We start from the raw sequence: 55,396 nt of genomic DNA, 5'->3' as shown, positions 1-55,396 counted from the left end.
CGCGCGCGGCCGCCACACCGCGCGATGGGTCCGGCGACCAGTCGCGCTCCAGTGCAGCGACGAAGCTCGCGAGATGTTCGGCGGCAGGGCGAACGAGGCGCATCGCCGGGGGCTCGGCACCGCGAAATCGGTTGTGCATGACGCAGTCTACCGGCAGCCTGCGCCCACACTCACCCGTGGGCGACAAGGGCCGAAAGCGCGCAGAATGAGTCCCATGGCCATCCACATCGTGCGGCTCGGCACGCCTCGCGGCCAGGGCGAGGGCCCGCGCCTGGGCACCGTTCGCAGGCCGCCTCGCGGCGTGCCGAAAAGCGAGTTCGCGAGGCGCGACTTCTACGACGTCTGGCTGCCCGCTCTCTCGCCGAGCGCGGAGCTGGTCGCGCAGGCGCTGGCCGCCGAGGACGAGCGGCAGTGGAAGCAGTTTCGCCGCAAGTTCGAGGCGCAGATGAAGGCGCCCGATGCGAGCCATCTGCTCGATGCGCTGGCCGCGCTCTCGCACCATGCCTCGTTCGCGATCGGGTGCTACTGCGAGGACGAGACGCGCTGCCACCGGTCCATTCTGCGGGAGCTGCTTTCGCGGCGCGGCGCGCAGATCGCGTGAGCGCCATCGCTGTCGAAAGCCGCCGCGGGCCTCAGCCGCGACGCGCGCCGACGAGATGATCCACGAGCCTCGCCACCGACACGTTGCCCGCGCGCTCCTTTTTCACGCACACGAGCATGCTGCGCACGGCCCACGGCTCGACGAGCGGCCGCACCGCGAGTCCGAGCGCCTCGGCCATCATGCTCGCGCCCTCGAAGGGCAGCACGCCGATGCCGAGCCCGGCCTGCACCATCCGGCACACGGCTTCGAAGCTGCGGACCTGCACGCGCAGCTGCAGCGTGCGCTCCTCGATCACCGCCTGCTGCGTGAGAAGCCGCATCATCGACGCATCCGACTCCAGCGCGATCAGGTCGTCGTCGAGCACGTCGGTGAACCGCATTTCCGGCGCGCTCGCGAGCGGATGGGTGGAGTGCATCACCACCGCGATGCGGTCGGTGCGGTAGCCGCGCGTCTCGAGGCCCTCGGTGTCGACGCCCTCGACGACGATGCCGACGTCGGCCTCGCCCGCCTGCAGCGAACGCACGATCTCCCCGCTCCAGCGTTCCTGCACCGCAAGGCGCACGTCCGGATTCATGCGCGAGAACGCGGCCAGGTCCGCCGGCAGCGATTCGGTCATCGCCGAGGTATTGGCGAGCACGCGCAGGGCACCCTTGCGGCCGCCGGCGTGGTCGCGCATCTCGGCCTGCATGTCGTTGACCTCGTGCAGGAGCGCCTTCGCATGCGGCAGGAGCGCCGCGCCCGCGGCGGTGAGCTCCACGCCGCGCGGCGAGCGCTCGAAGAGCGTCGTCTTGAAGCGGTGCTCCAAAAGCTGCATGCGGCGGCTCGCGGCGGCCAGGCCGATATGCGACGCCTCCGCGGCCTTGGTGAGGCTGCGCAGCTCGGCCGCGCGCACGAAAAGCGCAAGAGAATCGATGTCGGGCAGCAAGAGTGAAGGCCCCGCTTCGTTGGCCGCCCATTATGTCCAGCCGCACCGGCAGCGCGCCGGCATGGGTCAAAATCGAGGCGGCGCGGCGAAGTCCGCCGCACCGGCAACGGGCCGCGGCCCCGAGAAGGAGAAACGTTTGCCCGATCGAACAACGCCTGGCACGAGCCGCCCTCCGGACATGAAACGCATCGGCATGGTGGGCCTTGGCATGATGGGCCACGGCATCGCGAGCAACGTCTTGAAGCGCGGGTACACGCTCGGCGTGTTCGAACACCCGGGCAATCAGCCGCTGGACGACCTGAAGGCGGCAGGCGCGACGGGGTTCGACAGCCTGCCGCAGCTCGGCGCCTGGGCCGACGTCCTGATCCTTGTCCTCACCGGCTCGCCGCAGGTCGAGGCGGTGCTCGCCGGGCCCGGCGGCATCCTGGAGGGCCTGCGGCCCGGCTCGGTGGTGATCGACTGCTCCACCGCGATTCCATCGTCGAGCGTGCGCATGGCGCAAGCCGTGTCGGATGCCGGTGGCCGCTTCCTCGACAGTCCCATGACGCGCACGCCGAAGGAAGCCGCCGAAGGCCGCCTGAACCTGCTCGTGGGCGGCGATGCGGCGCTCGTCGAAGCATGCCGGCCGCTCTTGCAATCCTTTGCCGAAAACATCGCGCACGTGGGCCCGGTGGGCTCGGGGCACAGCATGAAGCTGCTGCACAACTACGTATCGCTCGGCATGGTGACGCTGCTTGCGGAAGCCGCCGCCTGCGCGCGGCGCAGCGGCGTCGCGAACGAGGCGTTCGTCGAAGTGCTCGCCAAGGGCGGCGGCGGCGGCATCGCGCTGGAACGCCTGAAGCCGTTCTTGCTCACGGGCGATCCTTCGGGGCTTCGGTTCAGCCTTGCGAACGCACGCAAGGACCTCGACTACTACAACGCCATGGCGAGGGACGCGGGCGTGTCGAAGCAGGTGGCCGCGGCGGTGCTCGCGACACTGGAGGACGCGCTCGCGCGCTCGCCCGACGCGCTCGTGTCGCAGCTGCCCGCGATTCTCGCCCCGTGACCGGCGGGAGTCCTCGCTCCGGGGCTTCCGGCGCTTCCGGCGCTATAGGCGGTTGTGAATTGCCGTCGCGGCAATCGCCGCATGTCCGAACGCGACGCTGATCTGGTTCAGATCGACCGCGACGTCGCCGGCCGCATACAGGCCCGGCACCGTCGTCTGCATGTGGTCGTCGACCACGAGCTGCCCGTCCGCCCGTGCCGCCGCGCCCAGCCGCGTCGCGAGTTCGCAGGCATGCACCAACCCGAGCGCGGGATAGATCACATCGAATGCGAGGACCTCGCCGCCTTCCATTTCCACTTCGATGAACGTTCCATCGCGGCAGCGCACCTGCCGCGGCACACGGTCGGCGATGCGCACCCCACGCTCGCGCAGCCGCGCGAGCGCTTCCGGCGGCGCTGCCTGCTGCGACTGCAGCGACAGCCACGTCACCTGGTTGCCGAAGTGCGCGACGAAAAGCGCCTCGGCAAGGCCGTGCTCGCCCCGGCCGAGCACCGCCACGCGCTGGCCGGCCGTTTCGTACGCGTCGCAGATCGGACAGCAGCGAACGTGGCCGCGTTCGAGCCCCGCCTCCAGGCCCGCGAGCTCGGGCAGCACGTCACTCGCACCCGTGGCGAGGATCACGAAGCGCGCGCGCCACGCACGATCGCCGGCCCGCGCCTCGAAGCCGCCCTCGAGCGGCGCCAGCGAGTCGACGCAGCCTTCTTCGATCCGCGCGCCGAACGCCAGCGCCTGTTCGCGCAGGCGCTGCCACAATTCGCCGCCGGCGATTCCTTGCGGAAAACCGGGCACGTTGCGCGAGCGCGGAATGCGCTGGAGCCGGCTCGCGCCCGCATCGACCACGATCGCGCGGCGGCGGTAGCGCCCGAGGTAGGTGGCCGCGACCAGCCCCGCCGCGCCGCCGCCGATCACGAGGCAATCGATCTCCGGCGAAGGGGACATGCCCCGCATCAAGCCGCGCCGGCCTTTTCGCGCGCGCCTTCCAGCGCTTCGCTCACCGCATCGCCCAGCGCCGCGATATCGAACGGCTTGCGCAGGATGCTCGGCTTGCCCGCGAGGCGCTCCACCGCGGCCATGTCCGCATAGCCGGTCGCGAGGATGACGGGCAGGTCGCCCACCAGCTCGCGCGCGCGCGCAATCACCTCGGCGCCCGTCATGTCCGGCATCGCGTAGTCCACCACCAGCAAGTCCGGCTTGCGGCTCGCGATCATCTCCAGGCCTTCGCCGCCGTTGGCGGCTTCGGTCACCTGGTAGCCGATGAGGCTCAGGCACTCCACGATCACGCGCCGCACGTCCGCATCGTCTTCCACCACCAGGATGTGAAAGCCCTTCGACACTTTCGGCATCGCGCTTGCCGCGGGAACGACGGGCAGTTCGGCCGCATCGGCAGCCGCGGCGGGAAAGAGCATCTCCACCGTCGTGCCTTCGCCCATGCGGCTGCGAATGTGCGCGACACCGCCGGATTGCCGCGTGAAGCCGTACACCTGGCTCAGGCCGAGGCCGGTGCCCTGGCCCACCGGCTTGGTCGTGAAGAACGGATCGAACACCTTCGGCAGCACCTGCGGCGCGATGCCGCCGCCCGTGTCGCTCACCGTGATCACGACGTAGTCGCCCGCGCGCAATTCCCCCTCGGAGGACTGCCGCATCGTGCGCGTGCAGATCCTGAGCTTGCCGCCCTCGGGCATCGCATCGCGCGAATTCACGGCGAGATTCAGGACCGCCATCTCGAGCTGGCTCGGGTCGAGCACCACCGCCGCGGGACTCTCGCAGAGGTCGTATTCCACCTCGACGGAGGAGCCCACCGATATCTCCAGCAGATCCTTCATGCCCAGCAGCAGCGCGTTCACGTGCGTGAGCTTGGGCAGCAGCGACTGGCTGCGCGCGAACGACAGCAGCTGCCCCGTGAGCCGCGAGCCCCGGCGCGCGGCGCTCTTCGCGCGCTCCACCACCGGCCTCACCTTCTCGTCCTTCGCGTAGAGCGTGACGAGTTCCAGGTTCATGTTGATCACGTGCAGGAGGTTGTTGAAGTCGTGCGCGATGCCGCCCGTGAGCCGCCCGATCGCCTCCATCTTCTGTACCTGCGTGAGCGCGGCCTGCGCGCGTTCGCGCTCCGCGATCTCCTTCATGAGCCGGTCGTTGGCGCTCGCCAGTTCCTTCGTGCGCGTGGTGATGCGCACCTCGAGCTCGGCATTGAGCAGTTCCAGCTCGCCGCGCGTGCGCCCGAGCTCCTCCAGGTGCTGGCGCGCCGCGTACTGGCGCTTGCGCGCGCGCAGCGCCGATTCGGCGGCGCTCGCGAGCGTTTCCGCGTTGAGGGGCCGCTCGAGCAGGATCAGGTTGCCCAGGCTGTGCAGCGATTCGAAATCCTTCGTCGCGCGCCGACCCTCGCGGCGGGTGGCCAGCACCACGAACGGAAAATCCGACCAGGGCGGCTGCAGCCGCAGCCAGCTCACGAGCCGGTCGCCGGCAAGCAGTTCGGGCAGCGCCTCCTCGGTGACGATGGCGCCTCCCGCGCCCTCTTCCATCCGGGTGACGAGCGCCTCGGGCGTTTCGCACGCGAGGCTCTTCAGGCCCTGGCCATCGAGGACCGTCTGCACGACGGCCGCGTCGCGGCCGCGGGGAGCGTGGACGAGCAGTCGCAGTTCCACCCTCAACCTGCGCTTTCCGCGGCGTCGTCGGCAAGCAGCGGGAGCTTGCCGCGATAAGCCGCGATGCCGGCCAGCACGCCCTCGAAGTCCTTCAGCGCCTCGCCGATCGCGAGCCCGGACGAGCCGAGGCGGAATTCGCGGATGGTGTCCTCGTGATGGTTCGTTCGGCTCTTCACCATGGAAACTGCTTTCAGCAGACTGCCGTGCGCCTCGAAATAGCGAAACAGCAGGATCGCGTCGGAGAGATAGCTCATGTCGACCTCGGCGCGCATGTCGCCGAGCAACCCGTGCTGCCCGAGGATGAGGATCGTCACCACGTTCCTGTGGTTCAGGTAGGTGAGCAGCTCGTGCATCTGCAAGATGAGGTGCTTGCTCCCGGGCATCGCCTGCAGGTAGGCGTTCAGGCTGTCGATCACCACCATCTGCGCGCCGTCGTCTTCCACGGCGCGGCGCACGCTGTGGGCGAACTCGCCGGGCGAGACTTCCGCCGGGTCGAGCGGGACGACGCGCATCTGGCCGTCGCGGATGAACGGCTCGACGTCCATGCCGAGCGCGCGAGAGCGCGGCAGCAGCGTGCCGAGCCCTTCGTCGAAGAGGTAGTAGGCCGCCTTCTCGCCGCGCAGCATCGCCGCGCGCGCGCAAGTGATCGCCGTCGTCGTCTTCCCCGCCCCCGAGGGGCCCACGAAGAGCGTGTTGCTGCCGCGAACGAGCCCGCCGCCCATCACCTTGTCGAGCATCGCCACGCCGGTGCTCACGATCGCGGCCTCCGACTTCATGCGGTGTTCGGCCGCCACCAGGCGCGGGTAGACGTGGATGCCGCCGGTCTCGAGCGAGAAGTCGTGATCGCCGCCCCGGAACTTGATGCCGCGCATCTTGAGCACGCGCACGCGGCGGCGCTCGGGCCCGTACTGGTCCACCGACTGCTCGAGGTTCACCACGCCGTGCGCGATCGAATGCAGCTGCAAGTCGGAGTCGCGTGCGGTGCGGTCGTCCAGCAGCAGCACGGTGCAACGGCGCTCGGCGAAGAATTTCTTGAGCGCGAGCACCTGCCGCCGGTAGCGCAGCGGGTTCTGCGCGAGCAGGCGCATCTCCGAGAGGCTGTCGAACACCACGCGCGCGGGCTTCAGGGTATCGACGGCCGCCATGACGCCGCGCACCGTCTCGCCCAGCTCGATTTCCGAGGGATGCAGGATCGACTGCTCGGCATCCGGGCCGAGCCCGTCGCTGCTCAGAAGCTCGAAGATTTCGATGCCTTCGAGCGACCAGCCATGCGAAGCCGCGACCGTGCGCAGTTCGGTCGCCGTTTCCGACAGGGTGACGTAAAGCCCCCTCTCGTCCTGGTCGGCGCCGCGCCTGAGGAACTGCAGGCCGAGCGTCGTCTTGCCCGCGCCGGGATTGCCTTCGATGAGGTACAGGTGTTGGGCGGGCAGGCCGCCGCCCAGCACGTCGTCCAGGCCGGCGATGCCGGTCGATGCGCGCACTTCGCTGCGAACGATCTGCGTAGGGGACTGAGTTGTCATTGCATTCGCATGGCGCCCGCGAAGCCTTGCGCGCACCCAGCGCGTGCATCCTAGCCCGGGGTCCGCGCGCCGGGTGTAGGCCGAAGCCGACACAACCGTTCGGACGCGAGCGCACAGGGGGGACGCGAGCGCACAGGGGGACGATCGCACAGGGGCTGTGGCTACACCGCGCCGCGTCCTTGCTGGCTCGCGAAGTACACCACCTTGCGCGCGCGCTGCACGTCGCCGAGCGGCCGATGCTGCGCGAGCGCCTGCCACGGATCGAAGACGCCCGCTTCGACCCGCTGCGCGAGCCGCACGGCTTCATCGGACGCGAGGTCCTGCGGGGGAAGCATGAGACGCGCCACGGTGGCGTAGGGAGTCGGCCAGTTCACCGAGGCATCCTCGATCGGGGTGAGACGCTCGTCGACGAAGTACTGCAGCTGCATGTCCCAGTGCAGTGGCGCGCGCCGCAGACGCGCGGTGAAGTCCGCGGCCCAGTCGTCGCGCGCCTTCGGATCGGGCTTGCCGTTGGACATGCCGGGGACGAGCCGGACGCGCACCGCGTACGGCCCGCAGGCGATCGGCACCGCGCTGAACAGCGCTTCGGTGGCGAAGCCGCTGAAGGGCCTGGCCATCGTGCGCAGCAGCTTGCCGAGGACTTTGGCGCCTCCGAGCGCGCCGTAGCGGCGAAAGACGTGCTTCACCATCTCGCCGCGGCCGCGCGAGCCGGCGACGGCGAAGTCGACGAACTCCGCGCTCGTGGGAAACGAGAAGGTTTCGAGGTTGATGAAGGTGAAATCCTGCGACGTCGCGGGGCCGGCTCCCAGGGCCGACGGACCGCGCACGCCGAAGACGCGCATCGAGAAGCCCCGCACGTCGGGCACCTTGTCCGGCGCGCGGTCGAGCCCGCCGTTGGAAAGGCGCACCCACACTTCATAGTCGCGCGCCTGCTCGAACAGGCCGTGGCGCGCGAAGCCGGGGAGGCTGTCGAGGACTTCGAGCGTGCCGTGCGCGGCGGCGAGCTGCTTGCGGTGCAGCGCGCGGCCGGTGCCGTGCCGCTCGGAGCGGCGCCGCTGGATCTCCGCGAACGTGCGCGCATACCGGGCGAACCGTTCCTCCTCGTCGGGGCGGACGTGTTCCTTCCATTCCGTGCTGGGTGGCGGATGCGTGGGCATCGGCTCTTCCTTTGTTATTTTTCGAAAGCCAGTCTCATGCCGCGCCGCTCTATTCGATCGGCCCGAACGGCTCGCCGCCGGAGAGCCGGTAGATGGTCACCTTGCCCTCGAGCTTCACCATGCGGCGGTCGAGCGCCGGAAAATCCGCGACCTCGTTCGCGTGGCTTTCACCGCCCATCAGGTACACGAGCTCACGCTGCGACCGGTTGGCGAGGTTGTGAGCGACCGAGGGCGCCGGAAAGGCGACGAAGTCGCCCGCCTGCAAGTCGTAGTCGTCGCCGTCGATCGTGGCGACGGCCGTGCCCGAGAGGATGTAGATCCACTCCTCCTCGGTGTGATGCAGGTGATACGCGAACGACTCCTTGCCGGGCGCGAGCCGCGCGAGGCTCACGCCCGTGCGCTTCAGCCCGCCCAGCTGGCTCATGCGCGTTCCGGTGATCTCCGAAGCCGGGTTCCAGGGGTGGGAAAAGGTGGCCTGCGCCTGCTGCACATCGGCCTTGCGGACGATGTGCGGATAGGGCTTGCGCGGCTCCATGCCGCTAGCTCCTGCGCCGCCTGGGCGTGTTGTCGCGATTGAACGCGACGGCCTCGCGGATCAACCTGCGAAAGGCTGCCGCGTCCAGCTTGTCACCGGCGCGGATGTCGATGGCGCGGCGGACGTTGCCCGTGAGGCTGGCATTGAACAGGTGGTCCGGGTCGGAGAGCAACGCTCCTTTGGCGAACGTGAGCTTCACGACCTCGCGGTAGGTCTCCCCGGTGCAGACGATCCCGTCGTGCGACCACACGGGGATTTGCCACTTCCATTCCTCGACGATGCCGGGGTCGGCTTCGTGAACGAGCTTGCGCGCGAGCGCGAGCGTTTCGCCGCGCCAGTCGGCGAGTTCGCGGATGCGCGCGTCGATCAGCGCCGAAGCGTTCGCGGCGTCTCCCGCGGGATCGCGAGCCTTGGGGGTCATCGGGACTCCTTCCGGTTGAGTCGGCATCGCAGCCCGATCGTACGCCGGCGTCATCCCTTGAAGAAGAACCGCCAGGCGAGCGCCGCGAGCGCCGCGACCACGACGATCCAGAACACCGAGGGCAGGCCCGGGCGCGCTTCGGCCATCGCGGCTTGCAGCGCCGGCTGGCTGCGGACGTAGTCGTCCACGGCGTCCTTGGCTTCCTTCAGCCCGATGTTGCGCTCCTCGCGCAGAATCTTGATCGCCTCGATCTTGTTGCCCTGCTGGAGAGCCGCGACGGCCGCGGGGGACAGCGTCGGTTTAACAGTGCTGTCGCTCATGGCCACCATGATACCGACCCCTTTCGCGAACGCTATCTTTTTTCAGCTTCCTGCAGCGCCCGCCACATCACCTTGCCGCTGCCGCTCTTCGGAAGCGCATCGACGAACTGCACGATCCTGGGTGCCTTGTAGACGGCCATGTGCTCGCGGCACCAGTCGAGGATGTGCTGCTCGCTCACCTGCCCCTTGTGCGAAGGACGCAGCACCACCACGGCCTTCACCGTCTCGCCGCGGTAGGCGTCTTTCGCGCCGATCACGCAGGCCTCCTGGATCGCGGGGTGGCGGAACATGAGCGCCTCCACCTCGGCCGGCCACACCTTGAAGCCCGAGGCGTTGATCATGCGCTTCAGGCGGTCAGTGAGGAAGAAGTAGCCGTCCTCGTCGACGTGGCCGAGGTCGCCCGAGCGGAAGAAGCGCTTGCCCTCGATCTCGATGAACGCCGCCGCGGTGGCCTCGGGCCGCTTCCAGTAGCCGTCGAAAATCATCGGGCCGTTCATCACGATCTCGCCTTGCTCGCCCGGCGGCAGCTCCCGCAAGGTGTCGGGATCGATCACCCGCGAGTCGCAGCTCATGAAGGGGATGCCCAGGCACTGCTGCTTGGGCGCATCGGGCGGGTTGCTGTGCGAGGGCGCGGCCGTCTCGGTGAGGCCGTAGCCCTCCACGTAGCGCAGGCCGAACTGCTCGAGCAGGCGCTGCGCCACCGCCTGCGGCATCGCCGCGCCGCCGCCGCCGATGTGGACGAGACTCGTGAGGTCGTAGCGATCGAAATTCGGGCTCGCGAGCAGGTCGATCACCATCGTGGGGATGTTGGTCCACGTCGTCACCTGCCAGCGCGAGATGAGCCAGCCGGCCATCTCGCGATCCCAGCGCGGCATGAGCACCATCGTCGCACCCGCGTACACGGCCGCATGCATCACGCTCACCATGCCCGTGATGTGGAACATCGGCACGGCCAGCAGCGACACGACCTCGCACGTCACGTTGCCCCACGCGACACTGGCGGCCGCGTTGTGCAGGAGGCTCCTGTGCGGATGCATGCAACCCTTCGGGGTGCCGGTGGTGCCGCTCGTGTACGGCAGCACCGCGAGGTCCGCCGGACCCGCGACGAGCTCGGGCAGCGGCAGGCCGTCGTCCGGCGCGGCGCTCCATGCGAGGACGCTGCCGCCTTCGAGCACGGGAGGCTCGTGGCGCGCGAGCAGCCAGTCGCGCCATGAGGCGGGCAGCGGCCCGGCATCCGGCGAATCGGGATCGAACGCGTCGGTGAACTGCGCGACGATGAGCTGCTTCAGCCGCGACTCCGGTGCGAGTTCGTTGCTGGCCTTCGCGATTTCCGGCGCCAGATCGGCCGTCGTGAGCGCGACCTTCGCATCGGGATCGACGATGTAGTGCTTGAGCTCCTCGGCCCGGTTCATCGGGTTCACGGGCACGACCACCGCATTGGCCCGCAGGATCGCGAAATGCGCGATCACGAGCTGCGGGCAGTTCTGCATGCAAAGCATCACGCGGTCGCCGCGGGCCACGCCCAGCGCGGCCAGGCGCGCCGCGAGCCGCTCGGCGAGGCGCTGCACTTCGCGGTAGGAGAACACGCGTCCGAGAAAGACGAGCGCGGCCTTGTCCGGGTAGCGGCGGGCGCTGATGGCGAGGTTGTCCCAGAGCGACGTGGCAGGCACGGTGAGCGAATGCGGCAGGCGTGCGGGCCAGAAGCGATGGTGCGCTCGGGTGAGTGAGGTCATGGCACGCCAGCGTAGTGAAGCGGGTGGCCCTGCCGCATAGTGAAAGCCCCCAGCATGCGTCGCGAAGGTGACGCCCCACCGAACCCGGGCGCTCGGAGAAGGGCTCCGGAAAGCATCGACACATCCGTATAGTTCAAGCGGGTCGAGCTCGCGTCCACACTCTCTTTCCGAGAACACACCCTCGGAGTTGCCATGATCCCGGACGCCGCATCGTCTCGCGACACGCCATCCTTCGCGCCGCCGGCCAGCGCTCCGCCCGCCGCGCGACCTCGCTCCGCATCGAGCGCGGCTTCGGGCGCCGCCGCCGCCGACACTGTCGACCTCGACATTCGCGGGTCGGCCGGCCGGCCGCCCGTGCCGCGCGTCAACACGCAGCGCGACCCGCAAGAAGCGCTGGCGATGTCGGAAGACGCGTTTGCCTCGGCCTATCGGGACGTGCTCACGGCGCGTTCCGACGAACATTGCACGGGCGAGGTCTTCGTGAAGGCGATCGAAGCCGCGCAGCAGACCTACCGTGCGTTCGCCGTGCGATGCGGCCAGGCGGGCGAAAACGGCCGGGTCGCGCTTCGCGCGCGAGAGCTCGATTGCAAGGCGCTTCACACGGCGACCCAGATGAAACTGGACGCGGGCGGCCCCATGGCGCTGTCCTCGCTTTCCGCGCCGCAGCTTCAGCGCCTGCTTCACTCGCTCTCGCTCCTGGGCGAGAAGACCGACATCGACGCGACGATCTGCCTCGAACGGCTCGCGGGCGAACTGGCTCGTCGCGGGATCGAACGACTTCCCCCGCCTGTGGCGCGCATCGTCTTCGACTATCTCGGCCCAAGAGATCTCCTGGAGATCGCCAAGCTCCCGGAGCCTCATCGCACGGCGGCGATGAACGCGCTGGGGGTGAGCGTCCGCGACCGGGACGCTCTGACGCGAATTTGTTCACAGCGCTACGGCTCGAACTCCCCACCCGCAATGATGTGCTCGAACTACAAGTGGGGGGTTCCCGATCCGGAACTCCTCGGCCGGGTCGTAGCCGAAGCCATGGCATCCGGACGGGAACTGGTTTGTCCCCCGCATGGACTGGCCGACGAGCTGGGTGAGCTCGGCGCAAGATTGCGCGAGTCGTATCGAGTCCTTGGCGATCATGCTGTGGCCCACTCCATCTGGCTGTCCACGATCGAGGAATGCAGAAGCCGGGTTTCCGGCTCCGAGGTGCAACGGAGCGGATCCTTCATGTGGACGGTCGCCCTGAGAGAAGAGATGCGGAGGCTCTTCGGCGTAGTCATCCACGACGATGGCAGCATGCATGTGGAGGCGGGCCACGCACCCGATGGGCTGCAGGACGAATTGAGGAATCGGCTCGCCGAATTCAACGAGACCGAACGCGCGAAGCAGGAGCCGGCGGCCGATCTTGCCGCGTCGCTGGCGCGCCTTTCGCGGATCGTCGGATACGAAGCCGAAGACTTCTTGGATTGGCCGCCGGGCGAGCTTGCCACCTCCGCGTGCCAGTGGCTGAACACCCGGCATGCGCAATCGGCGCAAGCGCTGGCCGCCGCGTTGCCGCGCTGCCTGGATATCCTTCTCGACGCACTGACGAATTCACCTCACATGCGAGTCTGCACTCGAGAAGGTGTGAGCGGCGTTCTCACGGGCGGAACCATTGTCTCCGAGCTGTGGCTGACCGGCACGAGCAGCGGCGTGCTTGCAGACGTCATGATCAGGATCGCGAATCCGACCGGGCTTCGCCTCAAGGGGTGCGCCGATCCGATATTGCTCTCGGCTTCGACGTCATTCGTCTCGCTGATCTGGCCACTGAGAGTGCCGCAGAATGGGGCGGTCGAGGGATACTCGCCACCCCGTCTGGCCTACAAGGTGGAATTCGCCGCCTCCGTTTGAGGAACCCTTGCGGCGGCAGAAGGTCCTGCCGGCGCCAGCGGAAGAATCCGCATGCCCGGTCACGCGGCATTGCCTCCGGCGCGCACTCGGACGCACGCATATCATCCACGGCATGCAGTCCAACGATTTCGACGCCCGGCGCGTGGCACGGCGCCTGTTCGAGGCGCGCAACGGCGCGCCGATCGTGCACGGGTTCGACATCGCGCCCCCCGACCCTGCAGGCGCCTACGCGGTGCAGGACGAAACGCTCGCGCTCGCGGGCCCGGCCGGCGGATGGAAAGTCGGCGCGAAAACGCCGCAAGCCGAACCCTCTTGCGCGCCCCTGCCTCGCGCGGGTCTGCTCGAATCGGACTGCACGCTCGCCGGGCCCACCTGGAAGATGCGCGGCATCGAAGTGGAGGTGGCGCTCCGCCTTGCCCGCGACATCCGCGCGGACGAATCGCGCGAGGACATCCTGGGCGCCATCGACGCCGTTCTACCCGCGGTCGAAGTGGTCGAAAGCCGCCTGGCCGACTGGCGCGAGAGCGATCCCCTCGCCCAGCTCGCAGACCTCGGCCTGCACGGCGCACTGGTGCTCGGCGAGCCTCTCGGCATGGACCCGCGCGCCGTCGACCTGCGCCAGGTCGAAGCCTATCTCGCCTTCGACGGCCAGCCCGTGGCGAGCTGCTGCGGCGCGAATCCGGCGGCCGACCTGTGGCGGCTCATCGCCTGGCTCGCGCGGCATGCCGCCGAACGCGGCCGGCCACTGCGCGCCGGCGACGTGATCACGACCGGGTCATGCACCGGCCTGCTCTTCGCGCACGAAGGAGCACACGTGCAGGCGCAGCTGAAGGGCATCGGCGAAGTCGAGCTGCGCTTCTGATCGCGAGGCGCTCCACACCCACCGCGCGTCGCGCGTCACCCCTTCAACGCCGACAGGTCGAGCGGGTACTCGTTGCCGAGCCAGTACGCGAATTCGGTGTGATCCTCGATCTCGTCGCCCGAGAGAGCATGCACGAGGATGTCGAGGCCGTTGCGATGCTCGTCGAGCCAGGGCACGAGCTTGTCGAACACCTCCGAGCTGAACGCGATCTGTCGGCTCCAGCACGGATGCGGCCCGACGTTGGCTTCGTGCAGCCGCCCCACGGCGATCGCGAAGAGGCGCCCCGCCTCGTCGGTCAAGGCGCGCGCCTGCCCGACCGTCTGCGGACCGAAGTACACATGCGCGTGATAGGCGCGGTGCGAGTTGACGGGGCGCTTGGGCATCAGGCGGATTGTGCACCGGACTTCCCCGATGCGCATGGCCCGGGAATTGCGTTATGAAGCGTCATGACCTGGTCCATCCTCGCGCGCGACGCGCAGGGCCGCTTCGGTGTCGCGATCGCCAGCCGCTTCTTCGCCGTCGGCGCGCTCACGGTGCACACGAAGCGCGCGACGGCCGCGCTTTCGACGCAGGCGCTGATGAATCCGCTGTACGGTCCGCAGGGCATCGCGCTGCTCGCGCAAGGCCGAACCGCCTCGCAAGCGCTCGATGCGCTCGTGTCCGCCGATGCGGGGCGCGAGTCGCGGCAACTGCACATCCTCCCCGCGGCCGGCCCGGCCGCCGCCTGGACGGGCGCGCAGTGCGTCGACTGGTGCGGCCACCGCATCGAAGAGGACTTCAGCGTGGCGGGCAACATGCTCGCGGGGCCGCAGGTGATCGAGGCCACGGCCGATGCATTCGTACGAACGAATGGCGGGCTCGCCGAACGCCTGCTCGCGGCGATGGCTGCCGGAGAAGCCGCCGGCGGCGACAAGCGCGGCAAGCAGGCGGCGGCACTACGCATCCAGGGCGACGAGGACTACCCGCAGCTCGACATCCGCGTGGATGACCACGAAGAGCCGATCCGGGAGTTGCATCGCCTCTACGAGAAAAGCCTCGAACGCTTCCAGCCCTTCCTCGCCTGCCTCGCGGGGCGCAGCGATCCGGTGGGCCTCACCGACCGCGCGGCAATCGAGGCGCGCATCGAAAGCTTCCAACGCCAACGCGCCTCCTGATTCCATGAGCATGCCAACAACGAGGAGTCCTGCCATGCCTTCCCTCTTCCGACGCCTGCTGCGAAACCTGCTGCGCAGCCTGTTGCCTGGTGTCCTGCTCTGCGCCGCGGCTTTCGCCGCGAACGCGCAAGTCACGCTGCGCGTGGGCCTCGCCGAGGACCCCGACGCGCTCGACCCGTCGCTCGCGCGCACCTTCGTGGGCCGCATCGTGTTCTCGGCGCTGTGCGACAAGCTTTTCGACATCGACGAGAAGCTCAACATCGTCCCGCAGCTCGCCACCGGCTACGAATGGTCGGCCGACGGCAAGGCGCTCACGCTGAAGCTGAGGCCCGGTGTCACCTTCCATGACGGCGAGAAGTTCGACGCCGCGGCCGTGAAGTACAACATCGAGCGTCACAAGACGATGCCCGGCTCCAACCGCCGCGGCGAGCTGGCCCCCGTGCAGACCGTCGAAGTGGTCGATCCGATGACGGTGCGGCTTCACCTCTCGGCGCCGTTCGCGCCGCTTGTCGCGCAGCTCACCGACCGCGCCGGGATGATGGTCTCGCCGAAGGCGGCGCAGGCCGCGGGCGACAAGTTCTCGCTGCATCCGGTGTGCTCCGGCCCCTTCAGGTTCGTGGAGCGCGTGCCGCAGGACCGCATGGTGTTCGAGAAATATCCGAACTACTGGAACAAGGACGCCATCCATTTCGACCGCATCGTGTACACGCCGGTGGTCGATGCGACGGTGCGCCTCGCGAACCTGCGTTCGGGCCAGTTCGACGTCATCGAGCGCGCCGCGCCGAGCGACATCGAGAAGATCGTCGCGGAGAAGAAGTTCAAGGTGGAGCGCATCACCGAGATCGGCTATCAGGGCATCACGATCAACGTCGGCAAGAGCGAAAAGGCAAAGCAGAACCCGCTCGGCCGCGATCCGCGCGTGCGCGAGGCCTTCGAGCTCGCGCTCGACCGCCAGGGACTCGCGCAGGTGGTGATGGACAACGAAGCCACCGTGGGCAACCAGTGGGTCGCGCCGAACAATTCGTGGTACGTGAAGAGCATTCCGGTGCCCAGGCGCAATCTCGAACGTGCAAAGCAGCTCCTGAAGGAAGCGGGCGTGCCCAATCCGAGCTTCACACTCCTCACGCCCACGACGTCGGATGCGCAGCGGCTCGGGCTCGTGGTGCAGGCGATGGCGAAGGAAGCGGGCTTCGACGTGAAGATTCAGGCCACCGAATTCGCGACCTCGCTCAACATGGCCGACAAGGGCGACTTCGAAGCGTACGTGCTCGCGTGGAGCGGGCGCCCCGACCCGGACGGTAACCTCTTCAGCTTCGATGCGTGCAAGCAGCCGCTCAACTACGCCGGCTATTGCGACGCGGAGACCGACAGGCTGATCAAGGAGTCGCGCGAAGTGCGCGACCCGGCGCAGCGCAAGAAGGTCTTCGAGCAGGTCGCGCAGCGCGTGCTGAAGGAGCGTCCGATCGTGTATCTCTACCACCGCAACTGGCTGTGGGTGCATTCGCCGAAGTTGACGGGCATGCGCAGCGTGCCGGACGGGCTGCTGCGCGTGCAGGGGCTGAAGATGGCCGCTCCCTGATCCGGTGATCGACTTTCTTCTCAAGCGCATCGCCCAGCTCGTCCCGACGCTCGTCCTGGTGTCGATCCTCATCTTCGGGCTGCAGCAACTGCTGCCCGGTGACCCGGCGAAGATTCTCGCGGGCGAGGAACAGGACCCGCAGGTCATCGCGTACCTGCACAAGAAGCTGCATCTGGACGAGCCCCTGCCGGTGCGCTACGCGTACTGGGTGAGCGGAGTGATGCGCGGCGATCTCGGCGAATCGGTGCGCAACCAGGAGCCGGTGCTCTCGCTCGTCGCGCAGAAACTGCCCGTCACGATGCAGCTTGCCGCGATGGCGATGTGCATCGCGCTTCTCATCGGCGTCCCCGCGGGCATCATCGCCGCGGTCGCGCGCGGCACGGCCTGGGACTGGCTTGTCAACGTCTTCGCCCTGTGGGGCCTGTCGACGCCCAACTTCTGGCTCGGCATCCTGATGATCCTGCTCTTCTCCGTGAATCTCGGCTGGCTGCCCGCTTCCGGCTACGTGAGCCCGTTCGACGATCTCGCCGGCAACCTGAAGTCGATGATCATGCCCGCCTTCGTGCTCGGCAACGCGATCGCCGCCGTGCTCATGCGGCACACGCGCAGCGCGATGCTGCAGGTGCTCTCGGCCGACTACGTGCGCACCGCGCGCGCGAAGGGTCTCGAGGAGCGCACCGTCGTGCTCAAGCACGCGCTGCGCAACGCGCTCACGCCGGTCATCACGCTCGGAGCGCTCGAGTTCGGCACGCTTCTGTCGGGCGCGGTGCTCACCGAGCAGGTGTTCACCATTCCGGGCTTCGGCAAGCTGATCGTGGATGCGGTGTTCAACCGCGACTACGCCGTCGTGCAGGGCGTGGTGCTCGTCACGGCCACGGCCTACATGCTCCTGAACCTGCTCGCGGACATCGCGTACGTCGCGATCAATCCGCGATTGAGACATTGAAGACATTGACGTGAGCGCCGTTCTCCCACTGCCCGCGAACGCGACGCTCGCGCCCGCACCCGACAGCCCGTGGCGGCGCGCGTGGCGGCGCCTGAAGCGCCGCCGCATCGCGTTGCTCGCGCTCGGCGTCGTCGTCGCCTTCGTCGTGCTCGCCGTGTTCGCGCCGTGGGTCTCGCCGTACGACCCGGTGGAGACGAGCTGGAGCGCGATCCGCAAGGCGCCGACGGCCTCGCACTGGTTCGGCACCGACGACATCGGCCGCGACGTGCTCTCGCGCGTCATCTGGGGCACGCGGGCCTCGCTGCTCGCGGGAGTCGTGTCGGTGTCGCTGTCGCTCGCGATCGGCGTGCCGCTCGGCATGCTGGCGGGCTTTCTCGGCGGGTGGGTCGACGCGGTCGTTTCGCGCATCACCGATGCCTTCCTCGCGTGCCCGTTCCTGATCCTCGCCATCGCGCTCGCGGCGTTTCTCGGGCCGAGCCTCACCAACGCCATGATCGCCATCGGCGTCTCGGCGGCGCCCGTCTTCGTGCGGCTCGCGCGGGGGCAGGTGCTGGCCGTGAAAGTCGAGGACTACATCGAGGCTGCGCGCGCCGTGGGCAATCCACGCTGGCGCATCGCGCTGCGCCACATCCTGCCCAACATCCTCGCGCCGCTTCTGGTGCAGGCCACGCTCGCGATCGCCGCGGCGGTGATCGCCGAAGCGAGCCTCTCTTTCCTCGGGCTGGGCCAGCAGCCGCCCGCCCCGAGCTGGGGCAGCATGCTCAACACCGCCAAGAATTTCATCGACAACGCGCCGTGGATGGCGATCTGGCCGGGGCTCGCGATCTTCGTGCTCGTGCTCTCGTTCAACCTGCTCGGAGATGGGTTGCGGGATGCGCTGGATCCGCGGGAGGTGTGATGCCCCCGGCACGCCGAAGCGAGCGCGCCGGGATGGCCCTGCAGCCGACCAGCCGGCGACCCGTCACCGCGCCTCCTCCTGCACGAACCGTGCGAGCGCCTGCAAGAGCTGCGCGAACCGATGCGCCCCGAGTTCATCGCGCGCGGGGTCGAGCCAGGTCGTGCTGATTTCGAGCTGCATCGCGGGCACGCCCCGCGCCGCCGCGAACTTCGTGATCGTCTGCTGCTGCGCGGCGGCAAAGTAGTTCGACGAGATGTTCACGAGCCCCTCGGATCGCAACGCTTCCACGAGCCGCGCTTCGAGCGCCTCGTGGCCCGCGATCGAGCGGCCGTTCATCGTTCCCAGATCCACCTCGTAGGGCCGCGCCGCCGCGCTGCCGTGCAGATCGAGCACGAAGCGCGGACGGACCTTCGCGATCTGCTCGCGCAATGCCGCCTTGAACGAGTTGTCGTCGTAGTAGTTCGGATCGGACGGACTCGCATACGTCGTGTAGATCACGGTCACGCCCGCGATCCGGTGCAGCGCCACGGCAAGCGCGGCCGTGCCGCCGCCATCCGCGAACCGCTGACGGCCTTCGCGAAACGGCTGCGTCGCGTGCGGCGCGGTCACGATCACGGGTGACGTGCCTTCGATCACGCGCAACCACGCCTCGCCCGCCGGCGGCGGCATCGCGGCATGCCCGTCGATTTCCTTTTGCAGCGCGATGGCCTCCGTGACCGTGGGCACGTCGACGATCGCCTTGCGCAAGGCGGGCGCATGGCCCGCCGAAGTGGCCGCGCAGCCCGCGACCCACAGGCACGCCGCAAGGAGGAGAGGGGTCTTTCGCATGCATCCAGTTTATGCACGAAAAAGGCCCGCGCCCGTATCATGGCCGCACCCCTGGAGGCCCCATGACGCAGCTGCTCCTGAAGAAAGCCCGCATCTTCGACGGCTGGCACGCGGACTGTGCCGAGAACATGCAGGTGCTCGTCGCCGACGGGCGCATCCAGGAAATCTCCCAGGGGCCGATCAAAATCGCCGACGATGCGCGCGTGATCGATGCGAGCGGGCTCACGCTCATGCCCGGCATGATCGACGCGCACGTGCACGCCTTCGCGAGCGACGTGGCGGTGGCCCGGGTCGAGGCGCTCGGCGAAGCCTATCGCGCGGCGTATGCGACGCGCATGCTCAATCACGCGCTGCAATGCGGCTTCACGACCGTGCGCGACGTGGGCGGCGGCAACTATTCGCTCTACCGCGCGCTGGCCGACGGGCTGATCGCGGGCCCGCGCTACTTCTACGCGGGCCGCATCCTGTCGATGACGGGCGGCCACGGCGACATGCGGCAGCTCGAGGAGCGGCCGCGCTACTACAGCGCCTGCGCGTGCGGCGACGGGCCGCTTGCCAACAGCTTTTCCGTGCTCGCCGACGGCGTGGACGAATGCATCAAGAGCGCGCGCGAGGAACTGCGGCAGGGCGCGCACTGCATCAAGATCATGGGCTCGGGCGGCGTGCTCTCGCCCACCGACCCGATCTGGATGAACCAGTACCGCGAGGACGAGATCCGCGCCATCGTGAACGAATGCACCGAGCGGCGCTCGTACGTCGCCGCGCACTGCCACCCCGCGAGCGCCGTGCGGCGCTGCGTGGAATACGGCGTGCGCAGCATCGAGCACGGCACGCTCATCGACGACGACACCGCCGAATTCGTGGCGCGGCACGGCGCGTTCATCGTCCCGACCATGGCGGTCTGCTTCGCGCTCGTGGAGACGGGCCGCAAGCTCGGGCTGCCGTCCGAAAGCCAGGAGAAGGTGGAGCAGATCGCGCGCGAGGCGATCTCCGGCCTCGACCGCATGCGCCGCGCCGGCGTGGACGTGTGCTACGGCACCGATCTGCTGGGCAGCACGCACGTGCAGCAATGCCGCGAGTTCACGATCCGCCGCGAAGTGTTCTCCCCGCTCGAGCTGCTGCGGCAGGCCACGTCCACCCCCGCGGAGATGATGCTGATGCAAGGCCAGATCGGCTGCGTCGCGCCCGGCGCGCATGCGGACCTGCTGCTCGTCGAAGGCGATCCGCTGAAGGACATCTCGGTGCTGGCCGCCGACGGCCAGTTCCTGCGGCTCATCGTGCGAGGCGGCGAAGTCGTGAAGGACCGGATGAGCTGAGTGCCCCGCCGCCGCGCAGGGCCGGGCAAGCCCGTGCGGTCACGCGGCCGGCGGTTCGCGCGGCGCAACCGCGCCAAGCAGCCTGAGCCCGTTCGCCACCACGAGCAGGCTCGCCCCCATGTCGGCGAACACGGCCATCCACATCGTGGCCATGCCGGCGACCGCAAGCGCGAAGAACACGGCCTTGATGCCGAGCGCCAGCGCGATGTTCTGCCACAGCACGGCGTACGTGCTGCGCGAGAGGCGCACGCTCTCGGCCACGCGCTGGAGGTTGTCGTTCATCACCACGATGTCGGCCGACTCCATCGCGACGTGCGTGCCGGCGGCGCCCATCGCATAGCCGATGTCCGCCTGCGCGAGGGCGGGTGCGTCGTTGATGCCGTCTCCGACCATGCCGGTCGCGCCGTGTTCGCGCTGCAGCCGCCTCACCGCTTCGAGCTTCTGCTCGGGCAGCAGGTCGCCGTGCGATTCCGATATGCCCGCCTCGGCCGCGATGGCTTTCGCCGTGGCATCGTTGTCGCCCGTGAGGAGCACCGTGCGGATGCCGAGCGCCGACAGGTCCTGCACCGCGCGCCGCGAGGTCGGCTTCATCGTGTCGGCGACGGCGAAGAGCGCCACGACCTCGCCGTTTCGCGCGAGCAGCGTGACGGTGCGGCCCTGTTGCTCGTGGCGGCTCGATTGCGCTTCCACCTGCGGCGTGCACAGGCCCAGCGCATGCACGGCGCGGTGGTTGCCGAGCAGCACGTGCGCGCCGTCCACTTCGCCTTCCACGCCCCGCCCGGGCAGCGCCTTGAAGGCGGTCACCCGGTCGTGCGCGCCATCCACACCCGCGCGGATCGCCTGCGAGACCGGATGGTCCGACCGCGCCGCGAGACTCGCGGCGAGGCTCGCGGCGCGCGTCCGGTCGAAGCCGCCCCAGGGCATCCAGTCCACGAGCTTCGGCTTGCCCTCGGTGAGCGTGCCGGTCTTGTCGAGCGCGATCACCTTCAGGCGCCGAGCCGATTCGAGATACGTGCCGCCCTTGATGAGGATGCCGCGCCGCGCCGCCGCGGCCAGGCCGCTTACCACGCTCACCGGCGTGGAGATGACGAGCGCGCAGGGGCAGCCGATCACGAGCAGCACGAGGGCCCTGTAGGCCGCGTCGAGCCACGCGGCGCCGAAGAGAAGCGGTTCGCCGACGGCCACCGCGACCGCGAGCGCGAACACGGCCGGCGTGTAGCAGGTGGCGAACCGATCCACCAGGCGCTGCGTCGGCGCACGGGTGTGCTGCGCCTCCTCGACGGCGTGGATGATGCGCGCGAGCGTCGTGTCCTTCGCAAGCGCGGTGACGCGCAATTCGAACTCGCCCGGGCCGTTGATCGTTCCCGCGTACACGCTGTCGCCGGGCCCCTTGTCGAGCGGGATGCTTTCACCCGTCACGGGCGCTTCGTCGATCGCGGCGTGGCCCGCCGTGATCACACCGTCGAGCGGCAGCCGCGCGCCGGGCTTCACGCGCACGATCGCGCCCACTTGCACCGCATCGGCTCGCGTGGAAACCCAGTGCCCGTCCCCGGCGCGTACCAGCGCTTCCTCGGGAGCCAGGCAAAGCAGCGCTTCGATGGCTCTGCGCGACCGATCGAGCGCGCGCGCTTCGATCAGCTCGGCGATGCCGAAGAGCGCCATCACCATTGCGGCTTCCGGCCACTGGCCGATCAGGAACGCGCCGGTGACCGCCACCGACATGAGCGCGCCGATGTCGAGCCGTCCGCGCAGCAAAGCCGAAAAGCCCATGCGGTAGACGTCGACGCCCGCGAGCCAGATCGCGATCGCGGCGACGGCCATGCCGATCGCGTTCCACGGCGACCCCCGCGAAGCGAGATGCGAGATCGCCTCCGCCACCGCGGCGAGCGCGAGGGCGGCGCCCATCCGGGCGAAGCCGGGCGAGCCGTGGCCGTGGTCGTGGTCGTGGTCGTGGTCGTGATCGTGCTCATGACCGCGCGCGCGGTCATGCTCGTGATCGTGACCGTGTGCTTTCGCATTCGGCCGCCCCGAGCCGCGCGCGCCGTCCGCGGCTGCAGTGCCCTCCGGCGCGAGCGCAGCGGTCGAACAGCAGCCGCCATCGTCCTTCGGCGGCATGGTTTTGCGGTCCATGCCCCATTGGAACGCATTGGCGGGCGCCTGCCGAGTCCCCCGGGCCGCGCCCGGCAGCAGGTCAGAGCAGCTTCGCCAGGATGAAACCCGCGACGAACGACGCGGCAAGTGCCGCGAGCGGGTTCGCGCGCACCTGCTCGCGGGCCATGTCGCCGTACTCCTGCTGCATGTTCAGCACGCGATCGCTGCCGGATTCGATGCGCTGCTCGAGCGTGTCGACGGCTTCGTGAACCTTGCGCGCGAAGCTGTGCAGCGCCCTGATCTCGCCGGCGCCGCCGTCCGGGCCGGTGTCGGCACTGGTGGGGAAGGGATGGGTGGATGTTTCGCTGTTCATGGTTCGCGTCCTGGTGGCGGGGAATGAATCCTGCACTCTAGAAAGCACAGCCTTGCGGCACTGTCGGTGCAGTTGCACGAGCGCATGTAGGAAGCGTCCTGCCCTATGATCGACCTGCCATGCTCCCGACGTCTCGCCGCACCTTCATGGCCTTGCCGCTGCTCGTGCTCCTTGCCGGCGCACCGGGCGCCGCGCGCGCGGCCGCGAAGGGGCAGCTGCCGTGGGGCTTGCCGGGCGATGCGCGCCAGGCACGCCGCACGTTTCGCATCCGCATGAGCGACGACATGCGCTTCACGCCCGACCGCATCCGGGTGAACGAAGGCGACACGGTCCGCTTCATCCTGCACAACGCGGGCAAGCTCGAGCACGAGATGGCGATCGGCACGCGCGAGAAGCTCGACGAGCGCATGGCCGCGATGACGCAGATTCCGTACACCCTCCACCCGCATGGTCCCGTGCGAGCGCGCACCCATGCGCACGACGAACCGGGGATGGTGCACGTGATGCCCGGCGCGACGCGCCAGCTCGTCTGGAAGTTCAACCGCGCCGGCGAATTCACTTTCGCATGCCTCATCCCCGGCCAATACGAGGCCGGAATGATCGGCACGATCCTGGTCCTGGCGCACGCGCAGCCGCGGCGCCGCCATTGAGCCCGCGCTGCCAGTTCGGGAGATGTCCGTTCGTCTCATTCCCATGCGCCGCGCGGAACGCGGCCGAGAGACACTTCCGTACTAGCGCGAGCCCATCGCGGAGGACGGGCCTCAACGCATGTTGCCGGTATGTCCCAGGCTGTAGCGCCCCGGCTGCGGCCACACCGTGAGGCCATGCGGCTCGCGGCCGACCTTCACGCGCGCGACCGCGCCGTCGCGCGTGTCGATGCGGTACACCTCGTCGTCGTAGCGTCCGGAAAGCCACAGGTACCTGCCGTCGGCGCTCACGTTGCCCATGTCGGGACTGCCGCCGCCGGGAATGGGCCAGGTGGAGATCACCTTTTCGGTGGCGAAATCGATCACCGCCACGCTGCCCGGGCCGTGCCGCTTGCCGTGAATGCGGTGGCTGCCGCGATTGGCCACGTAGAGATACTTGCCGTCGCGGCTCGGGTAGAGACCGTGCGTGCCGACACCGGTCGGAATGAAGCCCACCTGCCGGAACGACGCGAAGTCCACCACGTGCACGCCGTCGGCCATCATGTCGGCGACGTAGAGGCGCGTGCCGTCGGGCGACACGCGCACGTCCTGCGGCATGCCTTCGCCGGGCATCGCGCCGTGCGTGTCGTGCGAGAAGCCCGTCATCGAATGCGCCATTTGCCGCATCTGCTGCGCGCCGGCGCGCCCGAACTGCGTGCTGAGGCGGATCGTCGCGACCACCTTGCGCTCGACCAGGTCGATCTTCGTGAGGCCACCGCCGAATTCGCAGGTGAAGGCCGCGTAGCGTCCGTCGATCGAGAAATCGGCGTGGTTGATGCCGCTGCACGCCGGCGTCGGGAGCGAGAACTCCAGCTTCATCGTGTGCGGATCGCGGAAGTCGAGCCTTGCGTGCGCCTCGGCGACGATGATCGCGTACCTGCCGTCGGCCGTGAAGTACATGTTGTACGGATCGTCCACCGGGATCGACTTGCCCGGCCGGCCGGTGAGCGGATCGATGGGCGTGAGGCTGCCGTCGCGGCGGCCCTCCGCGTTGTTGGCGACCCAGAGCGTCTTCAGGTCCCACGACGGCACCACGTGCTGCGGATCGACGCCGACACGAAACGTGTCCAGCACGGCCATCGTCACGGGGTCGACGACCGACACCGTGCGGTCGCTGCGATTCGGAACGTACACGCGCTCCAGGTGGCCCGCCACGGCCGCGGACAACTTGCCCGCGACCTGTTCGCTGTACAGGTTGCTCGGGTCGGGCACCGGCGGCATGCCGGGAATCGTGCGCACCGCGGAAGCAGGCGCTTGCGCGGGCGTTTGCGCGGTCGGTTGCGCGGACGGTTGCGCAGGCGACTGCGCAGGCATTTGTGCTGGCGGTTGTGCGACCACCGGCAGCGACGCGAGCGCCGCCACCGCGCACAGGATCCGCAACGATCTCATCATCTGACTCCTTGATTGCCTTGCCATGTCATGGGCGGCGGGCTTCCCCGCCAGGACGGTGGGCCTGCGCGATCGACTCGCGAATCGCCGTCACGGCGCGTTCCACGACGAGATTCGCCCCTGCCTCGCCGAGCGCCGCGCTCGCCTGCGCCGGATTGCCGTGCACGCCCATCTCGGCGGAGGACGCCTGCGGCGTGCGCAGCAGTTGCGTGCGAACGCGCGAAGCGTCGGCCGCGAGCAGCAGCGATGTGTCTGCGAGCCCCGCGTGCGTGCCGATGTCGGCCGCCGCGAAGCCGCGCTGCTTCAGGAGTTGCGCCACGCCCGCGGTCGACGCATCGTAGTACGAACCGATGTAGTGGACGCGCGCGTCCGCCCTGCCCCGCTCCTTGCCCTGCTCCCTGGCCCACTCGCGGTTGAGCTGCTCGGCCGCCTCGCGCAGGATCGGCTGGTAGTCGCCCGAGTCGCCGATGAGCACAATGTCCCGAAACCCGTTTTCCCGGAAGCTGCGAGCCGCGCCGGTGACGATGCCGCGGAAGGCGTCGTCCGCCACGGAGATCGTGCCGGGGTAACGCATGTGGCCCGTGGGCGGCGAGATGCGCCCTTCGGGGACATAGGCGATCACGGGCGCCACGACGGCATTGCCCAGTTGCGATGCGATGCGTTCCGCGAAGGCGGCAACACGAAAGTTGTGCTTGCCGAGCGCCATGTGCGGCCCGTTCTGCTCCGTGCCGCCCACGGGGAGGATCACGGTGGTGGTGCCCGAGCGCATCGCGTCCCTGAGTTCCGTCCAGGTGGAGTCCTCCAGCCGCACGCCGGCCGGCGGGGCCGCGGCCGCGGACACCGGAAGGGTCGCCACGGCAGCCAGCAGAAGCGCAATCGGGGGGAAGAAACGAACCATGAAGGGGAAATGCAGCGCGCAGATTCTATGCGCTTGGCTGAAAGGATAATGACCGCATGAGCGCAACGGCATCTTCCATCACGGACGTGGGCGGCATCGAAGTCGGCCATTTCACCGACGCTCGCCGCCCGACGGGCTGCACCGCCATCCTCGCGCGGGGCGGCGCGGTGGGCGGCGTCGACGTGCGCGGCGCGGCGCCCGGCACGCGCGAGACGGACCTGCTCGCGCCCACGAACCTCGTCGACACGGTTCATGCGGTGATGCTCGCGGGCGGCAGCGCCTGGGGGCTCGATGCCGCGAGCGGCGCGATGCGCTGGCTCGACGAGCATGGCATCGGTCTGGCCGTCGGGCCCGGGCGCGTGCCGATCGTGCCCGCGGCCGTGCTGTTCGATCTCTACGTGGGCGACGCATCGATCCGCCCCGATGCGTCGGCCGGCTACGCCGCGTGCGAAGCGGCTTCGCGTTCGCGTCCGGCCGAAGGCAACGTGGGCGCGGGTGCGGGCGCGATCGTCGGCAAGATCTTCGGGCCCGAGCGCGGCATGAAAGGCGGCATCGGCACCGCTTCGGTGTCGGTGGACGGCGTGACGGTCGGCGCGATCGTGGCATGCAATGCGCTGGGTGACGTGATCGATCCGCACACGGGGCGCATCGTCGCGGGCGCGCGCACGCCCGAGGGCACGGCCTTGTTCGACTCGCACCGAGCGCTGCTCGCGGGCACGCCGCCCAAGCGCCTGGTCGGCGGCGCGAACACCACGATCGGCGTGATCGCGACCGACGCGATCCTCACCAAGCCCCACGCATCGCGGCTCGCCTTGGTGGGGCACGACGGACTCGCGCGCGCGATCCGGCCCGCCCACACGCTCTTCGACGGCGACACCCTCTTCGCGCTCGCGACGGGTGCTTCGGGCAAGTCGCTCGACATGATGACGCTGTCGGTGATGGCGGCCGAAGCGGTGGCGCAGGCCGTCGTGCGCGGCGTGCGCGCCGCGAAGGCCGTCTCCGCGGGAGCCTTGCGATTGCCCTGTGCGGGCGACTTGGGTGAAAGGACACAGGCATGAGCAGCAGTCGCGCAGTCGAAGAAGAATCCATGCCCCACGCGCAAGGCGAAGGCGCTCGAGCAGCCGGTTTCGACTGCGACCTGCTCGTGATCGGCGGCGGCAGCGGCGGCGTGCGTGCGGCTCGCATGGCCGCGCAGCGCAATGCGAAGGTCATACTCGCCGAAGCGGCGGCGCTCGGCGGTACCTGCGTGAACGTGGGCTGCATCCCGAAGAAGCTTTACAGCTACGCGTCGCATTACGCGGACGACTTCCGCGACGCGGCGGGCTTCGGCTGGCACGTGGGCGAGACGCGTTTCGACTGGGGCGTGCTGAAGGCCAACCGCGCCACCGAGATCACCCGCCTGAACGGCGTGTACCAGAAGCTGCTCGAGGATGCGGGCGTGGAGATCGTGACGGGGTGGGCGAGCGTTACCGGGCCGCACGGCGTGCGCGTGCGCACCGAACGCGGCGAGCGCGAATTCAACGCGCGGCACATCCTGGTTGCGACCGGCGGGCGTCCGAGCGTGCCCGACTTTCCGGGGTGCGAACACGTCGTCACGTCCGACGGCATGTTCGATCTCGAGCCGTTTCCCGGGCGGCTGGTGGTGGTGGGCGGCGGCTACATCGCGTGCGAGTTCGCGTCGATCTTCAATGGGCTCGGTGCGCGGGTCACGCAGCTCTATCGGGGCGAGCAGGTGCTGCGCGGCTTCGATGCGGATGTGCGGCGGTTCATCGCGCAGGAGATGCGCAAGCACGGTGTGGACCTGCGCACGAACGCGGATGTGGCATCGGTCGAGAAGACGTCCGCCGGGCTGGAAGTGAAGCTGAAGGACGGCACGGTGCTGGTGGCCGACACCGTGCTTTATGCGACGGGCCGTGTGCCCAATGTCGAGAACCTCGGGCTCGAAGCCGCCGGTGTGCGGCTTGGCAGGAACGGCGCGGTCGTCACCGACGATTTCTACGCGAGCAGCGTGCCTTCGATCCATGCGCTGGGCGACGTGATCGATCGGGTGCAGCTCACGCCGGTGGCGATCGCGGAGGCGATGGTGCTTGCGGATCGTCTCTTCGGCGAGGGCAGGCGCAGTCTCGATTACGAGTTCATTCCGACGGCGGTGTTCACGCATCCTTCGATCGGGACGGTGGGGCATACCGAAGAGGAAGCGCGCGGCAGGTTCGGCCGGGTCGACATCTATCGCAGCGATTTCAAGCCGCTTCGCCACACCTTGAGCGGCAGCGGCGAACGCACGCTGATGAAGCTCGTGGTGGATGCGGCGACCGATCGTGTCGTCGGGCTGCACATGGTGGGCGCCGATGCGGGCGAGATCGTGCAGGGCTTCGCGGTGGCGATGAAGGCGGGCGCGACGAAGGCGGTGTTCGACGCGACGGTGGGGATTCATCCGACCGCGGCGGAGGAGTTCGTGACGATGCGGTCGGCGGTGGTGTAGCAACGAAGCGCTTCATGCACTTGGCGGACCGCGCGGCGAAGCGCCCCTGCTCATGCTTACGCAATTGGGGCGGGGACCTATCACAATGAGCGTGCGTTGCATGCGACCGCGGGCGTGGCCACTATCGAAAACGCGCTGTTCAAAGCGAGATGACGCAAGCTTGGCCCATGGGGCGGACCAGCAGCAAGGCGCAGCCGAAATCCTTGACCGGCCCGAGGTCAGGGTGACCCCTGCAGCAAAATAACAGAGGAGCGTGCCGCGCGGCAAACGGGGGACATTCGCGGAAGGGCCGCCCCCGTCCCGCTGCGGGGTGCGCCACTCGAACGCCTTGGATCCCCGCTTTCGCGGGGATGACGGCGCTCATCTTCTGCCGCTCCGGCTCCTACCCCCGCTCCACCACCCGCCCCCGATCCACATCCGGACTCCGATACGTCTCCTCCGGCACCCGGCCCAGCTTCGAATCGTGCAGCTCGTGCGGCGCAAGTCCGTAGAACTTCTGGAACGACATGATGAGCGGACGCCACTTGTCCGGGTCGATGCGGTTCTCGTGACCTGCCATCAGGATCGAAGGCGCGAGGTGCACTGGCTGGATGCGCACTTCGAGCGCAAGCGCCCGACCCCGCAGCACCGCGTCGCGCGCGGCCATCTCGTGATGGCCCTCGAGCACCGCTTCCAGCTGCACCGGGCACTCGCGCACGCGCGGCGGCGCCACGGTGTGCGACGCGTCCGGATGCAGCCCCGCCACACCGAACTTGTCCTTCACATACCGATAGCCGCGGCCGAGCTTCGCGGCGGGTACCGATTCCGTTCCGGTCGTGAGGGCGAGCCGGTCGACGGCCGCGACTTCCGACTGGGAAGGCAGGTTCAGCACGCACTCGCGCGTGCGCAGAAGGTTCTGCGTGGTCTTCGAGTAGGCCGCCAGTCCGAGCATGCAGCGCCACCCGAGCCACCACGCCGACGACATCGGCGCGAGATTGGCGGTGCCGTCCTCGTTCAGCGTGGAGATGATGACGACGGGCGTGCCGAAGTAGAGGATCGCGGGTTCGGAGGTGACATGCATGCGGGCTCCTTGTGGATGCCCGCAGTGTCGTCAAGGCGAGCCCGCGGGGCTCGCCGTTTCCGGACAGGCGATTGCGTCAACGATTGCGTCGACGATTTCGTCGACCATTGCGTCAACGATCGCGCCAACGATCGCTTGCTGCCTCGTCAATCCCGCGTCGGATCGCGCGGATGATCGTCGCGCCAGTTCGCGACACCGTCATGGTCGCGGTCGCCGTTGGCGCCATAGCGGTCGTATCTGCGTTCGTCCCGATCGCGCCAGCGGTCCTCGCGGTCGCGGCGGCCATAACCGTAGCCATAGCGCTCCTGCACCCACGCGCCACCCGTCATGAACCAGCTACCATCCGGGCGCTGCACCCAGCGCGCCTCGCGCCACACGTAGCCCGGCCGCTCGTTCATCCAGCGGCCACCCACCCACACATAGCGGCGATCGCGCCACGCGTAGTAGCCGGGCGACCAGACATAGCCCGACCGCGGGGCTGGGATCACTTCATGGATCGGCGCCGGCGGCCCGTACTGCACGATCACTTCGGCCTGCGCAATGGCCGCGACACCCGCGAGGGACAACGCCGCCGCGAATGCAACGAGGGATTTCCGTTTCATGATGACTGCTCCTTCTTCAAGGTACGAGGCCAGCATGGGACGCAACGCGATGCGGGCCTATCGGCACGCGGGTCGCGCAGGCGTCGGAAGCTTCCTTCGCGAAGGTTGTCACACGGCTTCGCTCAGCCGCAGGCGGAATCGTCGCGGCACGCACGCATGCGCGCGCACCCCGTCACGGTGTCCAGCTCTCGACTTCCAGGCGCGTTCCGTGCCAGAGTTCGCGCAGGTGCCGGCCCTGCGCCGCCGCGTCGGCGGGGAAGCCCTGCTTTGCCGCGGCCTCGAGCGCGCTCGACGCGGCGTGCATCGCCATCGCGCCCACGTTGCCGGCCGCGCCTTTCAACGCATGCGCCGCACTCGCAAGCGCCTGCGCGTCCTGCGCGGCCACGGCCGCATCGATCGCATCGAGCCGCTTCGGCGTATCGGCAAGGAAGAGGCCGATGACTTCCTTCGTCATCGTGAGCGCCTCGTCGTCGTACTCGCGAAACTCCTGCAGGCGGCCGAAATCCATCAGCATCTGGCTCGTGAGCGCGGCGGGCGCCGGCACCGGCTCCTCATCGGCGCGCGCGGCAGCCGGGCGCGCCCGCACGATCCACTTCTGCAGTGCGCCCGCGAGCGCGCCGACTTGCAGCGGCTTCGTGAGGTAGTCATCCATGCCCGCGGCTTCGCACCGCTCGCGGTCCTCTGCCGAAGCGGCGGCCGTGACCGCGATCACCGGCGGACTGCCGTCGCCGAGTGCTGCATGGATTTGCCGGGTCGCTTCGAGCCCGTCGACGTCGGGCATGTTCACGTCCATCAGGATCGCATCGATGCGTTCGCCCGCCGCGACCGCCTGCGCGATGGCCTCGACGGCTTCGCGTCCGTCGGTCGCGGTGCGCACCTCGTAGCCCAGCTTCAGCAGCATGGCGCATGCGACCTTCAGGTTGACCGCGTTGTCGTCGGCCACGAGCACCGTGGCGTGCTGGCCGGGGCTCACGCTCGCGGCGGCCGCGGTATCGCTCGCCCCGCCCGCGCCGATGCAGCGCAGGATGGTGTCGAAGAGCTGGTTCTGCCGCGCGGGCTTCAGCAGGCGCGCTTCGAAGAGCCGCGCGTTCTCGTCGCCCGCGGGCATGAAGCCGGAGCTCAGAAGCACGATCGGGATTCGCGCGAGCGCCGCTCTTTCCTTCACCGCGCGCGCGAACGCGACGCCGTCCATCTCCGGCATGTGCATGTCGGTCACGATCACGTCGGGCGGCGGCTGGATCGTGAGGAGCAGATCGAGCGCTTCGCGCCCCGACGCCGCCGATGTCACCTGAAGCCCCCACAGCTGGAGCTGCCGCGTGAGAACGCGCACGTTGGTCGCGTGATCGTCGACGACGAGCACGTTCACGTCCTTCAGCCGGCTGCTGTCGGCGGGGCTGAAGGACGGCGCGAGTTCCGTCACCTTCGCCGTCATCGTGAACCAGAAGGTCGAGCCGCGCCCCGGTTCGCTTTCGACGCCGATCTGCCCGCCCATCAGCTCGACGAGCCGCTTGCAGATCGCGAGGCCCAGGCCCGTGCCGCCGTACTTGCGCGTCGTCGATGCATCGGCCTGCGTGAACGCCTCGAAGAGCGACGCCGCCCGATCCGGCGCAATGCCGATGCCCGTGTCCGTGACGCGGAATTCGAGCTTTACGCGGCCCTCGACCTCGTGCGATGCCAGCTTCACGTGCACCGCCACCTCGCCCTTGTCCGTGAACTTCACGGCATTGTTGATGAGGTTGATGAGGACCTGCCTGAGGCGCGTCACGTCGCCCAGGATCGCCGCGGGCACCGCCTGCGGGCCGGCCTCGGGAATGTCCACGATGAGCTCGAGCCCCTTTTCGCGCGCGCGCGGCGCCGCGATGTCGCACGCTTCCTCCACCGCGCCGCGCAGGCTCACCGGCTCCACTTCGAGCTCGAGCTTGCCGGACTCGATCTTCGAAAAATCGAGGATGTCGTTGATCACCGCAAGCAGCTGGTCGCTCGAGAGACGAATCGTCTGCAGGTAGTCGCGCTGCTCGGGATCGAGCGGCGTTTCGGCCAGCAGCGTGCTCATCCCCACCACGCCATTGAGCGGCGTGCGGATCTCGTGGCTCATGGTGGCGAGGAACGCCGCCTTTGCCCGCGCCGCGCCGAGCGCCTCCTCGCGCGAGGCTTCCAGTTCGGCCGTGCGTTCGCGCACGCGCGCTTCGAGCGTCTCGTTGGCCTGCTGCAGCGCGCGCGCGTCGCGCTCGACCTGCGCGCGAAACGCCTGCAACTGCTCGCCGCTGTCGTGCAGCACCTGCGAGAGTTCGCGCACTTCGCGGATGCGCGTGCGCTGCGCGACGTCGGGTACGCGCCCGCGCCCGAGCTGTTCGGCCGCCGTGGAGAGCGCGCCGAGCCGGTTGCCGATCGCACGCGCCAGCAGGAACGCGATGAGCGTTCCCAGCACGATGAGCGCGCCGCCGCCACCCACCGCGAGAAGCGACGCGCGCCGGATGTCGGCCGTGAAATCGCTTTCGGGCGCGGCCACGACCAGCGTCCAGTGCAGGCCCAGGTCTTCGCCGAAGGGCCGCTGCACCATCAGCAGGTCGTCGCCCGCCGCGAGCGGGATGCGCTTGAGGCTCGTGTCCGCGGCCACGGAATCCTCGCGCCGCTGCGCGCGCAACGCCTGCAGCGCCGAATAGCTCGCGCGGATCATCGGATTCGCGCTGTCCTTCGGGCTGCGCCGCACGAACCCGCCGTCCACCGGCTCGAAGAGCGCATCGCCCGCGGAACTCGCGACCAGCGCATCGCGCTCGTCCACCACGAACGCGGCGCCGTGCGCGCTGATGCGCTGCGTGCGCAGCACGTCGGCGAGCTGCTGCAGGTGCAGGTCCACCGCGAAGACGCCGGCAGCGCCGCCATCCGCATCGAACACCGGCTGCGCGAGGCTCACGACGAGCTGCTTCGACTCGGCCGAAACGCGCACGGGCGTGAACGCGCGGTCCTTCGCCTGCATCGCGGTGCCGTACCACGGCGTCGTGCGCGGCTCGAAGTTCACGGGCTCGGAGGGCAAGCGTTCGTGGCGGTCGCCCGGCTCGCGCGCGAGCCACCAGTCGCGCCCCGCGCCATTGGCCGGCCGCACGGCGATGCGCATGCCCTGCTCCACCGCCTCGACGCCGAAGTATTCGCCCCGGAGGTTTGCGAAGTGCAGCACCGGCACTTCGGGCGACAGGCGCATGAGCGCGAAGGCGAGCGGCTCGAACTTCGCGGGCTCCCGCAGCCACGCACGCGCGCGCTCCGTCTCCGCGGGCGTGAGGCGCTCGCGGAAGAGCCCGTTCATCACTTCGTGGGCCTGGCGCAAGTGGTTCTCGGTGCCCGCCTGCACGAGCGTGGCGACGTGCGTGAGGATGCGGCCCGCGAGTTCGTCCACGGATTCGTTGCTCGCGCGCACGAGCGTCCACGCGACGAGCAGCGCGGGCACGGTGGCAAGCAGCACGAGGCTCGCCGCGAGGATGCGGCGCAGCGGAACGAGCCTCATGCGAACGCCCTCAGAGTTCGAGCCCGGTGATTTCCGCGGCATCGATGGCGGGCCGCCCCGGCACGTCGAAGATGGACCGGCGGCCCGTGCGCACCGCGCCGGTCACGGAGCGCAGCGTGCTCACGCTCGCCGCGACTTCCCAGCCTTCGAGGGCGGCCCGCTTCTGCAGCTGCATGGTGGTGCTCGTCACTTCGCCCACCGGCAGCCGCTGGCGGTTGCCCGTGAGCGGGTCCGAGAGGAACGCGAGCGCCACGGGCCCCGTGTTCAGCGCGACGCACACGCCGAACGGCGCGAGGCCGCGGCCCGGATAGGTCTCTTCGAGGTACCGGCCGATCGGCGTCGCGGCCTCGACCAGCGCGAGCGCGGTGCGCACCGCGCGCAGGCCGTGGTTCACGGTGTCGGTGTTCATGTCGCCCGTGAAGACGGCGAGCAGCCCCTCGCCCACGAACTGCATGTAGTGCGCGCCGAAGAGGTAGGCCGCGTCGTTCGCGCGTTCGTAGAGGCGCCGAACCAGCTCGCTCATCTCGGCGGTCGAGAGCTTGCCCGCCAGGGCCGCGTAGTTCGGGATGTCCACGAAAAGCACGGTGGCGGATTCGAAGCGTTCGTCGCTCTCGCCGGGCTGCGCGGCGGGCCAGCGATCGCTCAGTTCCGAGGCGAGGCGGTCCTCGTACAGCTCCATGAGCCGGTCGCGCTCGCTGGCGACGGCGCTGCGCACCGCCCTTTCCACCGCGATGGTCTGCAGCGCGGCCTGGACCTTGCGGCGGTTGAGCTGCGCGGCCACCGCCTCGCGCAGCTCGCGGGGCTGGAAGGGCTTCGTGATGTAGTCGTCGGCGCCCGAAGTCATGCCGATGCGCATGTGCGCGCGTTCCTGCAGCGAGGTGAGCAGGATCACGGGCGTCGTCGCGAAGATGGGTTGCGCGCGCAGCGCGGCGAGCACCTGAAAGCCGTTCAGGCCGGGCATCTGCACGTCGCTCACGATCAGGTCGGGCTTGCGCGCCTCCACGAGCGCCACGCCCTGCTGCCCGTCTTCGGCGGCCAGCACTTCATGGCCCTCCCGGCGCAGCACGGAACTCACCAGCATGCGCGTGGCGGCATCATCTTCCATCAAGACGATCAATGCCATCTTCGTATTACCTGGGTCTTTCCCGGGAGGGTGGAGCGTCCAATGATAGCGGGGGCCGGTCGGTGCTGCCGAGGCATGGTTGCGCCCGGCGCGCTCCAAAAAAAAGCCCCCTCGAAAGGGGGCGGATGGAGGGAGTCTGAAGGAAGGAGCCCGCGCGGCCCGCTGTCCGCCGGCTGTCGCCCGTTCGAAGCGACAGCCTCACTATATGCATTTGTAGAAATACTTCAAGTGGCAAATCGTGGCAATTTCGCCGCCCTCCCCGTCAGGAGGCGGCCCACACGAACGTCACTCTCGCGGGCTTCGCGTCGACCGTCACGCTCTTGTGCTGCGTCTTGCCGGCGAAAGTCGCCGCGATGTCGTAGCTGCCCTTGCCCGAGAGGTCCACGAGCATGAGCGGGCCGCCGCAGTGGCCCTGCAGCACCACGTCGCCCCGGCCCGAGGTGATCCGCACGTCCACGTCGGCCACGTAGGCGCCGGTCGTGGATGCGAAGGTCACGAGCATGTCGTGGCCGGCGGCCTGCGCCTTCATGCGCTCCTGGTCGCCCGCGCCCACGCCGCCGCAGCTGAACGAGGCGCCCGCCGCCGATGCGGCGCTTGCCAATGCACACCACGCCAATCCGATCGCGATTCTCTTCATCTGAACGTCTCCCTTGTGTTGCCTGGCCCAAGTCCTGTCACAGCGACAGTGCGACACAGCGACAGTGCGGCACGCTCGGGCGTCGTCGGCCGCTCGTGCCCATGCTACCGCGACGCATCGCGCCCGTGTGGCCGCGCGTGTTGTCTAATTCCCGCAATGACGAGCCAAGCTTTCTGGATGGTGCTCGCCGCCTTGCTCTTCTCCGCCATGGGCGCGTGCATCAAATTCGCCGCCGGCAGCTTCTCGGCCGCGGAAATCATCTTCTACCGCGGACTCATCAGCATGGTGTTCATGTGGGCGTTCGCGCGCGCGACGGGCGTGACGCTCGCCACCCGATACCCGCGCATGCACGCCTGGCGCAGCTTCGTCGGCGTGATCTCGCTCGCCGCATGGTTCTACGCGATCGCGGGGCTGCCGCTCGCCACGGCGATCTCGCTCAACTACATGAGCAGCGTGTGGATCGCCCTGTTCATGATCGCGGGCTCCGTCATGGCCTGGCAGCCGAAGGACGACGCGGGCACGATGCCGCTCAACGGCTCGCTCATCATGACCGTGCTCGCGGGCTTCGCGGGCGTCGTGCTGCTCCTGCGGCCTTCCATCCGGCATGACCAGCTCGTCCCCGGCATGGCGGGGGTGCTGTCGGGGATCACCGCGGCGCTCGCGTACATGCAGGTGGTCGCGCTGTCCCGGCTGCGCGAGCCCGAGACGCGCACCGTTTTCTATTTCGCAGTCGGCGGGCTCGCCGCGGGCCTCGCGGTGGTGCCGTTCACCGGCTTTTCGCCGTGGTCGTGGGCCGCCGCGACATGGCTGCTGCCGATCGGCGTGCTCGCCTCGCTCGGCCAGCTCTGCATGACGCGCGCCTACTCGCGAGCGGGCACCGAAGGCGGCACGCTGCTCGTGGCGAACCTGCAGTATTCGGGCATCCTCTTTTCCGCGTTCTTCGGCTGGCTCCTCTTCGACGACCGCATTTCCCTCCTCGGCTGGACGGGCGTGGCGCTCATCGTGGCAAGCGGCATCGCGGCCACCGTGATCCGCAGCCGCGCGGTGCCCGATGCGCCGGGCGAAGAGCACTGAACGCGGCAAACGCGGGGCTGCAGGCACAAGCTCGGCCACGAGCGCGCATGAACGCGCATGAACGCGCATGAACGCGCATGAGCGCGCACAATCGCGCGCATGACCTCTTCGAAGCGCGCGGCGGACACCGGCATGCGGCGGGGCCTCACGAGTTACGGGGACGCCGAGTTCTCGCTCTTCCTGCGCAAGGCCTTCATCAAGGGCGCGGGCCTCAGCGACTCGGCGCTCGACCGGCCGGTGGTGGGCATCGCCGACACCGGCAGCGGCTTCAACCCTTGCCACGGCAACATGCCGCAGCTGATCGGCGCGGTCGAACGCGGCGTCCTGCTCGCGGGCGGCCTGCCCGTGCGCTTTGCCACGATCTCGCTGCACGAAAGCTTCGCGCATCCGACCAGCATGTACCTGCGCAACCTCATGTCGATGGACACGGAGGAAATGCTGCGCGCGCAACCGATGGATTCGGCGGTGCTGATCGGCGGCTGCGACAAGACCGTGCCCGCGCAGCTCATGGGCGCCGCCTCGGCGGGTTTGCCCGCCGTGCAGCTCGTGACGGGTTCGATGCTCACGGGTTCGCATCGCGGCGAAACCGTCGGCGCGTGCACCGATTGCCGGCGCTGGTGGGCGAAGTTCCGCGCGGGCGACGTGGGCGAGGCCGAGATCGACGAAGTGAACGACAGGCTGGTGCCGAGCGTCGGGACCTGTTCGGTGATGGGCACCGCAAGCACGATGGCCTGCATCGCCGAAGCGCTGGGCATCGCGGTGCCCGGCAGCGCCTCGCCACCCGCGGTGACGGCGGACCGCCTGCGCATCGCCGAAGAGACGGGCCGGGTCGCCGTCGAGCTCGCGAAGAGCGGGCTTCGCATCGGGCAGGTGCTCGACGCGAGGGCTTTCGAGAACGCGATGCGCGTGCTGCTCGCGATCGGCGGATCGACCAACGCGATCGTGCATCTCACGGCGATCGCGGGCCGGCTCGGCTTCGAAGTCGATCTCGACGCGCTCGACCGCATGGGCCGCGAAACGCCGGTGCTGCTCGACCTGAAGCCGACGGGCGCGCACTACATGGAGGACTTCCACGCGGCCGGCGGCATGCGCACGCTGCTGCGCGAACTGAAGCCGCTCATGCATCTCGACGCCATGACCGTGACCGGCAGAACGCTCGGCGAAGAGCTCGAGCGCGCGCCGCCGCCCTTCGCGCAGTCGGTCGTGCGCCCGCTCGATCGCCCCGTGTACCCGCAAGGCGGCATCGCCGTGCTGCGCGGCAATCTCGCCCCGGGCGGCGCGATCATCAAGCAGTCGGCGGCCGATCCCCGTCTCATGGAACACGAGGGCCGCGCGGTGGTCTTCGAGAATGCCGCGGACCTCGCCGGGCGCATCGACGACGATGACCTCGACGTGAACGCGAGCGACATCCTCGTGCTGAAGAACATCGGCCCCAAGGGTGCGCCGGGCATGCCCGAAGCCGGCTACCTTCCGATCCCGCGCAAGCTCGCGCGCGCGGGCGTGAAGGACATGGTGCGCATTTCCGACGGCCGCATGAGCGGCACGGCGTTCGGAACCGTCGTGCTGCACGTGACCCCCGAAGCGGCGGCAGGCGGCCCGCTCGCGTACGTGCGCACGGGAGACCGCATCCGGCTGTCGGTCGGAAAGCGCGAGCTATCGCTCCTCGTGAGCGAAGAAGCGCTCGCGCAGCGGGCGAACGCGGCCGCCGCGAGTCCGCCCGCACCCGAACGCGGTTATGCCAGGCTCTTCCAGATGGCCGTGACGCAGGCCGACCAGGGCGTCGACTTCGATTTTCTGAGGGCGGCGCAACTGCGCGGCAAGGTCCCTGCGAAGTAGCTGCGAGCGCGGCGCGCGTACAGGAAACCCATTAGAGACACGCGCTCGCAGCGCGGCACAGAATCACCCGCGCTGCACTCGCGCGAGGCGCATGAGTGCTTTTTGATTCGGAGACCTCGATGAAATTCCTCAAGTCGGCTTTCCTCTTCTTCGCTGCCGCGCTGATGCTCGCCGGCACGGCCGCCGCGCAGAACATCTCGATTGCCACCGGCGGCACGGGGGGCGTGTATTACCCGATGGGTGGCGGCCTCGCGGCCGTGCTTTCGAAGTACGTGCCCGGCATGCAGGCCACGGCCGAAGTGACGGGCGGCTCGGTCGACAACCTGAAGCTCATCGCGAGCGGCAAGCCCTACGTCGGCTTCAGCATGAGCGACGCCGCGCTCGACGCCTACAAGGGCGAGGACAAGTTCAAGGATCACAAGGTCCCCGTGCGCACGCTCGCCATCCTCTACCCGAACCGCATGCACGTGGTCACGGTCGAGGGCAAGGGCATCGCCAAGATGGCGGACCTGAAGGGCAAGCGCGTTTCCACGGGCTCCCCCGGCAGCGCGACCGAGGTGATGGCCTTCCGCCTCATCGAAGCCGCCGGCCTCGACAAGGACAAGGACATGAAGCGCGAACGTCTCGGCGCCGCGGAGTCGGTGAACGCCATCAAGGACGGCAAGATCGACGCCTTCTTCTGGGTGGGCGGCCTGCCCACGGCCGCCGTGTCGGACCTCGCGAACACGCCCGGCACGAAGATCAAGATGATCGATCATGCGGATCTCGTCCCCGCGATGAACAAGAAGTGGGGGCCGCTCTACGTGCAGGACGTGATCCCGAAGAGCACCTACCGCGGCATGGACGCGGACAACCATCAGGCCACCGTGATGAACATCCTGGTCGCCAACGAGTCGATGGACGAGAAGACCGCGTACAACATCGTGAAGGCGATCTTCGAGAAGAAGGCCGACCTCGTTGCCGTGCACAAGGAAGCGGAGAACATCAAGCTCGAATCGCAGAAGCAGGCGGCCACGCCGATTCCCTTCCATCCCGGGGCGCTGAAGTACTTCGCCGAAAAGGGCATCAAGGTCGAATGAGCGCATGACCGAGCCCCAGGCGGTGAGCGACGAGGCCCTGCAGAAGGCCGAGGAGTTCATCGAGCAGGAGGAAGGCGCGGCCAACAAGCTGCGCGGGCCGCTCGCGGTCTTCGTCACGCTGCTGGCCGTCGCGATGACGGTGTTCCATCTGTACGCGGCGTACGACATCGTGCCCACCCAGACGCTGCGCCCCGTGCACGTGGCGTTCGTGCTGGTGCTCGTCTTCCTCATGTTCCCGATGGCGGCGCGCTTTCGCCACCGCGTGATGTGGTGGGACTGGATCGCGGCCGCCGCCGCCGTGGCCATCGCGGCCTACCTGATCCTCGGCGGCGACGATTTCACCGACCGCAACACGTCGCCCCTGCCGTGGGACATCGCCTTCGGCGTCGCGCTCGTGCTGCTCGTGCTGGAGGCGATGCGGCGCACGAGCGGCTGGATCATGCCCGCGATCTGCACGGCCTTCATCGCCTATGCGCTCGCCGGCCCGTACCTGCCCGCGCCGTGGACGCACAAGGGCTACGACGTCGGGCGGCTCGTCGGCGTCATGTACATGACGCTCGAAGGCATCTACGGCGTGGCGATCGACGTGTCCTCGTCGCTCATCATCCTCTTCACGATCTTCGGCGCGTTCCTGCAGTACTCGCAGGCGGGCAAGTTCTACATCGACTTCTCGTTCTCCGCGATGGGCGGCAAGCCGACCGGCGCGGGCCGCACGGTGGTGCTCGCGTCGTTCCTGCTCGGCGGCCCCTCGGGCTCGGGCGTCGCGACGACCGTGACGCTCGGCTCGGTCGCGTATCCGATCCTCGCGAAGGTCGGCTACGAGAAGAACGCGGCGGGCGGGCTGCTCGCCGCGGGCGGGCTCGGCGCGATCATCTCGCCGCCGGTGCTGGGCGCGGCGGCCTTTCTCATCGCGGAGTTCCTGAAGATTTCGTATCTGGACGTGCTGCTGATGGCGTGCATCCCCACGCTGCTCTTTTACTTCGCGCTCTTCCTGATGGTGGAGATCGACGCGCGCAAGTACGGCATGCACGAAGTGAACTTCGGCCGGATCGAGCCCGTGTGGTCGCTCACGAAGAAGTACTGGTACCACTTCCTCTCGCTCGTCTCCATCGTCGTCTTCATGCTGTGGGGCTTCTCGCCGGTGCTGTCGGTGTTCTGGGCGACGGCCGTCGCGGCCGTCGCGAGTTTCCTGCGCAACGACACGGCGCTCATCCCGTACGAGCTCCTGCGCCACCCGAAGGAGCTCGCGCGCAATTTCCTCGGCACGCCTTTCATCAAGGCGATGGAAGGCGGCTCGATCGGCGTGCTGAACGTCGCGGCGACCTGCGCGGGCGCGGGCATCATCGTCGGCGTCGTCACGCTCACGGGGCTCGGCCTGAAGTTCAGCACCATCGTGATCGACTATGCGGGCGGCTCGCTGCTGCTCACCGCGATCTTCACCTCGCTCGTCGTCTGGATCGTGGGGCTCGCGGTGCCGGTGACGGCGTCCTACATCATCTGCGCGGTGATTGCCGCGCCGGCCTTGACGAAACTCGGCGTCGCGGACTTCGCGGCGCACATGTTCATCTTCTACTACGCCGTGCTGTCGGAAGTGTCGCCGCCCACCGCGCTCTCGCCTTTCGCTGCCGCCGCGATCACGGGGGGTGATCCGTACAAGACGACGATGCAGTGCTGGAAGTACACCGTGCCGGCCTTCCTCGTGCCCTTCATGTTCGTGCTCGATCCGAGCGGGCAGGGGCTATTGCTGATGGGTTCGACCAAGGCGCTTGCGAACGCGAACTGGTGGTCGATCGCGGAAGTGACGATCACCTGCGCCATCGGCATCGCCTCGATCGCGGCGGGGTTCCAGGGGTGGGCCTTGAGGAAGGCGACGGTGATCGAGCGCGTGCTGTTCTGCGTGGCGGGCGTGTTGCTGGCTTATCCGGGCGCCATCGCGGACCTGGCCGGGCTCGTGCTCGCGACCGCGGCGCTGGGCATGCAGTACGTGAGGCGCGAGAAGACGATCGCGGCGTGAGCTCGGGGCTCGGCCCCTTTGCAACGCCGGTTCGCGCTGCACTTCGTCACCGGTCTGGCGGGCGCCGGTCACCACCACGGCCGGTATCACGCGCAGACATCACGCGCAGACATCGCGCGCAGGCGCTGCGCGAACGCCCTGCCGACAAATCAAGGCAAATTTTCCATGCCGTGGATGATAGTCATTCACGGCGTGAATCATCACATCGGCGCGTTCCCGAGTGCCTTTCCGCGCGGGCCGGGCCGCGGCCGATTCGAATCAGTTCAAATCAGTTCATCACCGCAACAGCCCGCGTATTCAGATACGCCTCCAGCGCCTCCGGCCCGCCTTCCACGCCGTAGCCCGAATCCTTCACGCCGCCGAACGGCATCTCCGCCGACGGCATCGCGGGCATGTTGATCCACAGCATGCCGACCTGCACTTCGCGCGTGAGCAGATCGGCGTTCTTCAGCGACTTCGTGAACGCATAACCCGCGAGCCCGTACGGCAGGCGGTTCGCCTCCGCGACAGCATCCTCCAGCTTCTCGAACGACCGGATCGCCGCCACCGGCCCGAACGGCTCGTCGTTGAACACGCGCGCGGCCACGGGCACATCGGCGAGGATCGTCGGCTGCCAGAAATTGCCCGTCTCGCCGATGCGCTCGCCGCCCGTGAGAACCGTGGCGCCCTGCTCGATCGCGTCCTTCGTGATCTCCGCCATCGCCGTCACGCGCCGCGGATTCGCAAGCGGCCCCATCTGCGTGCCTTCGGCCAGGCCATCGGCCACCTTCAGGCTCTGCGCCACCTTCACCATCGCCGATGCGAATTCATCGCGGATGCTCTCGTGCACGAGAAAGCGCGTCGGTGAAATGCACACCTGGCCCGCGTTGCGGAACTTCGCGGTGCCCGACGCCTTGATCGCGAGCGCGATGTCCGCGTCCTCGCACACGATCACGGGCGCATGGCCGCCGAGCTCCATCGTCACTCGCTTCATGTAGCGGCCCGCGAGCGCGGCCAGTTGCTTGCCCACCGGCGTCGAGCCGGTGAACGTGATCTTGCGGATGACGGGATGCGGGATCAGGTAGTTCGAGATCTCGGCCGGCACGCCGTACACGAGCTGCAGCACGCCCGCGGGAATGCCGGCGTCCGCGAAGGCCTTCACGAACGCGGCCGGCGCCGCGGGCGTCTCTTCGGCGGCCTTCACCAGCATCGAACAACCCGCCGCGAGCCCCGCGCCGACCTTGCGCACGACCTGGTTGATCGGGAAGTTCCACGGCGTGAACGCGGCCACCGGGCCCAGCGGGTCTTTCACCACCATCTGGCGAATGGCGAGGTTGGTGCGCGATGCGACCAGCCGCCCGTACACGCGCAAGCCTTCGTCGGCGAACCAATCGAGGATGTCGGCCGCGGCGAGCGTTTCGCCCTTCGCTTCGACGAGGGGCTTGCCCTGCTCCATCGTGAGCATCGGCGCGATGTCCGCGGCGCGCTCGCGCACCAGCGCGGCGGCGCGGCGCATGATCTTCGCGCGCTCGATGGGCGGCATCGCCCGCCACGTGTCGAAGCCGCGCTGCGCGGCCGCGAGCGCGCGGTCCAGGTCGGCGGTGCCGGCCTGGGCGACCCGGCCGATCTCCTTGCCGCTGGCGGGGTTGAACACGGCGAGCGTGCGGCCGTCCGCCGCGTCCTGCCACTGGCCATCGATGTAGAGCTGGGTGTTCGGGTAGTTCATGAGGGCGGATGTTAGCGCCACCCGTCCGGCCCTGCCGCCGCCGGGGCATCCCCTGCCGTGCCTGATCGGGCGACGCTGGCCGCGCCTGCCGCGCTCGGGCATAGTCCCCGGCATGTCCGCGAACCCGCCCGCCCCAGCGCCACCGAGCGGCCCCGCGCGCGTGTTCGCGCTGCCTCGCGTCGCGGTGGTGGTGCTGGTCGCGTGTCTGCTCGGCCTGTTTCTCGCGGCCAGCTGGAAGTCCGACGCCGCGCCCATCGTCGCGCGGACTTGCGCCGTCGGACTCGTCGCCATGATGGTGTTCGGCCTCTTCGAGCAATGGCCGCGGCACCTGCCCGACTGGTTGCCGCGCTGGTCGCTGCAGGTCGCGGCCGTGATGCTCGTGATCCCGTTCAGCGTGATCGCCGTCTACATCGCGACCACGCCGCACGGCGCGCCGCCGGTGTGGAAGGTTCAGGAACGGCTGATGGGCATGGGGATGATGCTGGTGCTCGGCCTCATGATCGGTCCGTTGACCGCGGTGATCGCGGTCGTGCGCCGGACCGAAGCGACCTCCAGGCACCAGGCCCTCGTCTTCGAGCTCGAGCGCAGCGAGCTCGAACGCCGCGCCTCGGATGCCCGGTTGCACCTCCTGCAGGCGCAGGTGGCGCCGCACTTCCTCTTCAACACGCTCGCCAACGTGCAGGCGCTGGTGGACGCGGGCTCGCCGCAGGCGTCCGCCTTGCTGCGCAGCCTCACCGCCTACTTGCGCGCCGCCGTCCCGCGCCTTGCCGAATCCGCGAGCACGCTCGGGCAGGAGCTGCAGATGGTTGAGGCGTATCTTCAGCTCATGCATGCACGCCTGCCCGACCGGCTGCGCTTCAGCCTGACGGTGGACGAGGCCGCGCGCGCGCTGTACTGTCCGCCGATGGCCCTGCTCACGCTCGTGGAAAACGCGGTGCGCCACGGCATCGACCCCGGCGAGGAAGGCGGTCGGATCGACGTGGAAGTTCAGGTGCACGGCGAGCGCTGCATCGTGCGCGTGAGCGACACGGGCGTGGGTCTGCCGCCCTCCGCGAGCACAGGCGGTACGGGCTTGGCCGTGCTGCGAGAACGCATGAAACTGGCGTTCGGGGACACGGCCCGGTTGCAGCTGAGCGCCCGCTCGCCGGGCGGCGTGGTGGCCGAGATGGAATTTCCAGCGCGCGGCGCGATGGCATGAATGCGCGGCAGCCGACGGCCCTTGTCGCCGATGACGAGCCGCTTCTGCGCGAAGCGCTCGCCGGATTGCTCGGCAAGGTGTGGCCGCAGCTCGCGATCGTCGCGCAGGCACGCAACGGCCGCGAAGCGGTGGAGCGCTTCGAGGCGCTCGCACCCGACGTCTGCTTTCTCGATGTGCACATGCCGGGGCTGAGCGGCATCGACGCCGCGCAGCGCATCGGACGTCGCGCGCATCTGGTCTTCGTGACGGCTTACGACCACTACGCCGTCGATGCCTTCGCGCACGGCGTGCTCGACTACGTCGTGAAGCCCGTGGAGGCCGAGCGGCTCGCGCAGACGGTTTCGCGCCTGAAGGAGCGCCTGCAGGCGCGAGAGCCCGCGAGCAACACGGAGGCGCTGCTGCAGGAGCTGGCTTTGCAGTTGCAGCGCACGGCGAATGCGCCCGCGCCGCTGAGGTGGATTCGCGCGCAGGTGGGCGGCACGCTTCGGCTGATCGCGGTGGACGACGTCGACTATCTGCGATCGGACACGAAGTACACGCTGGTGGCATGGCGCGGCGACGGTGGGGGTCCGGCGGAAGCGCTCGTGAGCACGCCGCTCAGGGAGCTCGCCACGCAGCTCGACCCTGCGCAATTCCAGCAGGTGCATCGCTCGGTGATCGTGAACCTGCGCGCCGTGAGCCACGTCGCGCGCAACGACAACGAGACGGCGACGATTCACCTGAAGGGACGCGGTGAAGTGCTGCCGGTGAGCCGCAACTACGTGCATCTCTTCAAGCAGATGTAGGCCGCGTCCTTCGGCTTCTATGCCCGGCGGGGAGATGCCGCCCGCAGACCACAAGAAACTGCATTCCGTTCACGAAGCGTTCAGCATCCCATGCAATCCGTTCAGGGATCGTTCACCCCTGCCCGCGCAAACTTCCCTTCACGTTCAACCCACTCCTGAAGGAGGTTTCAAATGCAATCCGCACTCTTGCGCCACACGACCGTCACCGCCGCCGCCGTGCTCTTCGCCGCGGCCGGCACCCTCCTCGCGGCGAAGCCCGCGCAGGCCCAGCCATTCGCGGTGGCGATCCACGCGAGCCCCGCGATTGTCGCGGCCGCGCCTTCGATCGATCACTACGCCGAATGGCGCGCCGGCTGGGCGCCGCGCGCCGACCATCGCGCACCGGTCGTCACCGAAGTCACGCCCTCGCAAGGCGAAGGCGTGAGCGCGCGCGGCCTCACGCAAGTGTCCGCGCATTTCCGCGATCACGGCAGCGGCATCCAGTCCGTGTCGCTGCGCGTGGACGGTCGCGATGTGACGCGGCAGGCGCGCATCGACCGCGACGACGTGCGCTATCGCGCCGATCTGCGGCCGGGCCGTCACTTCGCCGAATTGCAGTTGCGCGACCACGCCGGCAATGTGACGCGCAGGAGCTGGAGCTTCGACGTCTACGGCGGCTGGCATCACGGGCCGGTGGGGATGCGGTAAGTCCACCTGCTGTCTTTCTGTCTGTCTCTCTCCATTCGGTGGGGTGCGCGGCTTCGCGGCCCGACCCACCGCCTTCACTCGTCTCGACTCGAGGACATTCCAAATGAAACTCTTCGCCCACGCCTTCCTCTTTGCCGCCAGCGCCCTCGCGCAGGCACAACCCGCCCCCGCTTTCATCGACCGCGCCCGCGTGCAGGAAGCGCAACCGCAATACGAGACCGTACAAGTCCCCCGCAACGAATGCGCCCGCCAATGGGTCACCGAGGCCACACCCGCATCCGTCTCCGGTGGCAGCGGCATCGGGGGCACCGTGATCGGTGGCGCCACGGGCGCGCTCATCGGCTCGCAGATCGGCAAGGGCAGCGGCCGCGACGCCGCCATCGGGGTGGGTGCCGTGATCGGCGCGCTCGCGGGCAATCGCATCGCGACGCGCGACTCGGTCGTCACCGCTCCCACCTACGAGCAGCGCGAAGTCCGCACGTGCCACACGGTGGCCGACACGCAGACCCGCCTCACCGGCTACCGCGTCACCTACGAGTACCGCGGCCATCTCTACACGACCTTCACGCGCGAACAGCCGGGCGCGACCGTGCCGGTGCGCGTCGCGGTCACACCGCTCGACGAGGCGGAGTACCATCGCGCGGACTGACTCGCCGCCTCCTGCGATTTCGCCCAACGCCGCCCTCCAACGCCGCCCCTCAAGCCGACCATGTCCCGCCTGCGCATCGCCATCGCCGCCCTCTTCGTCGCGTGCTGCGCGCTGCCCGCGTGGGCCGACGTGAGCCGCGACGACGCGGCGGCGCTCGCGCAGCGGCAAACCGGCGGTCGCGTCCTGTCCGTGGAACGCGCCGATGCGGGCGGCAGACCCGTATGGCGCGTGAAGGTGGTGACGCCACGCGGCGAAGTGCGCGTGATCCTGGTCGAAGTCGCCACCGGCCGGCCGGTCTGAGGCAGCGCACCATGCGCCTATTGCTGATCGAAGACGAGGCGCCGCTGCGCATGACGCTCGCGCGCCGGCTCGAAGCGGAGGGCTACCGCGTCGACCAGGCCGGCGACGGCGCGCAGGGACTCTTCCTCGCGAAGGAGTATCCCTTCGACCTCGCGATCGTCGACCTCGGGCTGCCCAAGGTGAACGGCCTCACGCTCGTGCAGCAGCTGAGGCGCGAAGGCAGCACGATGCCGATCCTGATTCTCACCGCGCGCAACACCTGGCAGGACAAGGTGACCGGGCTCGAAGCCGGGGCCGACGACTACCTCGCGAAGCCCTTCGAATATCCCGAGCTCGCGGCGCGCGTGAAGGCGCTGCTGCGCCGGTCGCTCAAGGCCGCGGGCGACCAGCTCACGCTTGGCGCGCTCGCGATCGATCTCGCCGCGCAGGCCGCGAGGCTCGAGGGCGAACCGCTCGAGCTCACCGCGTTCGAATACCGCCTGCTCGAGTACCTGATCCGGCATCGCACCCGGGTCGTCGCGAAACAGGAACTCGCGGACTACCTCTACCCGGCCGGCGAAGACCGCGACAGCAACGTCGTCGAGGTGCTGATGGGGCGGCTGCGGCGCAAGCTCGACCCCGAAGGCAAGCTCTCGCCGATCGAGACGGTGCGCGGGCGCGGCTATCGCTTCACCTTGGGACAATGAAGCCGGGCTACTCGATACGGGCCCGGCTCGTGCTCGGCGCGGCGCTCGTGCTGCTCGCCTTCCTCGCGGGCGCCGGCGCGGCCGTGAAGCGCGCGCACGCCCAAAGCGTGCTGAGCGAGCGCTACGCGCAATTGCAGTCCACGGTGTACCTGCTGCTCTCGCACGCCGAGCTCGACGACGCGGGCCGCCTCGTGATGCCCATGACGCTCGCGGAGCCACGGCTTTCGGTGCCGCAATCGGGTCTCTATGCGGGCATCTACAACGTGAATCGCGAGGAGCAGTGGCGATCGCTTTCCACGCTCGGCGTGAGTCCGCCGTTTCGCCTGCGCGGGCTCGCGCCGGGAGAGTGGCGCACCGAGGTGCTGGAAGGCGGCGGGCGGCCCTACATCGCCGTGAGCTATGCCGTGAACTGGGCCGTCGCAGGCAAGCAGGCGCCGCTCGTGCTTTCGGTGGTCGAGGACCAGGCCGACTTCAACCACGAGCTCGCGGTCTTCGCGCGCACGCTGTGGGCGTGGCTCGGCGGTGCGGCGGTCCTGCTGCTCGTGGCGCAAAGCCTCCTCCTCGCATGGGCGATGCGGCCGCTGCGCCAGGTGATCCGCGAGGTCCGCCGCATCGAAGGCGGCGAGCAGGCGCGAATCGAAGGCCGCTATCCGATGGAGCTCTCGGGCCTCACGGACAACCTGAACACGCTCATCCAGCAGGAACGCGACCGGCAGGTCCGCTACAAGGAAGCGCTCAGCTTTCTCGCGCACAGCCTGAAGACGCCGCTCGCGGTGCTGCGCAACGCCTTGCACGAACCGGCGGGGCTGCCGCAGGCCGTCCGGGAACAGGTCGCGCGGATGGACGACATCGTCGGGCATCAGCTGGGACGCGCGGCCGCGAGCGGCGCGGCGCGCTTCGCCCCGCCCGTGAAGATCGCACCGGTGCTCCAGCGCGTGCGCGAAGCGCTCGTCAAGGTGTATTCGGACAAAGGCATCGAGATCGAGGTCGATTGTTCGCCCGAGCTCGCGTGGCGCATCGACGAAGGCGATCTCTTCGAGATCCTCGGCAACCTGATGGACAACGCGGCCAAGTGGGCGAGCCGGCGCGTGATCGCTCGCGCCGCGCGCGACGCGCGGGGGCTGCACATCGCCATCGAAGACGACGGCCGCGGCTTTGCCGCGGAGACCGAGGCGCTCTTGCGGCTGCACGTGCGCGGCGACGAACGCGTGCCCGGCCACGGCGTCGGTCTGGCGAACGTGAACGACATCGTGCGCAGTCACGCGGGCGAGCTGCAGCTCCTGCGCAGCGAGCTCGGTGGGGCGCGAGTGCTCGTGTCGCTGCCGGACGGGACGTGATCGCATCGACGCGGTTGCCGCGCGGGCGGGCCTCTTCTGGGCGAAGCCACGGCGCGGCCGCGGCGACAATGGGCCCATGGACGAAGAAAGCTCCCGACTGCTGCGCTCGCTGCTCGACACCCGCCGCGTCGCCGCGCTCGCCACGCTGCACCGCGGCGAGCCCGCGGCCTCCATGGTTCCCTTCGTGCTGGCAAGCGAGGATGCGCGGCTTTTGATCCACGTGAGCGAGCTCGCCACACACACGCGCGACATGCTCGAGACACCGCGCGTGAGCGTGCTGGTCGCCGCGGGAACGGACGGGCCCTGGCTCCCGCATGCTCTGCCGCGCGTGAGCCTGCAGTGCGATGCGCGGCCACTCGAGCGCTCCGGCGGGCAATACGCGAGCGCGAAGTCGCGCTACCTCGACTGCTTTGCCGAAGCCGAGCAGATGTTCGAGCTCGGCGACTTCTCGCTTTTCGCGCTCGGGCCCATCTCCGCGCGGCTCGTCGCGGGGTTCGGCCGTGCGTACAGCCTCGCGGGCGATGCGCTGCAGGCGTGGCTGCGGACGCGGCCGGGCGACTCGGGTCTGGCTCGTGAGTGAGCCCAAGGCTCGCGGGGTGCGGCGATCAGCGATCAGCGATCAGCGAGCAGCGGGCGCTTCGCCCAGGCCGGACTCAGCGTCAGGCCAGGACTTTCAGCAGCCACGCGTTGAGGTCGGCGATCTCCTGCGCGCACACCGAGTGCGGCATCGGGTATTCGTGCCACTCCACCGGGTAGCCGAGCGCGACGAGCTTGTCGCGCGAAGCCGTGCCGCGTTCGAGAACGAGCATTTCGTCGTAGCGGCCGTGCGCCTGGAAGATCGGCGTCTTCGCGTTGGCCGCGCTACGCTCCGCCTCCGTGGTGTCCGCGAGGGGCAGGTAGCCCGACATCGCGATGATCCCGGCGAGCGGCTCCTTGTGCCTCAAGCCCGTGAGAAGCGACATCGCGCAGCCTTGCGAAAAGCCGCCGAGCACGATGCGGCGCGACGGCATGCCGAGCGCCTTCTCGCGCTCGAGCAGCGCTTCCAGCTGGGCCTGCGATTGCCTGAGCCCGGCCTCGTCCTGGCGCCCGTGCTGCTCGGTGCCGAGGATGTCGTACCAGGCGCGCATGCGATAGCCGCCGTTGATGGTGACCGGGATCACCGGCGCGTGGGGGAACACGAAGCGCACCGGCCCCACGGCCTTCAAGTCGAGTTCGCTTGCGAACGGCACGAAGTCGTTGCCGTCGGCGCCGAGCCCGTGAAGGATGATGATCGTCGCGCGCGGCCCGGGCGCCGTTTCGATGTCGATGGTTTGCAGCACAGGCATGTTCCCCAAAGGAAGCCCGCAGCATAGCGCGGCTCGCAAGGGGCGTCCGACACGCTTGTCGAAACGCTCCGACTTGCGCTCGGCGCGGCGCCCCCCACACTGGAGGCACCGACGAAAGGAGCGCACATGCACGTCGAAGTGAGAACCAGCAACGGCATCGGCAACAAGGAGTCCCTCGAACGCTGGGCGAGCGACTACCTCAACGAGCACCTGGCCCGATTCGGCCGCGACGTGACGGACGTGGAGGTCCAGCTGTCCGACGAGAACCACGCCGACAAAGGGGGAGCGAGCGACAAGCGCTGCATGATGGAAGCGCGCCTCGCCGGCCACCCGCCCGTGGCCGTGAAGCACTTCGCCCCCGACCAGAACCTCGCTTTCCGCGGCGCGGCCGAGAAGCTCGCGCATGCGCTGGACCGCGCGCTCGGCAAGCTCGACCGCCGCGAGCACCGCTCGCACGACACGATCCGGCGCGATTCGGACGTGCTGTCGCGTTGAGCCGCGTGCCGGGCGGCCCCCACCGCCCGGCGCACTTCTCTCAACTCATTGAGCTCACTCAGCTCACTTCCCCTCCGTACGCGATCGGGGTGCTGTAGCGCGGATCGCGGTGCCACTCCCAGTACAGATCTCGCAGCCTCGCCGTCACCTCGCCCACACGCCCATTGCCGAGCTCGTGCCCATCGACGCGCGTCACGGGCAACACCCCGCCACCCGAACTGCTGAGGAACGCTTCGTCCGCGCCGCGCAGTTCCTCGGCCGCGAGCGCTCGCAACTCCACCGGCAAGCCGAGCGACTGCGCCATCTCGATCACCGTGCGCCGCGTGACGCCTTCGAGTACGCCTTCGGCCGGCGTGACGAGCCTGCCGCCCGTCACGGCGAACACGTTGAAGCCGGGCCCTTCGACCACGCCGCCCGCGCCGTCGGTGAGCAGCACCGTGTCGCCTCCGGCATCGAGCGCGCCGAAGAGCGCCATCGTCATGTCGTTCCAGTGGTAGTTCTTCGCGCGCGGGTCCACGCTCGCGCTCGGGATGCGCCGCACGCCGCTCATGACGACGTTCAGGCCGCGCGCGCGCTGCTCTTCGTTGGCGATCCACACGTAGGGCACGGCGAACGCGTGGAACCGGTTCACCGCCTGGCGCGGATCGCGCGAGCCCCAGGGCGGCTGGCCGCGGGTGCAGATCATCTCGACGTACGACGAACGCAGCCCCGCGAGGCGAACGCAGTGCGTGATGATCCCGACGATCTCGTCGCGCGACTTGCCCGCATCGAGCCGGAAGCGCCGGCAGCTCGCGAAGAAGCGGTCGAGATGCGCATCGAGCCGGAAGAATGCGCCGTCCCACACCGTCACCACGTCGTAGGCGGCATCGGAGCGCAGGAAGCCCCAGTCGGTCATCGCAATCGAGGCGTCGGCGATGGGTACGAATTCGCCGCGCTGCCATGCGGCGCCGGCGGAGAAGTCGGGTGAAGTCATCGAGCGATTTTGCACAACCCGACCGACAGGCCGCATCCGGTACTCGGCCGTCTGCATCGCGATCGGGCGCGCTCGATGCCGAGTGAAGCGCCAAGGTCGGCTTGTGGACGCAACACTGCGCTCAAATTCTTGTAACACAGTGTGTAACGGAACGGCTGGGGTATCCACAAGGCGAGCCGGCATGCGTACATTGGACCTTCGTGTCCGGCACCCGCCGGACGCGATCCTAAAAACCCACTTCAGGAGCTCCGAGATGATCTCGACGATGAAGAAGACAACTTGCCGCCTGCTTGTCACCTCCCTGCTCGCCTTGTCGTTCCAGACGGCGAACGCCGGAATGATCGGCGCGGACAAGGCGGCGCCCAGCCCGTCGACCGAGCGCGCGTACGTGCTGAACGCGCTGGACCGCGCGGAAGTCGCGAGCCAGCTGCTCACGGCCGGCGTCGATCCGATGGATGCGAAAGCCCGCGTCGCGGCCATGAGCGACCAGGAAGTGCGTTCGATGATGCAGGACATGCAGGCCGCGCCTGTGGGCGCATCGGACGCGGGCGTGTGGATCGGCGTGCTGATCGTCGTCGGCCTCGTGTGGTACTTCGCATTCCGCAAGTAAGGAGACCATGACAGGAAGACGCAGCGCGGTGACGCGACGCAGTATCCGGCGCCTGTGCTGCGGGCTCCTCCTTTCGATCGCGGTGTCGGGCTGCGCGATCCTCGCGCCGCTCGTGCCGCAGACGGTGGCCCTGCGCACATCGTGGCCGCAGGGCGTCCCCGAGAGGACCGAGCTCGCCTCGGTCCCCTTCTTCCCGCAGGACGAATACCAGTGCGGCCCGGCCGCGCTCGCGACCGTTCTCGGCGCGAGCGGCGCGGCCGTCACGCCCGAATCGCTCGTGCCCGAGGTGTGGCTGCCGTCGCGCAAGGGCAGCCTGCAGCTCGAGATGCTCGCCGCGCCGCGCAAGCACGGCCGCGTGAGCTATCGCCTCGAGCCGAACTATTCCGCCTTGCTGCGCGAGGTCGCGGCGGGCAACCCGGTGATCGTGCTGCAGGACGTCGGCCCGCTTTTCGCGTGGTGGCACTACGCGGTCGTGAACGGCTACGACTACGGCACGGGCACGATCTACCTGCGCTCGGGCACCGAGCCGCGCAAGGAAATGCCGTTCACCGCGTTCGAGCGCACGTGGATCAAGAGCGGCTACTGGGCGATGGTCGTGCTGCCGCCCGACCGCGTGGCGGCGAGCGCCGAAGAAGATTCCTGGCTCGAGTCGCTGCTTGCGTTCGGGCGTGTCGCGGACACGGATGCGGTGCGCCGGGCTTACGCGGCGATGCTGCGGCGCTGGCCCGACAGTCTCGCCGCGGCGATCGGGCTCGCGAATGCGCTGCACACCCAGGGCTCGCTCGCCGAGGCCGCCGACGTGCTGCGCCGCGCGCTCGAGCGGCACCCGCAGTCGGTGATCGCGATGAACAACCTCGCACAGACGCTTTCCGACCAGGGGCTGCAGCAGCAGGCGCTCGAACAGATCGATCGCGCGATGGATGCGCAAAGCCCCTTCGCGTCCGACGTGCGCGCCACGCGCGAGCTGATCCTGCAGCGCATTCAGCTGCGGCTGCAGCAGCATGCGCAGCAGCGCAAGGCGGCTTCGTCTTCGCGTTAGTCCGAGTGCCACGCCCCGCGTGCCGGCGCGGCGCCGCGTGCCGGCGCCCGCGCGCTCTGGTAGCCTTGCGAGCATGGAGTACGTCGAGCGCAACCTTGCGCCGCCCCTGCCTTCGGCCACCGTGCTGCTGCTGCGCGACCAGGCGGCGGGCCTGGAAGTCTTTCTCCTGAAGCGCCACGGCCTGTCGGATGTGCTGGGCGGCGCCTACGTGTTCCCCGGCGGCAAGCGCGACCGCGACGACCTGGAGCTCACTGCGCGGCTCGACCAGCCGCTGGCAGCGCTGCAGGCGAGCCTCGGCGAGCCGGAACTCGCGCCGGACGAAGCCGGCGCGCTCTACATCGCCGCGGTGCGCGAAGTGTTCGAGGAGACGGGCGTGCTCTTCGCGCAGGTCGCAAGCGCGGGCGCGCGGCGCGCATGGTCCGCGCTGCGCGAAGGCCGGCGCTTCGAGGAGGTGCTCGATCTCGTCGGCACGCGCCTCGACACCTCGGGACTCGTGCCGTGGTCGCGCTGGATCACCCCGATCGGGGGCGCCGTCATTCGCAAGCGCTTCGACACGCGCTTCTTCGTCGCGGCCGTGCCGCACGACCAGGAACCCGTGCACGACGAGCACGAGGCCATCGAAGGGATCTGGCTTTCACCGCGCTCGGCCCTGCAGCGTTACTGGGCGCAGGACATGCAGTTCGCGCCGCCGCAGATCATGAGCCTTGCCCATCTGTCGCGTTTCACGAGCGTGGCGGGCGTGCTTGCCGATGCGCGCAGCCGCCCTCCGCCGCTCGTCCAGCCCGAGCCGTTCGAAGCGGATGGAATTCGCTTCGTGTGCTACCCGGGCGACGAGCGCCACCCCTTGCCCGAGCGCGCGATGCCCGGTCCGACGCGGCTTTGCTGGCGCAACGGCCGATTCGAGCCCGAGGGGGGGCTGCAAGCGCTCTTGTCTTAGAAGCCAGCCTACACGCCGGCGCGCGCTCGGCTTGCCGTGCGCGGCGCGAGAGGACGCGAGACTGGCATCCGAGCCGGTCGGCGCCGCGCCACAAAGACAGGTATCGGGGCTCTTGCGCACCGCCAATGCAAGGAGCCGGAACATTGTCCAGCTGCGCCGCCGGCCCTTTTGTTCGCGAGCAATCGATCATGACGCCCACGATGTTTCGCATCTTCTGCCTGGTGGCCATCGCCATCGCCGCGTTCACGATGCAGAAGGCGCGCGCCTTCGAGCGGCATCAGGCGCCGCCGAAGACCTCGGCCAGCGCGCGCGTTTCCGGGAGCACGTACACGACGCTCTTCGTCGTGCCGAGCACGCGTTCCACCACGCTCTTGTAGAACGCCACCGGCACGATCACGCAGCCGAGCGACACGCGATGGTCCTGGGCGCGCGGCGATTCGAGCCGCGCCTGCCGCGCGGCTTCGCTGCGGCCGGGGCGCAGGCGATGGATCGCGAAGGCGTTCTCGTAGTCCACCCACACGATCGGCTCGCCCGCGGCGTTGCGGCCGGGCTCGGAATCGAAGCGGCCCGCGGGCGTCGTGCGCTCGTCCTCGCGCACCTGGCCGAGCTGAGCTCGCTCGCCGACGCCGGGCACGGTGAAGTCGCCGGGTGTCGCGCCGAGGAGCGCACTCGATGCGCCGGCAAGCGAGCCGTCGCCGTGGAAGACGTAGAGCATCGCCTGCTTCTTGTCCACGACGGCGAACGGGCGTCCGTGGTGATCGTGCGTCGCGTGCACCCAGCCGAGCAGCTGGCGCACCTCCGCGCCGGGCACCTTGAGCGGCGGCGGGCCGCCCGCGTGGGTGGGCCAGGACAGCAATGTCCCGGCAGAGAAGATCGCGGCCGCCAGCGCGGCGCGCAGGCCGAGGGCCTTGTACTGCATCCGAGTCCCCTGGGCCGTGGACGGCCCCTTTTGTGATCAGCCGAGCTCTTTCGAGCTCAGCAAGAGCGGATGCTAGCAAGCCCGACGGGTGCGGGCAAGGGCCACGAAACATGAGAGGCGAACGAGGCGGAATTTCGTATTCTTGATTTCGATATTTAGTTCTTTGATTCTTTTGGCTCATCGAGAATGAACGTATCCTCCGCATCTCGAATATTCAGGAGGAGCGTCGATGGTCGCCATCGTCACGGGCAACGGCCTTGGGTTGACACTTACTTCGCTTGCCACGCTGGGAGAGCAAGGAACCGCGGGCTCGGCCGGCACCGGCCGAAGCGGCGAGCAGGTGTACGTGAACGCGAGCAACGGCAACCTGGTGGTGCAGGACCGCGATGAGAAGCTTGCCGCGCGCGGGGTCGATCTGGTGGCGCTGCGCACGTACAACAGCGAAGGCAAGATCGTGGGCGGCCACGCCGATGCGTGGGCGCTGGGATCGATGCGCGAGCGCATCGTGCCGCCGGCGAGCTGGGGCAGCGGCTTGCTGGTGC

General features: G+C 69.0%; 54 protein-coding genes (1 of these 54 cut by a window edge). 29 read left to right on the top strand and 25 right to left on the bottom strand.

Going from position 1 to position 55,396, the window contains the following annotated elements; all coding sequences use genetic code 11:
- Nucleotides 1-103, bottom strand: the 5' portion of a protein-coding gene (locus VHA82_RS20785; RefSeq protein WP_325547074.1) for a GNAT family N-acetyltransferase. 452 nt of this gene lie to the left of the window's left edge; only the first 103 of its 555 coding nucleotides appear in the window; the start codon lies at nt 101-103; its stop codon lies beyond the left edge, outside the window.
- A gap of 111 nt (nt 104-214) precedes the next feature.
- On the opposite strand from VHA82_RS20785, the gene VHA82_RS20780 reads away from it, so the two are divergent.
- Nucleotides 215-601: a DUF488 domain-containing protein gene (locus VHA82_RS20780; protein ID WP_325547073.1), complete on the top strand. Its 387-nt coding sequence runs from the start codon at nt 215-217 to the stop codon at nt 599-601.
- Between the two features lie 31 nt (nt 602-632).
- On the opposite strand, the gene VHA82_RS20775 is transcribed toward VHA82_RS20780, so the two are convergent.
- Nucleotides 633-1,526 carry a LysR family transcriptional regulator gene (locus VHA82_RS20775; RefSeq protein ID WP_325547072.1) on the bottom strand — a complete coding sequence of 298 codons (894 nt, stop codon included), beginning with the start codon at nt 1,524-1,526 and terminating at the stop codon, nt 633-635.
- Between the two features lie 178 nt (nt 1,527-1,704).
- Between VHA82_RS20775 and VHA82_RS20770 the strand changes: the two genes are divergently transcribed.
- Nucleotides 1,705-2,571, top strand: coding sequence for an NAD(P)-dependent oxidoreductase (locus VHA82_RS20770; protein WP_325547071.1), 867 nt, complete (start codon nt 1,705-1,707; stop codon nt 2,569-2,571).
- Between the two features lie 42 nt (nt 2,572-2,613).
- Here VHA82_RS20770 and VHA82_RS20765 read toward each other — a convergent pair whose 3' ends face one another.
- The 8 genes from VHA82_RS20765 to VHA82_RS20730 form a co-directional block, all read right to left on the bottom strand.
- On the bottom strand, nt 2,614-3,510 hold the full coding sequence (locus VHA82_RS20765) for an NAD(P)/FAD-dependent oxidoreductase (protein ID WP_325547070.1): 897 nt from the start codon (nt 3,508-3,510) through the stop codon (nt 2,614-2,616).
- 8 nt (nt 3,511-3,518) lie between these two features.
- Nucleotides 3,519-5,213 (bottom strand): response regulator, encoded by a 1,695-nt coding sequence (locus tag VHA82_RS20760; RefSeq protein WP_325547069.1) that lies wholly within the window; start codon nt 5,211-5,213, stop codon nt 3,519-3,521.
- A gap of 2 nt (nt 5,214-5,215) precedes the next feature.
- Entirely contained in the window at nt 5,216-6,733 is a 1,518-nt protein-coding gene (locus VHA82_RS20755) for an ATPase domain-containing protein (protein ID WP_325547068.1), read from the bottom strand.
- Nucleotides 6,734-6,894: 161 nt separating this feature from the next.
- Entirely contained in the window at nt 6,895-7,890 is a 996-nt protein-coding gene (locus VHA82_RS20750; protein ID WP_325547067.1) for a catalase, read from the bottom strand.
- Nucleotides 7,891-7,939: 49 nt separating this feature from the next.
- Complete coding sequence (locus VHA82_RS20745; protein WP_325547066.1) at nt 7,940-8,425, bottom strand: cupin domain-containing protein; 486 nt, start codon at nt 8,423-8,425, stop codon at nt 7,940-7,942.
- A 4-nt stretch (nt 8,426-8,429) separates the two neighbouring features.
- Nucleotides 8,430-8,846, bottom strand: a complete 417-nt coding sequence (locus VHA82_RS20740) for a DUF1801 domain-containing protein (RefSeq protein ID WP_325547065.1) — start codon at nt 8,844-8,846, stop codon at nt 8,430-8,432.
- Nucleotides 8,847-8,896: 50 nt separating this feature from the next.
- On the bottom strand, nt 8,897-9,166 hold the full coding sequence (locus VHA82_RS20735) for a ribosomal protein L7/L12 (protein ID WP_325547064.1): 270 nt from the start codon (nt 9,164-9,166) through the stop codon (nt 8,897-8,899).
- 32 nt (nt 9,167-9,198) lie between these two features.
- Nucleotides 9,199-10,899 carry a long-chain fatty acid--CoA ligase gene (locus tag VHA82_RS20730; RefSeq protein ID WP_325547063.1) on the bottom strand — a complete coding sequence of 567 codons (1,701 nt, stop codon included), beginning with the start codon at nt 10,897-10,899 and terminating at the stop codon, nt 9,199-9,201.
- Between the two features lie 192 nt (nt 10,900-11,091).
- On the opposite strand from VHA82_RS20730, the gene VHA82_RS20725 reads away from it, so the two are divergent.
- Together VHA82_RS20725 and VHA82_RS20720 are read left to right on the top strand one after the other, a co-directional pair.
- A complete protein-coding gene (locus tag VHA82_RS20725) occupies nt 11,092-12,783 on the top strand; it encodes a hypothetical protein (protein ID WP_325547062.1) in 1,692 nt (563 codons plus the stop codon).
- 112 nt (nt 12,784-12,895) lie between these two features.
- Nucleotides 12,896-13,645, top strand: coding sequence for a 2-keto-4-pentenoate hydratase (locus VHA82_RS20720; RefSeq protein WP_325547061.1), 750 nt, complete (start codon nt 12,896-12,898; stop codon nt 13,643-13,645).
- A gap of 35 nt (nt 13,646-13,680) precedes the next feature.
- Here VHA82_RS20720 and VHA82_RS20715 read toward each other — a convergent pair whose 3' ends face one another.
- On the bottom strand, nt 13,681-14,028 hold the full coding sequence (locus VHA82_RS20715) for a DOPA 4,5-dioxygenase family protein (protein ID WP_325547060.1): 348 nt from the start codon (nt 14,026-14,028) through the stop codon (nt 13,681-13,683).
- A gap of 63 nt (nt 14,029-14,091) precedes the next feature.
- Between VHA82_RS20715 and VHA82_RS20710 the strand changes: the two genes are divergently transcribed.
- The 4 genes from VHA82_RS20710 to VHA82_RS20695 are packed head-to-tail and all read left to right on the top strand — an operon-like array spanning nt 14,092 to nt 18,222.
- Entirely contained in the window at nt 14,092-14,799 is a 708-nt protein-coding gene (locus VHA82_RS20710; RefSeq protein WP_325547059.1) for a DUF1028 domain-containing protein, read from the top strand.
- Between the two features lie 34 nt (nt 14,800-14,833).
- On the top strand, nt 14,834-16,378 hold the full coding sequence (locus VHA82_RS20705; RefSeq protein ID WP_325547058.1) for an ABC transporter substrate-binding protein: 1,545 nt from the start codon (nt 14,834-14,836) through the stop codon (nt 16,376-16,378).
- A gap of 4 nt (nt 16,379-16,382) precedes the next feature.
- On the top strand, nt 16,383-17,324 hold the full coding sequence (locus VHA82_RS20700) for an ABC transporter permease (RefSeq protein ID WP_325547057.1): 942 nt from the start codon (nt 16,383-16,385) through the stop codon (nt 17,322-17,324).
- Nucleotides 17,325-17,352: 28 nt separating this feature from the next.
- Nucleotides 17,353-18,222, top strand: coding sequence for an ABC transporter permease (locus VHA82_RS20695; RefSeq protein WP_325547178.1), 870 nt, complete (start codon nt 17,353-17,355; stop codon nt 18,220-18,222).
- 63 nt (nt 18,223-18,285) lie between these two features.
- Here VHA82_RS20695 and VHA82_RS20690 read toward each other — a convergent pair whose 3' ends face one another.
- Nucleotides 18,286-19,050, bottom strand: a complete 765-nt coding sequence (locus VHA82_RS20690) for a hypothetical protein (protein ID WP_325547056.1) — start codon at nt 19,048-19,050, stop codon at nt 18,286-18,288.
- A gap of 62 nt (nt 19,051-19,112) precedes the next feature.
- On the opposite strand from VHA82_RS20690, the gene VHA82_RS20685 reads away from it, so the two are divergent.
- Nucleotides 19,113-20,366 carry a metal-dependent hydrolase family protein gene (locus tag VHA82_RS20685; protein WP_325547055.1) on the top strand — a complete coding sequence of 418 codons (1,254 nt, stop codon included), beginning with the start codon at nt 19,113-19,115 and terminating at the stop codon, nt 20,364-20,366.
- A gap of 39 nt (nt 20,367-20,405) precedes the next feature.
- Here VHA82_RS20685 and VHA82_RS20680 read toward each other — a convergent pair whose 3' ends face one another.
- Nucleotides 20,406-22,496 carry a heavy metal translocating P-type ATPase gene (locus VHA82_RS20680; protein WP_325547054.1) on the bottom strand — a complete coding sequence of 697 codons (2,091 nt, stop codon included), beginning with the start codon at nt 22,494-22,496 and terminating at the stop codon, nt 20,406-20,408.
- Nucleotides 22,497-22,557: 61 nt separating this feature from the next.
- Nucleotides 22,558-22,830 carry a hypothetical protein gene (locus VHA82_RS20675; RefSeq protein ID WP_325547053.1) on the bottom strand — a complete coding sequence of 91 codons (273 nt, stop codon included), beginning with the start codon at nt 22,828-22,830 and terminating at the stop codon, nt 22,558-22,560.
- 119 nt (nt 22,831-22,949) lie between these two features.
- Here VHA82_RS20675 and VHA82_RS20670 point away from each other — a divergent pair, with 119 nt between their 5' ends.
- The gene (locus VHA82_RS20670; protein ID WP_325547052.1) at nt 22,950-23,480 is read left to right on the top strand and encodes a cupredoxin family protein; all 531 of its coding nucleotides are present in this window, start codon (nt 22,950-22,952) and stop codon (nt 23,478-23,480) included.
- Nucleotides 23,481-23,591: 111 nt separating this feature from the next.
- Here the strand turns inward: VHA82_RS20670 and VHA82_RS20665 are convergent, their stop codons facing one another.
- On the bottom strand, nt 23,592-24,737 hold the full coding sequence (locus VHA82_RS20665) for a YncE family protein (RefSeq protein ID WP_414708678.1): 1,146 nt from the start codon (nt 24,735-24,737) through the stop codon (nt 23,592-23,594).
- Nucleotides 24,738-24,933: 196 nt separating this feature from the next.
- Nucleotides 24,934-25,761, bottom strand: coding sequence for a creatininase family protein (locus VHA82_RS20660; protein ID WP_325547051.1), 828 nt, complete (start codon nt 25,759-25,761; stop codon nt 24,934-24,936).
- Nucleotides 25,762-25,859: 98 nt separating this feature from the next.
- Between VHA82_RS20660 and VHA82_RS20655 the strand changes: the two genes are divergently transcribed.
- Together VHA82_RS20655 and gorA are read left to right on the top strand one after the other, a co-directional pair.
- Nucleotides 25,860-26,861 (top strand): P1 family peptidase, encoded by a 1,002-nt coding sequence (locus tag VHA82_RS20655; RefSeq protein ID WP_325547050.1) that lies wholly within the window; start codon nt 25,860-25,862, stop codon nt 26,859-26,861.
- Nucleotides 26,862-26,890: 29 nt separating this feature from the next.
- Nucleotides 26,891-28,285, top strand: a complete 1,395-nt coding sequence (gorA, locus tag VHA82_RS20650; RefSeq protein WP_325547049.1) for a glutathione-disulfide reductase — start codon at nt 26,891-26,893, stop codon at nt 28,283-28,285.
- A 382-nt stretch (nt 28,286-28,667) separates the two neighbouring features.
- Here gorA and VHA82_RS20645 read toward each other — a convergent pair whose 3' ends face one another.
- The 5 genes from VHA82_RS20645 to VHA82_RS20625 all read right to left on the bottom strand — a co-directional run bounded on the left by VHA82_RS20645 (nt 28,668) and on the right by VHA82_RS20625 (nt 35,206).
- Entirely contained in the window at nt 28,668-29,345 is a 678-nt protein-coding gene (locus tag VHA82_RS20645; protein WP_325547048.1) for a flavin reductase family protein, read from the bottom strand.
- 146 nt (nt 29,346-29,491) lie between these two features.
- Nucleotides 29,492-29,947 carry a YXWGXW repeat-containing protein gene (locus VHA82_RS20640; protein WP_325547047.1) on the bottom strand — a complete coding sequence of 152 codons (456 nt, stop codon included), beginning with the start codon at nt 29,945-29,947 and terminating at the stop codon, nt 29,492-29,494.
- 172 nt (nt 29,948-30,119) lie between these two features.
- Nucleotides 30,120-33,446, bottom strand: a complete 3,327-nt coding sequence (locus tag VHA82_RS20635; protein ID WP_325547046.1) for a hybrid sensor histidine kinase/response regulator — start codon at nt 33,444-33,446, stop codon at nt 30,120-30,122.
- Between the two features lie 10 nt (nt 33,447-33,456).
- Nucleotides 33,457-34,569 carry a response regulator gene (locus tag VHA82_RS20630; protein ID WP_325547045.1) on the bottom strand — a complete coding sequence of 371 codons (1,113 nt, stop codon included), beginning with the start codon at nt 34,567-34,569 and terminating at the stop codon, nt 33,457-33,459.
- Nucleotides 34,570-34,831: 262 nt separating this feature from the next.
- Entirely contained in the window at nt 34,832-35,206 is a 375-nt protein-coding gene (locus tag VHA82_RS20625) for a hypothetical protein (protein ID WP_325547044.1), read from the bottom strand.
- Between the two features lie 177 nt (nt 35,207-35,383).
- Between VHA82_RS20625 and VHA82_RS20620 the strand changes: the two genes are divergently transcribed.
- The 4 genes from VHA82_RS20620 to VHA82_RS20605 all read left to right on the top strand — a co-directional run bounded on the left by VHA82_RS20620 (nt 35,384) and on the right by VHA82_RS20605 (nt 41,209).
- Nucleotides 35,384-36,280, top strand: a complete 897-nt coding sequence (locus VHA82_RS20620; protein WP_325547176.1) for a DMT family transporter — start codon at nt 35,384-35,386, stop codon at nt 36,278-36,280.
- Nucleotides 36,281-36,379: 99 nt separating this feature from the next.
- Nucleotides 36,380-38,116, top strand: a complete 1,737-nt coding sequence (locus tag VHA82_RS20615) for an IlvD/Edd family dehydratase (RefSeq protein WP_325547043.1) — start codon at nt 36,380-36,382, stop codon at nt 38,114-38,116.
- 119 nt (nt 38,117-38,235) lie between these two features.
- Nucleotides 38,236-39,195: a TAXI family TRAP transporter solute-binding subunit gene (locus VHA82_RS20610; RefSeq protein ID WP_325547042.1), complete on the top strand. Its 960-nt coding sequence runs from the start codon at nt 38,236-38,238 to the stop codon at nt 39,193-39,195.
- A 4-nt stretch (nt 39,196-39,199) separates the two neighbouring features.
- On the top strand, nt 39,200-41,209 hold the full coding sequence (locus tag VHA82_RS20605; protein ID WP_325547041.1) for a TRAP transporter fused permease subunit: 2,010 nt from the start codon (nt 39,200-39,202) through the stop codon (nt 41,207-41,209).
- A gap of 268 nt (nt 41,210-41,477) precedes the next feature.
- On the opposite strand, the gene VHA82_RS20600 is transcribed toward VHA82_RS20605, so the two are convergent.
- Nucleotides 41,478-42,914 carry an NAD-dependent succinate-semialdehyde dehydrogenase gene (locus VHA82_RS20600; protein WP_325547040.1) on the bottom strand — a complete coding sequence of 479 codons (1,437 nt, stop codon included), beginning with the start codon at nt 42,912-42,914 and terminating at the stop codon, nt 41,478-41,480.
- Nucleotides 42,915-43,026: 112 nt separating this feature from the next.
- On the opposite strand from VHA82_RS20600, the gene VHA82_RS20595 reads away from it, so the two are divergent.
- The 8 genes from VHA82_RS20595 (at nt 43,027) to VHA82_RS20560 (ending at nt 49,136) form a co-directional block, all read left to right on the top strand.
- Complete coding sequence (locus tag VHA82_RS20595; RefSeq protein ID WP_325547039.1) at nt 43,027-44,112, top strand: sensor histidine kinase; 1,086 nt, start codon at nt 43,027-43,029, stop codon at nt 44,110-44,112.
- Nucleotides 44,109-44,897: a LytTR family DNA-binding domain-containing protein gene (locus VHA82_RS20590; protein ID WP_325547038.1), complete on the top strand. Its 789-nt coding sequence runs from the start codon at nt 44,109-44,111 to the stop codon at nt 44,895-44,897. The genes VHA82_RS20595 and VHA82_RS20590 overlap by 4 nt, the downstream gene beginning before the upstream one ends.
- A gap of 171 nt (nt 44,898-45,068) precedes the next feature.
- The gene (locus VHA82_RS20585; RefSeq protein WP_325547037.1) at nt 45,069-45,584 is read left to right on the top strand and encodes an Ig-like domain-containing protein; all 516 of its coding nucleotides are present in this window, start codon (nt 45,069-45,071) and stop codon (nt 45,582-45,584) included.
- 103 nt (nt 45,585-45,687) lie between these two features.
- Nucleotides 45,688-46,233 (top strand): glycine zipper 2TM domain-containing protein, encoded by a 546-nt coding sequence (locus VHA82_RS20580; RefSeq protein WP_325547036.1) that lies wholly within the window; start codon nt 45,688-45,690, stop codon nt 46,231-46,233.
- Between the two features lie 60 nt (nt 46,234-46,293).
- Complete coding sequence (locus VHA82_RS20575; RefSeq protein ID WP_325547035.1) at nt 46,294-46,533, top strand: PepSY domain-containing protein; 240 nt, start codon at nt 46,294-46,296, stop codon at nt 46,531-46,533.
- Between the two features lie 11 nt (nt 46,534-46,544).
- Nucleotides 46,545-47,219, top strand: coding sequence for a response regulator transcription factor (locus VHA82_RS20570; RefSeq protein WP_325547034.1), 675 nt, complete (start codon nt 46,545-46,547; stop codon nt 47,217-47,219).
- Nucleotides 47,216-48,556, top strand: a complete 1,341-nt coding sequence (locus VHA82_RS20565; RefSeq protein WP_325547033.1) for an ATP-binding protein — start codon at nt 47,216-47,218, stop codon at nt 48,554-48,556. The genes VHA82_RS20570 and VHA82_RS20565 overlap by 4 nt, the downstream gene beginning before the upstream one ends.
- A gap of 76 nt (nt 48,557-48,632) precedes the next feature.
- On the top strand, nt 48,633-49,136 hold the full coding sequence (locus VHA82_RS20560) for a HugZ family protein (RefSeq protein ID WP_325547032.1): 504 nt from the start codon (nt 48,633-48,635) through the stop codon (nt 49,134-49,136).
- A 79-nt stretch (nt 49,137-49,215) separates the two neighbouring features.
- Here VHA82_RS20560 and VHA82_RS20555 read toward each other — a convergent pair whose 3' ends face one another.
- A complete protein-coding gene (locus VHA82_RS20555) occupies nt 49,216-49,881 on the bottom strand; it encodes a carboxylesterase (protein ID WP_325547031.1) in 666 nt (221 codons plus the stop codon).
- 126 nt (nt 49,882-50,007) lie between these two features.
- Here VHA82_RS20555 and VHA82_RS20550 point away from each other — a divergent pair, with 126 nt between their 5' ends.
- Nucleotides 50,008-50,376 (top strand): HPF/RaiA family ribosome-associated protein, encoded by a 369-nt coding sequence (locus VHA82_RS20550; RefSeq protein WP_325547030.1) that lies wholly within the window; start codon nt 50,008-50,010, stop codon nt 50,374-50,376.
- Between the two features lie 58 nt (nt 50,377-50,434).
- Here the strand turns inward: VHA82_RS20550 and VHA82_RS20545 are convergent, their stop codons facing one another.
- Nucleotides 50,435-51,349 (bottom strand): aminotransferase class IV, encoded by a 915-nt coding sequence (locus VHA82_RS20545; protein ID WP_325547029.1) that lies wholly within the window; start codon nt 51,347-51,349, stop codon nt 50,435-50,437.
- A gap of 253 nt (nt 51,350-51,602) precedes the next feature.
- On the opposite strand from VHA82_RS20545, the gene VHA82_RS20540 reads away from it, so the two are divergent.
- The 3 genes from VHA82_RS20540 to VHA82_RS20530 all read left to right on the top strand — a co-directional run bounded on the left by VHA82_RS20540 (nt 51,603) and on the right by VHA82_RS20530 (nt 53,935).
- The gene (locus VHA82_RS20540; RefSeq protein WP_325547028.1) at nt 51,603-51,959 is read left to right on the top strand and encodes a PA2779 family protein; all 357 of its coding nucleotides are present in this window, start codon (nt 51,603-51,605) and stop codon (nt 51,957-51,959) included.
- Between the two features lie 7 nt (nt 51,960-51,966).
- On the top strand, nt 51,967-52,998 hold the full coding sequence (locus VHA82_RS20535) for a PA2778 family cysteine peptidase (protein WP_325547027.1): 1,032 nt from the start codon (nt 51,967-51,969) through the stop codon (nt 52,996-52,998).
- A gap of 73 nt (nt 52,999-53,071) precedes the next feature.
- Nucleotides 53,072-53,935 carry an NUDIX hydrolase gene (locus VHA82_RS20530; RefSeq protein WP_325547026.1) on the top strand — a complete coding sequence of 288 codons (864 nt, stop codon included), beginning with the start codon at nt 53,072-53,074 and terminating at the stop codon, nt 53,933-53,935.
- A gap of 277 nt (nt 53,936-54,212) precedes the next feature.
- On the opposite strand, the gene VHA82_RS20525 is transcribed toward VHA82_RS20530, so the two are convergent.
- Nucleotides 54,213-54,854 (bottom strand): L,D-transpeptidase, encoded by a 642-nt coding sequence (locus VHA82_RS20525; protein WP_325547025.1) that lies wholly within the window; start codon nt 54,852-54,854, stop codon nt 54,213-54,215.
- 229 nt (nt 54,855-55,083) lie between these two features.
- On the opposite strand from VHA82_RS20525, the gene VHA82_RS20520 reads away from it, so the two are divergent.
- Nucleotides 55,084-55,396, top strand: a 313-nt coding sequence (locus VHA82_RS20520) for a hypothetical protein (RefSeq protein WP_325547024.1), incomplete at its 3' end; no start/stop codon positions are given.

It is taken from the genome of Ramlibacter sp. (assembly GCF_035548915.1).
Classification (GTDB): domain Bacteria; phylum Pseudomonadota; class Gammaproteobacteria; order Burkholderiales; family Burkholderiaceae_C; genus Ramlibacter.
The sequence above is the reverse complement of the archived record's forward strand: the minus strand, read 5'-3'. Positions and strand labels throughout refer to the sequence as shown.

Bases quoted from the DNA above. Each gene is read 5' to 3' on its own strand.
- VHA82_RS20575 (WP_325547035.1), top strand. From the start codon at position 46,294: ATGTCCCGCCTGCGCATCGCCATCGCCGCCCTCTTCGTCGCGTGCTGC.
- gorA (WP_325547049.1), top strand. From the start codon at position 26,891: ATGCCCCACGCGCAAGGCGAAGGCGCTCGAGCAGCCGGTTTCGACTGC.
- VHA82_RS20745 (WP_325547066.1), bottom strand. From the start codon at position 8,425: ATGGAGCCGCGCAAGCCCTATCCGCACATCGTCCGCAAGGCCGATGTG.
- VHA82_RS20680 (WP_325547054.1), bottom strand. From the start codon at position 22,496: ATGGACCGCAAAACCATGCCGCCGAAGGACGATGGCGGCTGCTGTTCG.
- VHA82_RS20750 (WP_325547067.1), bottom strand. From the start codon at position 7,890: ATGCCCACGCATCCGCCACCCAGCACGGAATGGAAGGAACACGTCCGC.
- VHA82_RS20635 (WP_325547046.1), bottom strand. From the start codon at position 33,446: ATGAGGCTCGTTCCGCTGCGCCGCATCCTCGCGGCGAGCCTCGTGCTG.
- VHA82_RS20560 (WP_325547032.1), top strand. From the start codon at position 48,633: ATGGACGAAGAAAGCTCCCGACTGCTGCGCTCGCTGCTCGACACCCGC.
- VHA82_RS20755 (WP_325547068.1), bottom strand. From the start codon at position 6,733: ATGACAACTCAGTCCCCTACGCAGATCGTTCGCAGCGAAGTGCGCGCA.
- VHA82_RS20580 (WP_325547036.1), top strand. From the start codon at position 45,688: ATGAAACTCTTCGCCCACGCCTTCCTCTTTGCCGCCAGCGCCCTCGCG.
- VHA82_RS20590 (WP_325547038.1), top strand. From the start codon at position 44,109: ATGAATGCGCGGCAGCCGACGGCCCTTGTCGCCGATGACGAGCCGCTT.
- VHA82_RS20570 (WP_325547034.1), top strand. From the start codon at position 46,545: ATGCGCCTATTGCTGATCGAAGACGAGGCGCCGCTGCGCATGACGCTC.
- VHA82_RS20670 (WP_325547052.1), top strand. From the start codon at position 22,950: ATGCTCCCGACGTCTCGCCGCACCTTCATGGCCTTGCCGCTGCTCGTG.
- VHA82_RS20735 (WP_325547064.1), bottom strand. From the start codon at position 9,166: ATGAGCGACAGCACTGTTAAACCGACGCTGTCCCCCGCGGCCGTCGCG.
- VHA82_RS20765 (WP_325547070.1), bottom strand. From the start codon at position 3,510: ATGTCCCCTTCGCCGGAGATCGATTGCCTCGTGATCGGCGGCGGCGCG.
- VHA82_RS20675 (WP_325547053.1), bottom strand. From the start codon at position 22,830: ATGAACAGCGAAACATCCACCCATCCCTTCCCCACCAGTGCCGACACC.
- VHA82_RS20585 (WP_325547037.1), top strand. From the start codon at position 45,069: ATGCAATCCGCACTCTTGCGCCACACGACCGTCACCGCCGCCGCCGTG.
- VHA82_RS20655 (WP_325547050.1), top strand. From the start codon at position 25,860: ATGAGCGCAACGGCATCTTCCATCACGGACGTGGGCGGCATCGAAGTC.
- VHA82_RS20545 (WP_325547029.1), bottom strand. From the start codon at position 51,349: ATGACTTCACCCGACTTCTCCGCCGGCGCCGCATGGCAGCGCGGCGAA.
- VHA82_RS20625 (WP_325547044.1), bottom strand. From the start codon at position 35,206: ATGAAGAGAATCGCGATCGGATTGGCGTGGTGTGCATTGGCAAGCGCC.
- VHA82_RS20690 (WP_325547056.1), bottom strand. From the start codon at position 19,050: ATGCGAAAGACCCCTCTCCTCCTTGCGGCGTGCCTGTGGGTCGCGGGC.
- VHA82_RS20565 (WP_325547033.1), top strand. From the start codon at position 47,216: ATGAAGCCGGGCTACTCGATACGGGCCCGGCTCGTGCTCGGCGCGGCG.
- VHA82_RS20640 (WP_325547047.1), bottom strand. From the start codon at position 29,947: ATGAAACGGAAATCCCTCGTTGCATTCGCGGCGGCGTTGTCCCTCGCG.
- VHA82_RS20610 (WP_325547042.1), top strand. From the start codon at position 38,236: ATGAAATTCCTCAAGTCGGCTTTCCTCTTCTTCGCTGCCGCGCTGATG.
- VHA82_RS20770 (WP_325547071.1), top strand. From the start codon at position 1,705: ATGAAACGCATCGGCATGGTGGGCCTTGGCATGATGGGCCACGGCATC.
- VHA82_RS20780 (WP_325547073.1), top strand. From the start codon at position 215: ATGGCCATCCACATCGTGCGGCTCGGCACGCCTCGCGGCCAGGGCGAG.
- VHA82_RS20550 (WP_325547030.1), top strand. From the start codon at position 50,008: ATGCACGTCGAAGTGAGAACCAGCAACGGCATCGGCAACAAGGAGTCC.
- VHA82_RS20740 (WP_325547065.1), bottom strand. From the start codon at position 8,846: ATGACCCCCAAGGCTCGCGATCCCGCGGGAGACGCCGCGAACGCTTCG.
- VHA82_RS20710 (WP_325547059.1), top strand. From the start codon at position 14,092: ATGACCTGGTCCATCCTCGCGCGCGACGCGCAGGGCCGCTTCGGTGTC.
- VHA82_RS20535 (WP_325547027.1), top strand. From the start codon at position 51,967: ATGACAGGAAGACGCAGCGCGGTGACGCGACGCAGTATCCGGCGCCTG.
- VHA82_RS20595 (WP_325547039.1), top strand. From the start codon at position 43,027: ATGTCCGCGAACCCGCCCGCCCCAGCGCCACCGAGCGGCCCCGCGCGC.
- VHA82_RS20705 (WP_325547058.1), top strand. From the start codon at position 14,834: ATGCCTTCCCTCTTCCGACGCCTGCTGCGAAACCTGCTGCGCAGCCTG.
- VHA82_RS20605 (WP_325547041.1), top strand. From the start codon at position 39,200: ATGACCGAGCCCCAGGCGGTGAGCGACGAGGCCCTGCAGAAGGCCGAG.
- VHA82_RS20730 (WP_325547063.1), bottom strand. From the start codon at position 10,899: ATGACCTCACTCACCCGAGCGCACCATCGCTTCTGGCCCGCACGCCTG.
- VHA82_RS20725 (WP_325547062.1), top strand. From the start codon at position 11,092: ATGATCCCGGACGCCGCATCGTCTCGCGACACGCCATCCTTCGCGCCG.
- VHA82_RS20630 (WP_325547045.1), bottom strand. From the start codon at position 34,569: ATGGCATTGATCGTCTTGATGGAAGATGATGCCGCCACGCGCATGCTG.
- VHA82_RS20645 (WP_325547048.1), bottom strand. From the start codon at position 29,345: ATGCATGTCACCTCCGAACCCGCGATCCTCTACTTCGGCACGCCCGTC.
- VHA82_RS20540 (WP_325547028.1), top strand. From the start codon at position 51,603: ATGATCTCGACGATGAAGAAGACAACTTGCCGCCTGCTTGTCACCTCC.
- VHA82_RS20615 (WP_325547043.1), top strand. From the start codon at position 36,380: ATGACCTCTTCGAAGCGCGCGGCGGACACCGGCATGCGGCGGGGCCTC.
- VHA82_RS20525 (WP_325547025.1), bottom strand. From the start codon at position 54,854: ATGCAGTACAAGGCCCTCGGCCTGCGCGCCGCGCTGGCGGCCGCGATC.
- VHA82_RS20685 (WP_325547055.1), top strand. From the start codon at position 19,113: ATGACGCAGCTGCTCCTGAAGAAAGCCCGCATCTTCGACGGCTGGCAC.
- VHA82_RS20530 (WP_325547026.1), top strand. From the start codon at position 53,072: ATGGAGTACGTCGAGCGCAACCTTGCGCCGCCCCTGCCTTCGGCCACC.
- VHA82_RS20715 (WP_325547060.1), bottom strand. From the start codon at position 14,028: ATGCCCAAGCGCCCCGTCAACTCGCACCGCGCCTATCACGCGCATGTG.
- VHA82_RS20600 (WP_325547040.1), bottom strand. From the start codon at position 42,914: ATGAACTACCCGAACACCCAGCTCTACATCGATGGCCAGTGGCAGGAC.
- VHA82_RS20720 (WP_325547061.1), top strand. From the start codon at position 12,896: ATGCAGTCCAACGATTTCGACGCCCGGCGCGTGGCACGGCGCCTGTTC.
- VHA82_RS20665 (WP_414708678.1), bottom strand. From the start codon at position 24,737: ATGCCGCCGGTGCCCGACCCGAGCAACCTGTACAGCGAACAGGTCGCG.
- VHA82_RS20555 (WP_325547031.1), bottom strand. From the start codon at position 49,881: ATGCCTGTGCTGCAAACCATCGACATCGAAACGGCGCCCGGGCCGCGC.
- VHA82_RS20620 (WP_325547176.1), top strand. From the start codon at position 35,384: ATGGTGCTCGCCGCCTTGCTCTTCTCCGCCATGGGCGCGTGCATCAAA.